Source organism: Sulfuricella denitrificans skB26 (genome assembly GCF_000297055.2).
GTDB classification, from domain to species: Bacteria; Pseudomonadota; Gammaproteobacteria; order Burkholderiales; family Sulfuricellaceae; genus Sulfuricella; species Sulfuricella denitrificans.
Genome location: NC_022357.1, coordinates 689,935 through 747,605, shown reverse-complemented (window position 1 = coordinate 747,605; position 57,671 = coordinate 689,935). Strand labels below are relative to the sequence as shown.

The window sequence follows — 57,671 nt, the reverse complement described above, 5'->3', positions numbered from 1 at the left end:
ATGCAATAATATTTTTGTACAAAACCATTATTGCAAATCATCATGTAAACAGTACCACTGAATAATTCAATCCTGTTTATTAGGAGGCATATGAAACGGCAAGCCGTTATGAGCACCTGTATGTTTAGCATCTTGCTACCGATTTCACCATCAACATTCGCTGACGAGCAATCACGCAACCTGGCCAATACCCTGACGAAACTTGGCAACCGCGCACTTTCAGCGCAATACCGGCCAATTTGGTTAAAGCACACCACCATAAAATTTGGCATGGCTAACAATCAGCCGACATTGATGATAAAAACCCTGCGCCCTATCCGGCAAACCCATAATGAAACCGTATTCTTGCAAGGCAAACTGCGACAGGAAGACGGTGGCGTAACAACGAACATAGGCAGCGGTTACCGCTGGCTAACTGCTGACAACACGTGGGCGCTAGGTTTAAACGGATTTTACGATCAGGATACTGAGTCGAACGCAGAACACATCAGCATCGGGGGCGAAGCATTCAGTGAAAACGCCGTCGTGCGTGCGAATCTGTATAACGCCATCGGCAGCCAGCCACTTGCCCTTGATGGTTTCGATCTCAAAGTTGAAGTGCCCACCCCGTTCCCGAACCATGCACGCTTAAGTCTTAAAGCCTACCAATGGAACGCTTCGACAACGATCAAACCGGTACAGGGATGGAGAACGGCGTTGAAGGCGAACCCGAACAAAAAATTAAGCGTGGAACTTGGTGCAAGCCACAACACTTGGGATGAGGCAAAGCTTTTCCTGAACCTGACTTATTATTTTGGACATTACAGCAAACACAAACCGACAGTATTTGACCGCCTGGCTCCACGGCACACCCATATCGTACGTGAGTTCACGATGTAAGCAGGAACAGCTGATAACAAAGAGACTATTCCAGCTAATCGATTTCAAATAGCAAGCCATTCCCAAACACCAACACCGCCCTCACCCTCTTGGGCGCAAACACCCCCTCCATAGCAATCCGATATTCCCTCATCACCCCCAGATAAGGCGCGGCGCAAACCGCCAGATTACCTTCCTCCACCTTCTCGGCGGCCTTGAAATCCAGTATCCAGACACTGTCCTCGAATTCAACCAACCGGTCGAGCCGACGGCTCTCCCCTGACGCGGTGCGATAGGGCACTTCCTTCCAGGCGTTCACATAGCATGCGGGGTCGAAGAAGCGCTGCAAATGGGGGGCTTGGGTAAGATGCAGGGCCTCCTGCCAGAGCGAATCGAACTCCGCATCGTCCACTTCCAGCCGGTCTTTCAGCCACGCCCGGTCGAGCACCGGCGCGGGCGGCGCGATCCTTTCCAGCAGCGCGTGCAACCGGATGCCGTGGCGCTGCGCTTCAGTCTGGCGCTGGCTGATGCGCTTGCCGGTGGGGATGATTGCGCGGGGCAAGGCATCGACCGCCTTCTCCCCCTCTCCCCTGCCCCTCTCCCGCGAGGGGAGAGGGGTGCCATTGGCGAGCGATTGTCCAATGATGAAAAGCCCCTCCCCCCCAGTGGGGGAGGGGTTGGGGAGAGGGGGCGTTGCCTGAACCGTGCGCAGCAACTTGCCATACCAGCTTTCCTCGGACTTGCGTGTGCTTTCGCTGCCGCTGACGATCAACGCCTGACGGGCACGGGTCATCGCGACATACAGCAGGTTCAGGTCTTCGCGCCGCTCCAACTGGGTTTCCGCATCGAACACGGGCTGCCACTGTGCGGCGCGCTCGCGTTTGCCAGCGTAGAGGAAGAAATACTGCGGGCGGGGGTTTTCCGGCGGCCAGTCGATCACTGCCCGGTAGCCACGCTCATTGCGGGGCGAAGCATGGGCGTCGAGCAGCCAGACGATGGGGGATTCCAGCCCTTTGGAACCGTGGATGGTGAGAATGCGCACGGCGTTGCCGGCATCGCCGACGATGCCTTCGTCCGGGGCCTCTTGCGCCGCCGCACGGCGCAGCTGCTGCAGTTCGTTGATGAATTTGGGCAGGCTGGGATAGCGGCCGCTGTCCACGGTCAGCGCCAGTTCCATGAAGGCGTGCAGGTTGGCCTGTACCGCGCCGCGCATCGCTTCCGGCACGGCGGCGTAGCGCGGCAGCAAGTCGCCCTCGAAATAGATGCGGTCGAGCAGGTCGTGTACCGGCAGGGTATCGGTGAGTGCGAGCCAGCTCTGCAGCAGGTCCGCTGCCCGCTGTAGGGTCGGGCCTGCCTCACCGCGCACGGCCAATGCCTGCAGGCGCGCCCACCAGGAACCGTCAGGCAATTTTGCCAATCGCATCAGGTCGTCGTCACTACAGCCAAACAGGGGCGAGCGCAGCGCCTGAGCGAGGCACAGGTCGGCAAAGGGCGTAATGAGAAAAGTCAGCAAGGCCGTCAGATCACTGCATTCCAGCGTTTCGAGCAAACCGCCCTGACGCGAGCTGACGTAAGGGATACCCGCCGTGCGCAGGGCGCGCTCGTAAATTTCCAGCCGGGTGCGGCTGCGTTTCAGCAACAGGATGTCGCGGAACTCCGCCGTTCTGCCTTCGCCATTTTCTGTAACGATCTGCCATGACCCGACCATGCTGCCGATTTTTTCCGCAAGTTGTTGGGCCTCCCGCTCGACGCGCTGGTCTTCCTCTTCTTCCAGCGCTTCGATCAGGGGGTCGCGCAAGGTCAGGACTGACGGTTGGGCTTCGGCGTGTTCTACTTGATCGCCTTGGGCCAGGGGCAGCACTTCCACCCGACCCGGGATTTCAGTGTGATGCGCTTCATGCAGTTCGAACCCACTGAATTCAGCCTCCTGCCCGAACAATCGGTTCACCGCCTCCAACACCGGCGGCGCGCTGCGACGGGAGACGTTCTGCTGCAGTCGCGCCGCGCCGTAGCCTTGTTCCAGAAAATCGGCGGCGATGCCGAACAACCGCGCATCGGCGCGACGAAAACGGTAGATTGCCTGCTTCGGGTCGCCCACCAGAAACACTGTCGGCGCGCTGCCCGCCCCCGTCGATGCATCGAGCCAGGAACGCATGATTTGCCATTGCAGCGGGTTGGTGTCCTGGAATTCATCGAGCAGGATATGGCGGTAGCGGCAGTCGAGCTTGTACTGCATGTATTCGGCATGATCGGAACGGTTGAGCAGTTCATGGACACGCCATTCCACGTCGGTAAAATCCACCGCCCGCCGTTCCTCCTTGAGGCGTTGGTAGGCGGCGAGCAGCCCAGCGCCGCAGCGCAAGGCAGCGCGGTTGAAGCGGTAAGCGGCTTGCGCGGCGAGTTGGTCTTTCGCTCCCAGCAAGCGCGCAGAAATCGTCCGGTGCAGATCCAGGAAGCGCGCTGCACCAGCCTCGCCCAGCCGCCCTGCCAGAGCCTTGGTGTATTCCCGTTTTCGGGGCTCGCCTTCGCCAGTAAGGAACACCAAACAGAATGACTCGAAATCACCTCCCGCCAAAGCAACGCGCAGCTTTGTGACATTTTTGAGATCGGTGGCAGTGCCGCGCTCCAGCATGCCGGCGAACTCCTCGGCATCGGCAGCCAAACGGCTATCGGCAAACAACTCGGCCAGCACATCACGGTCCGGTTCCACCTCCAGATCATGGCGCAATGCTTCAGCCGCAAAGACCGCGCCATCTTCCTCTCCCTGGGTATAAGCCCACCACTCGGCGCGTTTGGCGACAAAGTCGAGGAGCAGGCTGCGGGTGTTATGCAGGCCATGCTCGGTGAACAGAAAATCCAGCGCCTGGGCAGCTTCAGAATCAGGTTCGGATTGCAGTTCCTCGGCGAACAACTGCCAGGCTTCTTCCAGCAGCGTAGAAGTCTGGTCTAACAGCCCCCAGTCGCCGCCCGCGCCGCTGTTGAGCGGTGCGCGCTGAAGCAGTTGCAGAAACCAGCCATGAAAAGTGTTAATGGTGATACCCGGTTGGGCAGTGAGGAAGATTTCAAACAAATTACGGGCGCGGGGCAGCAGGGACTCGATTTCATGTTCCGGCACAGCGCGCTCGAGCAGGAAAGCTCGCACTTCCTCGTCCGGTGCCAGCGCCAGCAGGCGCAGCCAGTCGCGCAGGCGCGCCGCCATTTCCTGCGCTGCCTTGCGGGTGAAGGTTATCGCCAGAATTTCGGACGGCGCTGCCCCGGCCAACAGCAGGCGCACGATGCGCGACACCAGCAGCCAGGTCTTGCCGCTGCCGGCGCAGGCTTCAACCACTGCTGAACCAGCAGGATTCAGCGCAGCATGGTTGATCTCATTGCCCGTCATGATAATCCTTGCGGCACAGGCCGCTCATTTCGCAGTAAGCACACGCCTGTTCGCTACCTTGGGCGGGCAGCGACGCACCTTGATACAGAGCATTAAACAGCTCGCTCAAGCGCTGCCCGGTGGCTTTGCTCAACGCATAAATATCTTCCTGCTCCACTGTTTTAACACCCTCATCGTCCACCGGCACGAATGCCGCTTCGACCACCGACTCTTCCAGGAGCAGCGCATACACCGGGAGCTGCACGTCCTCACCCGGCGTTTCCAGTTTCTTTTGCAGGCCGGGGCGGCTCTGAGTCTTGTAATCCAGCACGGCGTAGGCGGCTTCACCATCGTCAGTCCGGGTATCGACGCGGTCGATCCGGCCCTTCAGGGTCAGGCTGCGCCCCCCTTCCAGTTCCAGTTCTCGCGTGCGCCACAGCTCACCGTCGTGCCAGCGCCAGCCTTCCTGCTCGCGCCCTGCCTGCCATTCGAGATAGGCAGGAATGCGCATATCCCAGCGCAACGCCCAGGCGCGGGCGAGGTAGTCCGACTCCAGCGCCTGGCGGAATTCTTCCCGACTGATGTCACGCAGGGCCAGTTCCATCTCGGCCCGGTCGCAGCCGCTGATGGCGGGATAGTGCTGGTGGAAATGGTGCAGGATGGCGTGGACGTGCTCGCCGTAATCCTTCTTTTCCAGCGCCTGCTGCACTTCGTCCAGTTCGTTCAGGTGCAGGGCGTGGCGGGCATAAAACTGGTAGGGGCAGGCCATCAGGCTGTTGTAACCGCTGGCCGAGAGGGCAACAGGAACCAGCTCGGGCGGCAATGTCGGGCGGGCCGTGGCGGGCAACGGAGGAAGAATATCAGCGGCCTCCCCAAGAATCTCAGCCGCCCTGCGCGGCAGATCCTCTCCATAGGCCAGTTGGTGGAAGACCTCCAGCCGATCTACCCACGGGCTTGCCAGATTGGGCTCGGCGTTCTTCCGCCCCTGCCAGGTAATGAGCAGGGTGCCGCAGTCCGCCAGCAGCGAGGTGAAGTCCTGCTCCATCTGGCGCAGATCCTGTTCGAAAGTCGGCAGCCCGAGTTGCGCCCGCACCGATTGGTTGAAGAAGGCACTTTCCTTGCCTCTTCCCGGAAAATGGGCGGCATCGCCGCCGGCCACGATCACGCCGTCGAAGCGGCGCAGGCGCGCGGCGCCAAGGTGGGTGAACACCACCGGGCTGGTGATGCCGGTATCGCGGAAGGTGGCGGCTTCGAGCTGGCTGTCGAGCCAGCGCCGCCATTCGCTCAGTGTAAATAGCCCCTGGTCCTGGCCCAATTCTTTTTGCAGACGCTCGAGCAGGCGCAGCAACTGCTCACCTGCCAAGTCCTGCGCCAGACCCTGGCGCAAACCCAGCACCTCCAGGCTTTCCAGCAGGCTGGCCAGCCATGCCGCCAGCCCGCGCTTGCGCGCGCCGAAACGGGCCTGTGCCTGGTCCAGCCGGGCCAGCAGTGTGAGCACGTCTTCCGCGCCTTCACGCTGAGCCAGGCCGCGATAATGGTGCAAGCCGGAAATCACGCTATGGCGCCGCACCAGTTGTTCCAGTCCGTAGACCGCATGCTTGCGCGCCCCGCCCTCCCAGTCGGCGAAAATCAGCGGGGATTTGAGCAAGTCGAGCAAATCGAGATGGTGGAAGCGGCTGGCCATGGCGTCGAGCCAGCGCATCACCACGGCGCTGGCGGCCACGGTGGAAAGCGTCCAGCCGGTTTCGTCCGCGACCAGGATCTGGCCGCGCTCCAGCAGGGCGCGAGCTCGACGTGCCACCAGCCGGTCCTGGGCGATCACCGCGATGGCGCTTTTGCCTGCCAGGAGCCACTCACGAATCTGGCTATCCACTGCCTGCGCTTCCTGCTCAAGACTATGAGCCTCGAGCAATTCAAGGCGACCGGACAGCGGGCTTGCCGGGCAACGCTGGCGGAATTCGGTGGCGCGCTCGCGCAAGTCGTAACAAGCGCCCTTCGCGTTTGCCCCCTCTTCCCTTGCGGGGGAGGGAGCATTGGACTTGTTCAGCACCTCCATAGGAGCAAGGGCGGCTTGCACCAACTGGCTCAAATCATCGGCTGGATCTTCTCCGCCGCAACCGTACAGGTGTACCCGCTGCCTTTCCCCATAACGGCGGAAAAAGTCCTGCTCCATCGGAGTCAGGCCGGACAAGCCGACGGCATACAAGGGTGAGGAAGCATTATCAGCCAAGCCGGCCAGTCGCAGATGGTAGGCGGTGACGCTATCGACACGGCCATCGCCGCTGAGGTTCATGGCATACCACAGCTCGTGCACCAGACGCGCCTCGAACTGCAGCGGTTCGCCGGCGCGGGTGCGGTAGGCCTGCTCCAGCAACGCGACGAATTCGGGATAGGAGGCCGGCAGGCCGGTTCCCTGCCGGGCCATATCGTCGAACAGGCTGAGCAGTTCCCGGCTGACATGCCACAAGTCGGCGTCAGCAAACCACTTCCTCTCGCGCAGGGCTTGGTAAAGCAGGGCAGCACGGCAGCTGTCGGGGAGAATTTCACGTCCGAGCACCGCGCCCTCCGCCCATTCGGTCAGGGTGATCATGCGCGGCAGAAGCAGGGAAGACGCTCCCGCCGACTCGCACAGCGCCTCGCCCATCAAATCGACAGCATGAAAATTCGGCAGCAAAATCACCAGGCCGGTCAGCCTGGGCAGTTGCTCCTGTTCCAGCGCGACGATATCCCGTGCAGCGATGCGCACCAGATTCAGGGCAGAAACAGTGTCAGCCGGAAATTTCCGCATATAATGAGTTGATAGTGTCCGGGAATACCGGGAACAGTGGGGAACAACCTGATTTTATCCCGAAACCGGGTGGCATAATCAACGCATTCGCCCAACAATTCCCCTTGCCGGATTTTTTTGGTTAGGATAAAGTTCAAAAAACCATTTCATACCCAGCCCATAAACCGGCAACACGTCTGTCACAATACAAAAGCAAACACCATCGTCTAACTGTCAGCGTTTTCACCATCTTTTCCGTTGATTCTCTATTTGAATTGGAGCCAGCACCTCATGAGCGAACATATCCATTACGTCACCGACGACACCTTCGAACCAGAAGTTCTGCAATCCCCGTTACCTGTACTGGTTGATTACTGGGCAGACTGGTGCGGCCCGTGCAAGATGATCGCTCCGATTCTTGACGAGATCGCACAGGAATACGCCGGACGCATCAAAGTCGCCAAACTCAATATCGACGAAAACCAGGCTACGCCACCAAAATTCGGTATTCGCGGCATTCCTACCCTGATGATTTTCAAGAATGGCAACATCGAAGCCACCAAAGTCGGCGCCCTGTCCAAGTCTCAACTGACCGCATTCATTGACAGCAATATTTAAAGCCGTTAACCTAGCGCCTGACTGCCCGTTCCTCGGGCTCAGGCGCAAGCTTCTTCCCGCCGCACCCTAAGAAATTCCAGATCCACCTTGCTCTACCTTTGATCCACCTTTTCTACAGATTCATCCTACCCTACCGCCATGCGCTTATCTGATTTAAAACACCTCCCCGTCACCGAACTGGTGGAAATGGCCATCACCAACGAAATCGAGGGTGCAAGCCGCCTGCGCAAGCAGGATTTGATTTTTGCCTTATTGAAGAATCAGGCCAAGAAAGGCGAAAGCATTTACGGCGAAGGCACGCTGGAAGTCCTGCCGGACGGTTTCGGCTTTCTCCGTTCTCCTGACACTTCCTATCTGGCCGGGCCGGACGACATTTATGTCAGCCCCTCGCAGATTCGCCGCTTCAACCTGCACACCGGCGATTCGATAGAGGGCGAGATCCGCACCCCTAAAGAGGGCGAGCGCTATTTCGCACTGGTCAAGGTGGATCAGGTCAACGGCGAACCGCCCGAGAACTCCAAGCACAAGATCCTGTTCGAGAACCTGACACCGCTGTTCCCGAATCAGCCAATGATTCTGGAACGCGATATCAAGGCGGAAGAGAATATTACCGGTCGAGTCATCGACATGGTCGCACCAATCGGCAAGGGCCAGCGCGGCCTGCTGGTGGCCTCACCTAAATCAGGCAAGACCGTGATGCTGCAACATATCGCCCACTCCATCGCGGCCAACCACCCGGAATGCTATCTGATCGTACTGCTGATCGATGAGCGCCCGGAAGAAGTGACGGAAATGCAACGCTCGGTGCGCGGCGAAGTGGTTTCCTCCACCTTCGACGAACCCGCTACACGCCATGTTCAGGTCGCCGAAATGGTGATGGAAAAAGCCAAGCGCCTGGTGGAACACAAAAAGGACGTAGTCATTCTGCTCGACTCGATCACTCGTTTGGCGCGTGCCTACAACACCGTGGTGCCGTCTTCCGGCAAGGTGCTTACCGGCGGCGTGGATGCCAATGCACTGCAGCGCCCCAAGCGTTTCTTCGGCGCGGCGCGCAACATCGAAGAAGGCGGCTCGCTGACCATCATCGCCACGGCGCTGGTGGATACCGGTTCGCGCATGGACGACGTGATCTACGAGGAATTCAAGGGTACCGGCAACATGGAGATCCACATGGATCGCAAGATGGCGGAAAAACGCCTGTATCCAGCGATCAACGTCAACCGCTCCGGCACGCGTAAGGAAGAGTTGCTGATCAAACCCGACATCCTGCAAAAAATCTGGGTGCTGCGTAAACTGCTCTACCCGATGGATGATCTGGAGGCAACGGAATTTCTGATCGACAAGATCAAGGCAACCAAGAACAACGCGGACTTTTTCGATTCGATGCGCCGGTAATAGCCGGACTTGATAAAGCCCATTTTTTAGAGGATAATCCCTCTTTTTCAAGAATTCGGCCCTAAAAAAAGCCGCCAGATTCCAAGGATTTAAGCCATGAAACCGGAAATTCACCCAGAATATAAAGAACTTGAAGTGACTTGCAGCTGCGGCGAGAAGTTCAAGACCCGCTCCACCATGAGCAAGCCGCTGGGCATTGAAGTCTGCTCGATGTGCCACCCGTTCTACACCGGCAAGCAGAAGACCATCGATACCGCCGGCCGCGTCGAGAAATTCCGCCAGAAATACGGCATGAAGTAAGCTTCGACGCTACGCAGCAACATAAAGGCAGCTTGAGGCTGCCTTTTTTGTTTTACCCTGCATGGTCTAATATAACGCCATGATACTTCCACGCGCTTTCAGATTAGTCACCGGTCTGCTCTGCCTGGGACTGCTCGCCAACTGTGCCGTCAATCCGGTTACAGGACGGCAGAATTTCGTCATGATGTCCGAAAGCGAGGAAGTCCGCACCGGCCAGAAGGGCGACGAGGAAGTCCGCAAGGAATATGGCGTTTACGACAACCCCACCCTGCAGCGCTACGTCAACGATGTCGGCCAGCGCCTCGCGCAGAAAAGCCACCGCGGCAACCTGGAGTACCACTTCACCGTGGTCGACAGCCCGGAAATCAATGCCTTCGCCCTGCCCGGCGGCTATATCTACATTACCCGCGGCATCATGGCCTATCTCAACTCCGAAGCCGAGCTCGCCGCCGTGCTGGGGCATGAAATCGGCCACGTTACCGCGCGCCACAGCGTGCAACAGTACAGCGCCTCGATGGCTGCCAGCATCGGCGTGGCGCTGGGCTCCATCCTGGTGCCGGAATTGCGTGGCGGCGCTCAGGACCTGTTCAGCCTGCTCGGCAACGCATTGCTTTCAGGTTACGGGCGCGATCACGAACTGGAAGCGGACCGCCTCGGCGCTGAATACCTGGCGCTCACCGGTTACGATCCACAGGCGATGGTAAAGGTAGTCGGCATCCTGAAAGACCAGGAACTGTTCGATGCCGAAATCGCCCGCGGAGAAGGCCGCGAACCAAGGCGCTATCACGGCCTGTTCGCCACCCATCCCGACAACGATACCCGGCTCAAGGAAGTGGTCGGCGAAGCAGATCGCCTGGCCCAGCCCAAAGCAGACAGCCGCCAGGCCATCTATCTGACCCAGATCAACGGACTGGTTTTCGGCGACAGCCCCAGCCAGGGCATCGTCCGCGACAACCGGTTCCTGCATGACGGCCTGGGATTCGGGCTGAATTTTCCGCCTGACTGGAAAGTTAAAAACAGCCTCGACAGGGTCGTCGCCCTCAGCCCGGAAAACGACGGGCAGATTGAATTGCTTCTGGCCGGCCCCGCACGCGGCACACCGGCAGATTTCTTGCGCCGCAATATCCGGCTGGATACCGGCAACGAACTGGATACCGCCCTGATCAACGGTCTGCCCGCCGCCACCATGAGTGGAGTTCGTCAGAACAAGCCGGTCAAGATCGGGGTGATTTTTTTCCGGGATCAGACCTTTATCCTATTCGCCACTGCAAAAACTCCGGCTGCCTATAATCAACATCGAACAGCCATATCGTCCGCGATCGGCAGTTTCCACGCCCTGCAGGATTCCGAACGTAAACTGGCGAAACCCAACCTCATCCATACCCGCACGGCAAAAAGAGGGGAAACCTTCGCCAGCCTGGCGCGCCAGTCCCCCCTCGGCAAGAATGCCGAAGGCTACCTGCGCCTGATGAATCACGCCTACCCCAGCGGTGAACCGCAGGCAGGGCAGCACCTTAAAACGGTTGAATAGCCGCCGACACTATCCGACATTCCATGAGCCAACCCACAAACCTGACCAACTCCAGCAGCCGTTCAACCTTCTTCCTGCTTGCCGCCCTCTGTCTTGCCTGGATACTGCCCGGCCTGATCGGCCATCAGCCCTGGAAACCGGATGAAGCCTACAGCTTCGGGCTGATTTACCATATTCTCCAAAGCGGCGACTGGATCGTACCGACCCTGGGTGGCGAGCCCTTCATGGAAAAACCGCCACTGTATTACATCACTGCGGCGCTATTCGGAAAAATATTCTCCTTCGCACTCCCCCTGCACGACGCAACGCGCCTGACCACCGGCTTTTTCATGGCGCTCGCGCTGCTGTTCACCGGGCTGGCTGGCAGAGAACTGTGGGGCAAGAGCCATGGCCGCCTCACCGTGCTCATCCTGATCGGCTGCCTGGGACTGCTGATCCGTGGCCATGAAATGATCACCGACACCGCCTTGCTGGCCGGTTTTGCCATGGCCATTTACGGCCTGGCGCTGAGTCGCAGGAGATTCGCACTGGCAGGTATCTGGCTCGGTACGGGAACCGGTATCGGCTTCATGTCCAAGGGCCTGATCGCTCCCGGAATCATTGGGTTGACGGCCTTGCTGTTGCCGCTCGTATTTCGCCACTGGCGCAATCGGGATTACATGCGCTACCTTGCAATAGCCTTTCTCGCCTCTCTGCCATGGCTGACCATTTGGCCGATCCTGCTGTATCTGCGCTCACCCGAACTGTTCAGGGAATGGTTCTGGATCAACAATCTGGGGCGATTCCTGGGATTTGCCAAACTCGGACCCAGCAGCGATCACATGCATTATTTCAAAATCCTGCCCTGGTTCGCCTGGCCCGCCCTGCCGATTGCGCTATGGACGTTGTGGCAGGGACGTCGCACCATCTTCAGGCAACCCGAGGCTCAGCTTACACTCACCACCTTCCTGGTGATGATGGGGGTGTTCAGCATGGCTTCCGACGCGCGCGAACTCTATGCCCTGCCGATGCTGCTGCCACTCTCGCTGCTCGCCGCACCCGGCGTCAACACCCTGCGCCGCGGTGCGGCCAGTGCGCTGAACTGGTTCAGTATCATGACCTTCGGCTTTATCGCCGGCGTGTTCTGGTTCTACTGGTTCGCCATGATCTCCGGACATCCTGCCAACCAGGCAGAGCGCTTACTAAGATTGCAGCCGGGTTACATCCCGACGATCGAACCGCTGCATTTTGCCATTGCGCTCATGGCCACCCTTGCCTGGCTGTTCATCGCTTTCTGGGCAAGATCCCTGCCCCGCAATCCGCGCGCGGTGCTCAACTCGGCGACCGGCATCACGCTGGTATGGGTAATCATGATGACGCTGGCACTGCCCTGGCTGGATGCCGGCAAAAGCTACCGTTCCATGATCACCTCCATGCAACAGGCGCTGCCCGCTCGCCACGCCTGCATTTCCAGCAGCAAGTTGGGCGAGCCGCAGCGCGCCATGCTGGAATACTACGCCGGCATCCTTACCAAACGTACGGAAACTCACCAAGGAATAAGGTGTGACCTACTGCTGGTGCAGGGCAGCGCCAACAACCCGGATGCGCCGCCCGGCCCGGAATGGACTGAAATCTGGGAAGGCAACCGACCCGGAGACAGGTCTGAGCGCTATTGGCTGTTCCAGCGCCATCCATCCTGAAACTCAGCGCCTACTTGCGCATCTTCTTTCTGATCTGATCCAGGGTATTTTTGGCAGCGTCCTGCTCCGGACCGCCCAGGAGGACGGCCTGATTTGCCAAAGCCAGCGCTTCGGGATAACGCTTTTGCTCGGCTAGCGTTTGGGCAAGGTTATTGTAGGCAATGGCGGACTTCGGATGATCCAGCGTTGCCTGCAGGTAGGCTTTTTCGGCGCGTTTCCAGTTGCCTTGGGCGTAGGCCGCATTGCCCAGGCCGATGCGGGCGGAAAGATTGCGCGGCCAGCGTTTGAGGGCGGCGTCATAGGCGGCTTCAGCGCTTTTCGGCGGGATGAATTTTTCCGCAGCCACTGCCGCAGAAACGTAAGCAGCTTCACTCGCGGTGCGCGGCATCCTGCCCGGCGGTAGCGCAAGCATGGCCCAGTAGCCGGCGCGTTCCCAGGTATGTTCGAATGTTGTAAAAGGCAGCACCTGCCGCCGCTCCAGGCCGGAGCGCAGAATGATTTCCTCGCGCTTGAGGTCGTACCCCACCACCACCGCGTAATGCCACACCGGATACCAGCTCAGCGCAACATTCTGCAACACGAGCACCGGCGAACCGGCCGCCACTTCCGTCAGCAAATCGTCCAGCTTAGGCGCAAGCTCATAGGCCAAAAAACCGTTGCGCCGCGTGGCAGCCAGCATTTCCACTTGCAGGCTGCCCGCGAGTCCCGGCAGATACACTTGCGGGGTCAGGTCCTGTGGGGTCATTTTTGCGCCACCGGCGTTAAGCGTCATGGCGAGTGACGCCGGACCGCACTGGTGGGTCTCCTGGGGATAGAAAGGCACCTTGCTGAGCTCCACCTGCTGCGGTAGTTGCCTGGAGTACGTCTTAAGCAAGGACTGCGTCTGCGGCGTAGCGCAGCCACCCAGCCAGATCAAAAAGAAAACGCCCGCAATCAGGCGGGCGCAGACTCGAAACAACATGGCTCGAATTTACTTGATCGAGCGCGTAAACGAAAACACTTTGGTATAGCCCAGAATGTCCGTCACCAGCAGGATCACGAAAATAGTGAACAATATCCCGATAATATCGCCACCGGCGGGCATCTGGTCCAGCTTGCCCGCAACCTTCTGCACCTCTGCGTCGGTCAGTGCATCCACACGCGCTTTAGCGGTGTTGACATCAACTCCCTGAGTCTGCAATTCCTTACGCACATCGTCACGATCAAGGAAGGAATGAATACGCTCGCGCTCGGATTGTGACTGGGCGGACACGGCCACCTTGTCCGTTCCCACCAGCCCGGCGTGGGACGATTGAAGCGGCAAGCCAAGACCCAAAACGCTGGCGATCAGCAAGCGGCTGGTTACGCGCTTGAAACGTGAATTCATAATTTTTTCTCCAGTTAAATTTTGGGTGAAACTAACCAGCATATGTTACACAAAACCATTTTTCCCTATGGTTACCCTTTGTTAATCTTCAGCAAAGTCCATATATTTAACATTTTCATGGCCATTTCTTTAAGTGGTTGGCGACAAATCAATCTCAGTTGGTCGACTTTATAAAAGGTGTAGTCCTCTACTGCGGCTCAAGGCGCTCATCCCATCCGGTGAGCACCGAACATCGCTGGGGCACCGCGATGATGATTGAAAAGCCTGCCATACTAGCGCTTCCCTGATGCCTCTTGGGAACGCGCCGCCAAACCTCTTCCGGCAGACAAAATAACTCACCCACACAACGACAAGCATCACCAAGCAACGGAAAAGAATCTGCTCGATAAGTGCGCTAGCGTACAGAGTAATTTTTCAAATCAGGAGATCATTGTTAAACAATCTATGACGCTCGTAGATACAAAGACAATATCTGCCCGTCTTACTGAGGAGTAACGAAAATGCTCGGAACTATTGCGTTTATCCTGATCATCCTGTGGCTGCTGGGTTTGGTCTCCTCCTACACCATGGGCGGATTCATACACATTCTCCTGGTCATCGCGATCGTGGTGATATTGCTGCGTGTAATTCAAGGTCGACGCCTGTGACGACCCTGTAAATTTTCCATGCAGCGAGGGGCCGGATAAAGCGATCCGGTTATTCACAGTTTCTGTTTTACCCGGCCTCCCCGCCGCCCATACAAATGTATCTCTTCAGGAGCAAATCAAGATGGACTCAATCAAGATGTTGGCAATCGTGCTGCTCGTAGCCGGCGGATTAGCGTTAGCTTATGGTGGCTTCACTTATACCAAGGAAACGCATCAGGCCAAGTTGGGTCCGATAGAGCTGTCTGTCAAGGACACGGAGACAGTAAACATCCCAATCTGGGCTGGCGTGGGAGCGATGGTTGCAGGGGTGTTCCTGCTCATTACTGCGCGCAAGTAGAATCAGCGCCCCCTGAGTGGCGAGATGGTTTTTTCCTCAGGAATTCAAGAATAATTCACCAACTTCAGGAAGCCGCAGAACTGATTTATACATTTAGCGGTTAATCCATAATTTAAAACGATAGGAGTCTATTATGAAAACGATAAAACCAGCCCCTGGGGACAGCATGGAAAAATTATCTAATGATGTCATCGCCGATTTAAAGGTGGTGGTGACAGATACGGAAGCCCTGCTGAAAGCGACAGCCAACCAAGGTGGTGAAAAGCTGGCCGAAGTGCGCGCCAAGGCGGAAGAATCCCTCGGGGTTGTGAAAGCCAGGATGGCGGAGGCGCATACGGCTTTGGTCATCAAAACCAAAGAGGCCGCCAAGGCCACCGACGTTTATGTTCACGAAAATCCATGGCAAGCCGCTGGCATCGCCGCCGGCGTCGGCTTGGTAATCGGCTTGCTCATCGGCCGCCGCTAGTCGCTTCATCATGGCCGAAAAAACACCCGGCGAAAGCAAGGGTCTGCTCGAGTCGCTTGCGACTCTTGCTGCTCCACCGAATGGTGTCGATTGCAGACTGCGATCTGGGATATATGGGTAATTAATGCCTGGGTGTAACGCAGCAACAAATGTTGCAAAGCGCAGGAACGGCGCCCCCCGCCACGATTGAAGCCTCCTACAGCAATTGAGATCTTAGCCGACAGGATAGCCCGCGCACCGCACCATGGCCAGATTGAGCATGGTTTCACCGCCCGTGCTGAGGGCGACACCGATCACGCCCTCGTTGCCGACCCCGGCGAATTCGGCTGATGCGCCATCCTCCATAATGACGACGATTTGGGACTGGTTGCCAAAATACAGCATGGGACATACTCTGAATTATGTGCGCTACCGCACGGAAGGTATTTTATTTTAAGACTAACCTGCCATCATCAATCCAGGAGGTCTTATTATGAAAACGCCCAAAATAGTTATCGCAACTTTTCTCACTGTAGCGGCCCTGATGAGCGGTTGCGCGAGTACCGATACTCGTCCCATGTCTTCTTCGTCATCCTCGTCATCCTATTCCCGCGCTTCTTATGGCGTGATTGACGCGATTGAAATCACTCGCGAGAGCGACGGCGGAATAGGCGGTAGCGGGATAGGTGCTGGCGCTGTCATTGGCGGCGTCGTAGGCGGCGTACTCGGACATCAAGTCGGTGGCGGCACAGGCAAGGACCTCGCGACCGTGGCCGGTGTGGTGGGTGGGGCCATGGCAGGCCACCAGATCGAAAAGAGTAATAAACCGCAAGATGCCTACCTTATACGGGTACGGCTTGACAACGGTGGGGTTCAAACCGTGGCACAGCCAAGCATTAGCGACTTGCGTGTTGGGGATCGTGTCCGTATCGAGAACGACCACGTATCTCGTTACTGATTTATTAATGGCATTGCCGGCGGCCTGCTGTGCGCCGGATTTATAGCTGCAAACTACTCATAATTAATAAAAGGGAAAACATGAAAACTTCACGACTCGTACTAAATCTGCTTGTATTGGCTTCTTTAACCTCAGTGGGCATCGCTTCAGCACACGAAGTCGCCAAGGAAGGTTATCTGCTCGATACCCGCGGCAATGTGGTCAAGAACAACTACAACGAATGCTGGAGAACCGGCTACTGGACACCGGCCATGGCGATTGAGGAATGCGATCCGGACCTGGTGAAGAAGGCTAAGCCAAAAATGGCAGAAGCCAAGGCACCCGCTGCCGTTCCTGTCGCCGGCCCGGAAAAAGCGGCTTTCACCCCCATCACCCTGCAAGCAGAAACGCTGTTTGACTTTGATAAATCAGTTATTCACGCTAGTGGCAAGAAACAGCTGGATGATCAAGTTGTCAGCAAGATGAAGGAATATCCGCAAGTGGAAGTGATACTGGTGACTGGCCACACTGACCGGATCGGCACCGATGCCTACAATCAGAAACTATCCCAACGGCGTGCAGATGCTGTGAAGGCTTACCTGGTTGCCCAAGGCGTTGAAGCCAATCGCATTGAAACCGCTGCCAAAGGCGAATCCGAGCCGGTTGTTTCCTGCGATGACGTGAAAGGCAAAGTCAGCGGCAAGAACAAGAAGTTGGTTGAATGCCTGCAGCCCAATCGCCGTGTGATGGTAGAAGTAACGGTTCAGAAGCCGACTCAAAAGTAAGCATCGGTTTCCCAACCTGTTCACCCACAAATAAGGGCCAACCATTAATCTTTGGTTGGCCTTTTGTTTTAAGGAAGCTCTGGTTAAGCCAATAAGCGCAGAAAACCTACTTGGAGACTGCCTGACTTATGTGCGACACCGCACAGACGGCTCCCGGCTTCAGGAGCATCATTAAACTGCTTGAATGAGATTGATAGGCCCACAGGCAGCTGCAGATAGCCCTTCGATCACAAGTAACTTTTGAGTTTTATTTTCGTATTTTTTTGGGAGAATTTAATCATGAAACAACTTAGCAAATTTCTTTCCGCATTTTTCCTGGCCATTGCGTTGGTGTCCGTCGTGGGTTGCGCATCCACATCGCAGAAGGAAGGGACTGGCGAGTACATCGACGACAGCGTCATCACCACCAAGGTGAAGGCTGCCATATTCAATGAGCCATCTTTGAAATCCGCTGAAATCAATGTTGAGACTTTCAAAGGCGTGGTTCAATTGAGCGGCTTCGTGAGTTCGCAGACCGCAGCGAGCAAGGCAGTCGAGGTGGCACGCAGCATCAAGGGCGTAACGTCGGTCAAAAACGACATGCGGGTCAAGTAAGTAAAGACTTCCCACGGGCCACTCCGGGCCTCACATCCGGGAGTAGCACGCGGGGACTTGTTTTCCCATTTCTTCAGTAATCCCCTTGTAGATACGGATTCAGCCGTACATGTCAGGCTAAAGCCTGAACAACTACGAATGCACATTCCTTCAATTCAAACTAATTGGCATATATGGACGCATCGGAAGATCTGGCAGGCAATCAAGAGCCCGCAGCGCAGGTCTCTGTGACTGCCCATCCCTTAACCGTTTACGTTCCTGTGGATGCGCGCGGTGTGGCGCTGGGCATACTGGCGACAGTCGCGCTGGTGTTCGCGCTGGACTGGATGCAGAAGTTTTTTGTTTCCCTGTTGCTCGGAATTTTCCTGGCTTATACCCTGAATCCCCTCGTTGTATGGTTGGAACGGATCAAGATCCAGCGCGTTCTGGGTACAACCATGGTGATGGTAGCCGTTGTGTGCGCGCTCGTGCTTGGCACCTACTCGTTGCGTGGGCAGATGCAGTCGATAGTCGCACAACTGCCCGAAGCCGCTAGCAAGCTGTCTGCAGGGTTCACCAGCATGCGGGACGACCCGAGCGGGAACATGAAAAAAATGCAAACCGCCGTGGGCGCAGTGGAAAAGGCGACCAGCCAGATTGCCGGCATTCCTCCAGGCCCCAAGCAGCGTACGACTCACGTCGTCATCGAAACACCCGGATTCAAGCTTGGCAATTTCATGTGGGCTGGCTCCATGGGTGCCCTGGGTTTCATTGCCCAGGCGATCATGGTGATCTTTTTGGCCTTCTTTCTCCTGGCGGGCGGCGACACCTTCAAGCGCAAGCTGGTACGACTCGCGGGGCCGACGTTATCGAGGAAGAAAATCACGATTAACATCCTTAACGACATCAACGATTCCATCCAGAAATATCTGTTCATGCTGCTGATGACTAATCTGCTTTTAGGATTGCTAACCTGGATCGCGTTCCGCTGGATCGGCCTGGAAAACGCGGGGGCGTGGGCCGTCGCTGCGGGCTTGCTGCATGTCATCCCTTATGTCGGTCCGATATTCACTGCAGCCGCTACCGGGATGGCCGCTTTCATGCAGTTTGACTCGCTTTCGATGGCGCTGTTGGTCTCGGGGGCATCATTAGCGATTGCCACGATCATCGGCACCTTGGTTACCACCTGGATGACCGGGAAAATCGCCAAAATGAATGCAGCGGCTGTATTTATCTCGCTGCTGTTCTGGGCATGGCTGTGGGGGGTGTGGGGCATGCTGCTCGGCATTCCAATCATTGTCATCCTGAAAGTGGTGTCCCAGCATGTGGAACAATTGCAGCCTGTGGCAGAGTTGCTGGGAGAATAGCAACTGTATGAAAAGTTTACGCAGAAATAGAAGTTGAGAATAATGGCACTACCCTCAAGCAAGGAGATAAACATGAACATGACTTTAAACCTCGCCCCACTGGTTTCGCTGATTGCCGGCGTACTCATTCTGATGGCGCCGCGTCTGCTGAACTACATCGTCGCAATCTATCTGATTATTATCGGATTGATCGGGCTGTTTGGCGGGAGCGGTTTTCATATCCGGTGAGTGGGCGCCGATCCTGGGCACGGGAGAATCCTTTGGTTATGCACCATGAGCGGTAATCCGCCGAAGGTGCAAAGCGTGTATGCTGTTCGCGTGTTGCTCATGCCGATTGGGCGATTACTCGGAAACCGCGTATGGAAACCTCGCAGAACCCCAATCTAAATCATCTTCTCGCCGCCTTGCCCACGGCTGAATTCGAGCACATCGCTCCCCAGCTGGAACTGGTCGCGATGCCACTGGGCGATGTTCTTTGTGAATCCGGCGGCCAGTTGCAGCACGTCTATTTCCCGACGACCGCAATCGTGTCCCTGCACTACGTCATGGAAAACGGCGCATCGTCCGAAATCGCGGGGGTGGGCAATGAGGGCGTCCTCGGAATTTCACTCTTCATGGGTGGCAATACCACGCCCAGCCGGGCCATCGTTCAGACCGGTGGTTATGGCTACCGTCTCAAGGCGCGCGTGCTGATGGAGGAATTCAATCGCGCTGGGCCGATGATGCATCTGATGCTGCGTTACACCCAGGCATTGATTACCCAGATATCCCAGACTGCGGTCTGCAATCGGCATCATTCGGTGGAGCAGCAACTGTGTCGCTGGCTGCTGCTGACCCTTGATCGATTGCCCTCGAACGAATTGACCATGACGCAGGAACTGATTGCCAGCATGCTCGGCGTGCGCCGCGAAGGCATCACGGAAACCGCCGGGAATTTGCAGCGCACGGGTTTGATTAGTTACCGCCGGGGTCACATCACCGTGCTTGATCGGTCGGGGCTGGAGTCCCACACTTGTGAATGCTACAACGTAGTCAAGAAAGAATTCCATCGCCTGCTGTGCGATGGTCGTAATCGCCAAGATCCCTCAGCTAGTCACGATTAATCCTCAGGTCCTGCTGCAAGCTTTGCTTTAAATCTTCGTGTTATGTGTGCTAACGCACGGAGACCAACTGGATTAATCGTTATGCTGGAATGAAGCTGCTAAAAGTCCATTTCAGGGACCCATGGCCACAGGCAAAAACAGATTATTTTTTAGCGGTATTGTGGATATAAGCAGATGAGGCGCTGATCGCAGCTTCAACCGCACGAGCCAGTAGTTTATTTTGCGATTTAATAAAGGTCATTCATGTTCAAAAAAATCCGCGATCTTGCCATTTTCAGTCTGCCTGCAGAGGCGGAGAAGGGCATCACCGAGGTTCGACGCCAGGAGGCCTTGCTTAAAACTGGGGCCTTGCAGAACGCGATTCTCAACAGCGCCAACTTCTCGAGTATCGCCACCGACGAGAAAGGCGTGATCCAGATCTTCAATGTCGGCGCCGAGCGCATGCTGGGCTATACGGCCGCTGACGTGATGAACAAAATCACCCCGGCCGACATTTCCGATCCGCAGGAAGTGATCGCGCGCGCCAAGGCGTTGAGCGCCGAACTTGAAACTCCGATTGAGCCAGGCTTTGAGGCTTTGGTGTTCAAGGCCTCGCGCGGCATCGAAGACATCTATGAGCTGACCTACATCCGCAAGGACGGCAGCCGCTTCCCGGCGGTGGTGTCGGTGACGGCACTGCGCGACGCTCAAGGCACCATCATCGGCTACCTGCTGATCGGCACTGACAACACCGCACGCAAGCGGGCGGAAGAAGCGTTGCTCAAGGCAGGAGCCTTGCAGAGAGCGATTTTCAACAGCGCCAACTTTTCGAGCATCGCCACCGATGCCAAGGGCGTGATTCAGATCTTCAACGTCGGGGCCGAGCGCATGCTGGGCTACACGGCAGCCGACGTGATGAACAAGATCACCCCGGCCGATATTTCCGATCCGCAGGAAGTGATCGCGCGCGCCAAGGAGTTGAGCGCCGAACTTGAAACCCAGATCGAACCGGGCTTTGAGGCCCTGGTGTTCAAGGCCTCGCGCGGCATCGAGGACATCTACGAGCTGACCTATATCCGCAAGGACGGCAGCCGCTTTCCGGCAGTGGTGTCGGTCACGGCCCTGCGCGATGCGCAGGACGCCATCATCGGCTACCTGTTGATCGGCACCGACAACACCGCGCGCAAGCAGATCGAAGTTGAGCAGAAGCTGCTCGATCAGCGCCTGCGCGATCAGCAGTTCTACACGCGCTCGCTGATCGAATCCAACATCGATGCGATCATGACCACCGATCCGTCCGGCATTATCACCGACGTCAACAAGCAAACGGAGTCGCTCACCGGTTGCACGCGCGACGAGCTGATAGGCGCGCCGTTCAAGAATTACTTTACCGATCCGGAGCGGGCCGAAGCGGGCATCAAGCGGGTGCTGAGCGAGAAGAAAGTCTCCGACTACGAGCTCACCGTACGAGACCGGGACGGGAAAGAAACGGTGGTGTCCTACAATGCGACCACTTTCTACGATCGGGACAGGAAGCTGCAGGGCGTGTTCGCTGCTGCGCGCGACGTCACCGAACGTAAACGCCTGGATCAGGTGCTCCAGGAAAATAACATCGAATTGGAGAGCGCCAAATTCGTGGCGGAAAAAGCCAACCTCGCCAAATCAGCTTTCCTTTCCAGCATGAGCCATGAACTGCGCACCCCACTCAATGCCATCCTCGGCTTCGCCCAGTTGCTGGAGGTCGGTTCACCGCCACCAACGGCCGCCCAGATTGTACGACTAAACCAGATTATCAAGGCAGGATGGTATCTGCTTGAACTGATTAACCAAATCCTTGACCTCGCAGTGATCGAGTCTGGCAACCTGTCGTTGTCGCGAGAGCCGGTGTCGCTGATCGAGGTGATGCGCGAATGCCAGGCCTTGATTGAACCGCAGGCGCAGCAACGCGGCATCCAGTTAAATTTTCTCCCCTTCGACCACACCTGGTTTGCCCATGCCGACCGAACCCGAGTCAAGCAGGCTCTGATCAATCTGCTTTCGAATGCGATCAAATACAACCGCGAGCAGGGGACGATAACGGTGGAGTTCACGGCAAGCACCCCGGAACGCATCCGCATCAGCATCAAAGACAGCGGAGAGGGATTGCCTCCGCAAAAGCTGATGCAGCTATTCCAGCCGTTCAATCGTCTCGGGCAAGAGAACGGCGCCGAGGAAGGAACAGGCATCGGACTGGTGGTCACCAAGCAACTGGTCGAGTTGATGGGCGGCACTATCGGCGTGGAAAGCACCGTCGGTGTAGGCAGCAAATTCTGGATCGAACTGATCCGGGACGTGATGCCACAACTTCCTACCGGAGATCCCTTGTCCTCAGAACTTACGCAACCCGCTCGGCCCAACGCGGCGCCTCGCACCCTGCTCTATGTGGAAGACAATCCGGCCAATCTGATGCTGGTCGAGCAAATCATCCAGGAGCACCCCCATATACGCATGCTGAGCGCTCACGATGGCAATCTCGGCATCGCGGTTGCGCGTACCCATCTCCCGGACGTAATCCTGTTGGACATCAATCTGCCTGGTATAAGCGGTTTTCAAGTGCTGAAAATCCTGCGTGAAGATCCGCTAACGGCGCATATACCGGTACTTGCCATCAGTGCCAATGCCATGCCACGCGATGTCGAAACAGGCCTGGAGGCAGGATTCTTCCGCTATCTCACCAAGCCGATCAAAGTGCATGAGTTCATTGAGGCACTGAACATGGCCCTGGAACTTGCGGAAACGGGGCTGAACGGTAGCATTCGCCCGAGTGGGCAATAATCCTAGGAACCTAAGTTGACCGCTTAACTGGATATTTAATATTATGATTTCAATAAATATTTTCACTGTTTACCGTTTCACCCGGCGGGTGAATGCGCTACGGGGTAGATTGCACGGTTATGTCGGCGCATGGCGGCAGCCCTCTCTCCAACTCTCCCCCAGAGGGGGAGAGGGCGATCGTCCCCTCTCCCTCTGGGAGAGGGTTAGGGTGAGGGTTGGCAACGCCTTGGAATGGAACGACCATTCCGCGTTGTTGTGCCTTGCCCTGCACCCCCATAACCGCACACTCAACCCCGTCCAACTAAGGTTTCTAGGATAATGGTCAATCCCGCCGATTTTCTGAATGCCAGCATTCTGATCGTAGACGATCAGGAAGCCAACGTGCTTCTTCTTGAGGAAATACTGCGTGATGCCGGCTATGCTTGCATTACGTCGACAACGGATCCCTATGCAGCCTGCGAGCTGCATCGCAAAAACCTTTATGACCTGATCCTGCTTGATCTGCAGATGCCCGGCATGGATGGGTTTCAGGTAATGGAAGGCCTGAAGGAGATCGAAACCGATGGCTATCTTCCGGTACTCGTAATCACCGCTCAACCCGATCACAAGTTGCGTGCGCTCGCCACTGGCGCGAAAGATTTCATCGGAAAACCATTTGATCTGATCGAAGTGCAGACGCGTATCCGTAACATGCTGGAAGTCAGGCTGTTGTACAAAAAACTAGAGAATTCCAACAAAGTTCTGGAACAGACGGTACTGGAACGGACCGCCAAGCTACGTGAAAGTGAAGCGCGTTTTCGCCGTCTGACCGAGCTATCGTCCGACTGGTATTGGGAGCAGGACGTAAACGGGCATTTCACCAAGATTTTCGGCCCGGTGTTTGAAATGCTCGGAATCAGGGTCGACGACGAGTTGGGCCGGATACAGGATGACCAGGGAGCGCGCTGGGATGAGATCGAACGAAAGGAACTTGAGGCGAACCTGGCCGCCCGACGGCCGTTCCTGGATTTCGTCTACAGCCGGACCAATCCCAATGGTTCTCGGCAATATTTAATGGTCAGCGGGGAACCGATGTTTGACACCTCTGGCCGTTATACCGGCTATCGCGGGATTGGCAAGGACGTGACTGAAACGATGAGTCCTGGCGATGAATTGGCTCTGCATCACTAGCAGCCAGCAGAAACTTCCAAAGTTCTTGGTAGCATCACGCACCACACGGTGGCTAGCCGACATATAAACACAACCTGCCAACGGAGTAGATGGATAGGCGTAGCGGGGATGCTGTCGACTAAAGCCGTTGGTTTTTACCAAAGAGATTGAAATAGATGACCAACCCACAATGGTTCATGCTCGTAGGCGGCCTGTTGCTTGTCATGGGCCTTACCCCCTCCCTCCTCAAGCGCCTGCCTGCAACATCAGCCATTATCTATCTGGCGGTTGGACTGCTGGTAGGGCCGACGGTCCTCAATTGGTTTCATTTCAATCCGCTCAAGGAATCAGCGCTGCTGGAAGTATTGACCGAAGTGGCTGTACTGATTTCGTTGTTTTCGGCTGGCATCAAAATGCCTGTGCCGTTCAGTTTTGCACGTTGGCGCACGCCAGTTTTGCTGGCAACGGTATCGATGACTGTTACTGTCGGGATGGTCGCGGCTTTCGCCTACTATGTACTTGGCCTGCCGCTGGGTGCGGGAGTGTTATTGGGCGCCATCGTTGCCCCGACCGATCCTGTGCTGGCAACTGACGTCCAGATCCGCCATCCCGGTGACCGCGACCATCTGCGCTTCACATTAACCTGCGAAGCGGGCATGAATGACGGTACTGCCTTTCCATTTGTGATGCTGGGAATGGGCTTGCTGGGACTGCATGAGATCGGTGATTCTGGCCTGCAATGGGTCGTGGTCGACGTACTGTGGGCCACGCTGGGCGGAATTGCCATCGGCGTGGTTGCCGGGGTCACGCTGGCACATTTGGGATGGAAGCTGCGTGGCGAGCTACACAAGCACGAACTGATGGATGATTTTCTCGGGCTTGGCTTGATAGGCGTGGTGTACGGTTTATGTGTGCTGCTTAATGCGTGGGGATTTCTGGCCGTATTTTTCGCCGCTGTCGCACTGCGTCAGACTGAGCTGAAGCTCGCCAACAACCCCAAAGATTACCCTGACTCGCGGTCTCTCCGAGAAATCAGGATGGCAGATTCGACAAGCCCTGATCCCGAAGTAACGCCAACCATCAGCCAAGGGTCTCTGATGTTCAAGGAGCATCTGGAGCGACTGTCGGAGCTAATACTGATCCTGCTGCTAGGCGGGACACTGTTTCTCGACTCGTGGAGCTGGCAGGCGGTAGGGTTGGCGCTATTTCTGTTCATGGTCGCGCGCCCGTTCAGTGTCCTCATCGCCCTGCTGGGCTCCAGCACATCGTGGAAAATGCGCGGCCTGACAGGCTGGTTCGGGGTGCGCGGCATCGGCTCGCTTTACTATCTTATGTTCGCCATACAACACGGACTGCCTGAACCGTTGGCGCTGGAGTTTATTCAACTGACGCTGATCGTGGTTGCGATGTCGATACTCATGCATGGCATCAGTGTCAAACCGCTGATGAGTCATTTCTGGCGGCGCAACAAATAAGCCTTGGCATACAAGAAGTTTTCAAAAGATTCTGCAGGGCGGCAGGATTACAGTGATGATCCTGGCCCGCCGTCGTTTTGCATCACTCCAAAACGACTCAATGCCTGTCCCGGTATGAAAAATCAGATTCAACGGAGCCCTGAGCTTGCTGCAAATACAATTGCTCTACCTTTTTGCGGGCCCACGGTGTTCTCCGTAAAAATTTCAAGCTGGATTTGATGCTGGGATCGTGAGTAAAGCAACGCACAGGCACAACGGCAGCCATCGCCTCCCAGCCCATGCTCTCGGATAGCCGTGTGACGATGACTTCGAGGGTAATGCCTTCCAGACTGGGAAGGCTTGCTGTTTTTTTGATGTCGCCCATGCCCACATTTTACAGACGATTGCCCTGCTTGCGTATTGATAATGGGGTCCTTTGTTTTCAGGAAATGCTGGCCCTGAGACGGATTCAGATCGGATGCATATCGACAGCCGAATTGCAGCCAGGGCAATTTAATTGCCCTGGCTGCCTTGCCCGCAAACCGACCTTCAGGATGTAAGCCGATATTGGCTTACGCCTTGTCTCACAGACGTGGACAGCGGTATGTGCGACAGCGCACAGACCCGCCTTTCAAATAGGGCTATCTTGTCTCCTTAAGATGCACAATAAATGCAGGCAAGGCAGAGGTCGTAATCGTCGCCATCCCTGAACAACGAAGCAAAGAAGCACTACGGCGAATAAGCCGCCAGGCAAGAATTAACCTGGTCCTGGATTTTCAAAATGGAGGTATTCAAAATGAGCACGATACAAAAATCAGCTGTTAATGCAGTAGCAGCAATCTTGGTTTTCGGTCTGGCGGGTTGTGCCGGAATGTCGCAACAAGATAAAAATACCGCAATCGGCGCTGGTGTCGGCGCTATTGGCGGCTCGGTCCTGACCGGCGGCAGCACTGTCGGCACGGTGGGCGGCGCGGCGGTCGGCGGTATCATTGGCCACGAGATCAACAAATAACATCACAGTCATTTACGCACAGCCGTGCCAGCACCCATTGGAGCTGGCACGGCTGTATGCGTCCCTTGGAAATATAGGGTAACGCTGAACAAGTCCAACGCCCCCTCCCCCTTGACGGGGGAGGGCTGGGGAGAGGGTGATAAATCAATGCATTACCCCTCTCCCCAGCCCTCTCCCGCAGGGGGAGAGGGGGTTAATCAGCGCTTCCATAACTTTCCGAAAGCCTAACAAGACTATCTGATCGCCTTATGTGCGATACCGCACGGAAGTATCTGGATAAACAAAGGTAGTATGTAAAAGCTTAGAGCTGGTGTCGTATTCCGTTGGCAACCATGACACCGATTTTGCTTATCGAACAGGAGGTCACAACATGCTGAAAATTCGCCACGTATTTATTGTGCTGGGACTGCTGTTGTCCTCAGCGGCTTCTGCTGAGGTTCAGGTGAGCATCGGTATCGGGTTCCCCAACGCAAGTATCGGGATCAACCTGCCGGCATACCCGCAACTAGTCCGCGTGCCAGGTTACCCTGTTTACTACGCGCCACGACTGAATGCGAACTTCTTCTTTTACGACAGTCTTTACTGGGTTTACCAGGATGATAACTGGTACGCCAGCTCCTGGTACAACGGTCCCTGGGGGCTGGTGGGTCCAGAAGCAGTGCCGGTATACGTCCTGCGTATCCCGGTGCGCTACTACCGCCAGCCACCCCCGTACTTCCGTGGGTGGCGACCAGATGCGCCGCCACGCTGGGGTAATCACTGGGGTCATGATTGGGAACAGCGTAGAAGCGGTTGGGACAAATGGAACCGTCGCGCTGCCCCGGCGCCAGCCCCGCTGCCTGTCTACCAGAAGCAGTATTCAGGGGATCGCTATCCCCATCAAGTGGAGCGGCAGCGGGAGCTTCAACAGCAGCGCTACCGTTATCAGCCGCGTGATCCCATAGTGCGGCAACACTATCAGGAACGGGCAGAGCAACGAGTACCTGTTCAGCAGGAAAGACAGAGAGGACCTGAGGATAGAGGTGGCTCCAGGCAGCAGGATGTCCAGCGTTCTATGCCACACCAGCAGGATGATCGAGCCACCCCGCGTTCGCAGTCGCCGCAAAGAGGAGGTGAAGACGTTCAGAGATCAGCCCCTGCCTCTCCACGACAGGGCCGTCAGGAAGTTCAAGACCGCAGGCAGTCATCACAGCCAGGCGCAGATCAGCGCGAGCAGCAGATGCCAAGATCACAGGGCCGGGAAGAAAGGCAGCAAGGCAAGGACGCCACGCGCGAGCCCAAACGGGGACAAGGACAGGAGCGTGAGAGGGGCCGGGATCGCAACGAGTAATACCAGCTGAGCCGATGTCTTTGAACTTGCATAGCGTGACAATTAGAAAAGTCATCGGCTTATGCCTTCCTGAATTAATCAAAAACCACTAACAACAGGTGATCCAACATGAAACTTTTTTTGATCGCAGCGGCAGTAGCCGTTGCCACCCTCACCACCCCGGCACTCGCTGCCGATGTTGGCGTCTCGGTCAGCATCGGCCAACCCGGCTTCTATGGCCGACTCGACATCGGCGACTATCCGCAGCCACAAGTCATCTATCGTCAGCCGATGGTCATCGAACGGGTACCGATGGACCGCCCGCCGATCTACCTGCGCGTACCTCCGGGCCACGCCAAACACTGGAGCAAGAACTGCCACAAATATAATGCCTGCGGCGAGCGGGTCTACTTTGTGAAAGATGGCTGGTACAACCGCGAGTATGTTCCGCGTTATCAGGAACAACATCGTGATCGCAGGGATGACCGCCGCGACGAGCGCGGGGATGATCATCGTGGAAAGCAAAAGAACGACCACCAAGGCAACGGCAAAGGTCGTGATCGCTAGTCGGCAGTCAACTTGGAGAATGGATATCAACCTTCTCCATTCCGGCGTGCGCTGGAATGGCTGGATTATCCGCCTGTTTCAACACAACCCACTACCAGGTGACAGATGAGAGGCTTGCTAACATCCGTTCACTTCGGTTGATGAATTGAATACACAGTAACCCTGTCAGAGTCAGGTCCCGATGCCATTACCTTGGCACCATCATTCTTGAAGGCCGCGCTCAGTTGGTCGACTTTAATACCAACCGTATTTACGTCAGCTGCCGCACCCGCCAAGACTTCGGCCCTATCGCTATTCGGCAGCGCTGTTCCAAATCAGCAGGCGTAAATATTAATAACGGTCTATAAATTAAAGGCAGCGTCCACTTTCGACGCTAACGATTCGGGATTTACTGGCAAAAAACAGCTTGGCCGGTATAAAAACAAGAAAGGGGGACACTGAGATGGGCAATAACCATAGCCGCCCGATGCCAGCCGATGCGCTGGTGATTTTCGGCGTAACCGGCGACCTCGCCTACAAGATGATCTTTCCGGCGCTCTATGCGATGGCTAGGCGCGGTGCTCTCAACGTGCCGGTGATTGGCGTCGCAGCCTCGCAGTGGAGCCTGGCGCAACTGCGCAAACAGGCGACGGACAGCATCAGGCAAGCGGGCAGGGTCGCTGACCGGAGCGCCCTCGACCACCTTCTTTCCCTGCTCCAGTATGTAGGCGGAGATTATAACGACCCGGGCACGTTCAAAGCACTCAAACTGGCGCTGGGCGATGGCCGGCGCCCGGCGCACTACCTTGCCATTCCTCCCGCGTTGTTCGCGACGGTTATCAAAGGGCTCAATGCTGCGGGCTTGGCCGATCGGGCGCGCGTCATCGTCGAAAAACCGTTCGGCCGCGACCTGGCTTCGGCGCGAGAACTCAACCGCATCGCGCTGTCGGTGTTTCCGGATGATTCGATCTTCCGCATCGACCACTATCTCGGGAAGGAGGCGATCATGAATATCCTCTATTTCCGTTTTGCCAATTCGTTCCTTGAACCGATCTGGAACCGCAACAGCGTGGCCAGTGTGCAGATCACGCTGGCCGAGGATTTCGGCGTGAAGGGTCGCGGCGCATTTTACGAAAGCGCGGGTTGCCTGCGCGACGTCATCCAGAACCATTTATTCCAGATTGTCGCGCTGCTAGCCATGGAACCCCCTGCTTATCAGGACTATGCCGCTGTCCACTGCGAGAAAGCCAAAGTGTTCCAGGCCATGCGCCCGCTAAAGCCGGACGACGTGGTGCGCGGCCAGTACACCGGCTACCGGAAAGAGCCGGGTGTGGCGAAAGACTCGGACGTCGAGACGTTCTGTGCCCTGCGGCTGTTTATCGACTCTTGGCGCTGGGAAGGCGTGCCGTGGTATCTACGTTCCGGGAAATGTCTGGCAACCACAGCGGCCGAAGTTCTGGTGGAGTTAAAACCACCGCCGCAAAGACTGTTCGACGATTCGGCACCGACGGACGGGCGGGCCAATTATCTGCGCTTCCGGCTCTCCCCCAACTCCGCCGTCGCCCTGGCTGCGCGCGTCAAGCGCGCCGGCAAGGAGTTCGTCGGCGAACAGCACGAGCTCTACCTGCTGAATGAACATATGGGCAAAGAAACACCTTACGAAAGACTGCTGGGTGACGCCATGGCCGGTAACGGCGCACTTTTCACCCGCGAGGACGCGATTGAGGCTGCCTGGGCGGTGGTTGATCCAGTTCTTGTCACGCACCCGCGGGCTTACCCCTACAAGCCCGGCAGTTGGGGACCAAAACAAGCTGACGCGCTGATTGCAGCAGATGGAAGCTGGCACAACCCAACACTAGTAAAGGAGAAAAAATGAAATCGACACAACAACTGCACGATCTCGGTCAGAGCCTGTGGCTCGACAATATCACGCGCGGACTGCTGACGAGCGGCACACTTGAGCGCTATATCAGAGACCTTTCCATAACCGGGCTGACATCGAATCCCACGATCTTCGATCAGGCCATCAGGAATACCGACTTCTACGACGCAGCCATCCGCCAAAAAGCGCTGGCCGGCAAGTCAGGCGAAGCACTCTTTTTTGAACTGGCGCTGGAGGACCTGACCCAGGCTGCCGATCTATTTCGCCCCGTCCACAATGCGACCGGCGGCGTGGACGGCTGGGTATCGCTGGAGGTGTCGCCCTTGCTGGCGGACGACACGGAAGGCACCATTCAGGCGGCAGTACAACTTCATGCGCAGGCGCAACGACCGAATCTTTTCATCAAGATACCCGGCACCGATGCAGGCATTGCTGCAATCGAGGAAACCATTTTCGCAGGCGTGCCGGTGAATGTGACTTTGCTGTTCTCCCGCGAACACTACATCGCCGCTGCCGAGGCGTATATGCGCGGCATCGAACGGCGCATCGCTGCCGGCCTCGATGCCGAGGTTGCTTCAGTGGCATCGGTTTTCGTCAGCCGCTGGGACGTCGCCATCAAGGACAAGGTTCCAGACGCACTGCGCAACCGCCTCGGCATTGCTATCGGCATGCGCACCTACAAAGCCTATCGCGATCTTCTGGCCGCACCGCGCTGGCAAAAATTGGCCGGCGCAGGCGCCCTGCCGCAACGCCTGCTGTGGGCCAGCACCGGCAGCAAGGATCCGGCTGCCCCGGACACGCTTTATCTTGGGGCACTCGCAGCGCCGGATACCATCAACACCATCCCCGAGAAGACGCTGCTCGCCTTTGTCGAGCACGGTGAAGTAAAGGGCGCCTTGCCGCCAGATGGCGGCGATGCCGAAGCACTGCTCGCCGAGTTTGCACGGGCAGGCGTGGACAATGCGGCGCTCGCAGCCATACTCCAGCGCGAAGGCGCGCAATCTTTCGCAAAATCCTGGAATGATCTGATGGACTGTATTACGTCAAAAAGCGCCGCACTTGCGCAAGCCCGCCCGGGTGGAGGCAAGCCATGACAGTCGCATCGAAGGTGATTGAAAGCCTGTGAGCGTTTGTTTATGGGCTGTGCGCAGTGGCCCAAGTAGATACTGAATCATTTATTCGAGGAGAACTAAATGTTAGTGACATTTACGACCGATGCCCATGCCGACATCACCCTGTTTGGTGATATCGCACTTGCCATGCTGAAAATGATGGGGCACAGCGCCACCGTGCCAGGCGCGATTCTGGCGGCAGATGTTCCTGCGGCCTTGAGCCAGTTGACAGCCGCTATCGATGCAGAAAAAGCCTCGCCGCCAGTTGAGGACAAGGACGACGATGAGCCCGTGGTGAGTATGAGAAATCGAGCGCTGCCTCTCATTGATCTTCTTGCTGCCGCAGCCAAGGAAGAATCTAACGTCATGTGGAAATAAATTGGCGCGCGGAGTTGCCTCAAGCTGAAGCCAGGCAGGCTGTTCCGATGAGTTTAATGAAGGATCCCGCACCATGAAACAAGCGAAACATCTCTCGATGATCCGCAGCTTCCATCTCGCGGACTGGTTTACGTTAGGGAATGCAGCCTGTGGCGTCGGTGCGCTGTTCGCCATAATGAGCTATTTACAGAGCCAGGGCGTGATGCACCTGTTTTTTGCCTGTGCCCTGATTCCGCTGGCGTTGATGTTCGATGTTTTCGATGGCCGCATTGCGCGTTGGCGTCAGCAAAGCTCGTTGCTGGGGCGAGAGTTGGATTCCCTGGCCGATGTGATCTCCTTCGGCGTTGCGCCGGCGGCCATCGCCTATGGAGTCGGCATGGATGGCCTCTGGGATCGGGTGATTCTGATCTACTTCGTTGCGTGCGGCGTGAGCCGCCTTGCCCGTTACAACGTCACCGCCGAAACCCTGGCGCAAGGCAGCGACAAGGTAAAGTATTTCGAGGGTACGCCGATCCCCAGCTCACTGTTGCTCGTCATCGTCATCGCCATCGCTGCCGGGTACGGTGCGATTGGCAACCAGCTCTGGTTCGGGATGATACACATTGGTCCATGGCAGCTCCACCCTCTCGTGCTGATGTTCGCGGTTTCCGGCTCGTTGATGATCAGCCGGACACTGCACATTCCTAAATTCTGAAAAGCCGTCTCGATTCATCCCACGACAACAGCCTGGCCATGACTCGACGAAACGGGATGCACCCAAATAACTATGCGGGCTACCGCACAGACCGCGTCGGATTTTATGCTTATTCTTAAACCTGTCTGGCTGCCGATTTTAATCCTGATGAAAGTAGATCATGAAAAACATATTGCTGATCTTAAGTTTGATGGTGACTGGTTTGAGTGGCTGCTATGTTGCTCCTTACGGACCCCAAGAGGATGGCTATCGTAGAGACCGAGATTCTCGTGAACATGGTGATTACAGAAAAGATCACGATGACCATGAACGTGATCGCGGTGGAGAACGTGGCGACCGTGATGGCTACCATTGAGTAGCTCCAGAAAAGCGGGTGCGTGGGTTTCTTGATTAACTATAGCGGTTCCCTAAAAAACACTATGCATAGCGCTAGTTGGTACTCACAGTTCGCGAAGAGGACAGCACACTTCTGCGGTCGTCCCAGAGTATTCACATTGGCGGTCGGGGTCATCGTCGCCTGGATCGTCACAGGGCCTCTGTTTCACTTCAGCGACACGTGGCAGTTGGTCATAAACACTGGCACTACGATCATCACCTTCTTGATGGTGTTTCTGATTCAGAACACCCAGAACCGAGACACCGAAGCAATCCAGGTGAAGCTCGATGAACTCATACGAGCAACGAAAGGCGCTCATAACGCGCTTCTCGATCTAGAAGAACTGGAGGAGGAGAGCCTCGATGCCTTCCGAACCAAATATGAGACCCTGGCAGCAGAAGCAAGAGCCGAGTTGAGCCGTGGAACTATAGACACCGGAACGCCAGAACCTTGATTTATAATCGGTTCTATTTTTTCGCATCGACCGTTGCCACGGCCCATACTGAAAATTGTGCGAACTGCTTTTGTCCGACGCCCATCGCGCCTTTTTCCAGGTACAGAGCCCAAGCCCAATCGGGCTCGAACAGGCTGGTGGTAGACGACCAGTAGATGTCCTGTATGTCAAAGAAAGGATGCCCTGACGGCAAAGCCGGACTGTGGGCGGCGCAATCCACCAGCGCTTCCAGTTCGTTGATCGTGGGCAGCCGCCAGGTACTTCCAGCGTCTTTCTGATTAAGTTCGACCACCGCTGCCAATGCCTCGCGCCAGACCACCGGTTGCGGCGTGAGGTTCGCGCTGCGGCGCCAGAGCAGGCGGGTGAGACGGTCCAGTACGCCGGCGTGAAGAATTTCGAAGCGTGGTTCAGGCCAAGGGGCGCCGTAACGAAATTCACCGTCCTGACCGGAGCCGGTGCACGCAATAATTTTGCCGGCGGTGTCGTAGCACAGACATTGGCCCGTGCGCGGGACAACGCCCAGACCTTCGCCGCGCACCGGCCAGAGCATGAAGGATTGATCTTTGCCGCCGTAAAACATGCGCGCGCCATTGAGCGCCACGTACCAGGCGTGCGCCGGACTGATGGCCGCCGTCGTCGCGGTCCAGTACCAACCGTTGAACACATTAACGAACGGGTGATGCTCAGGCAGGGCAGGTAACTTGGTTTGCAGACTGAGCAAACTGCGCAATTCGCGGCGATTTGGCATGCGCCAATCATGCTGGCCGAAACGCCCTTCACGGTTCATGATCGCGACGAAATCCAGTGCTTCCTGCCAGGCAAGTGGAAATTCCGCGAGATTGGCATTACGACACCAGATCAGGCCGGTCAGACTATCCATGACCTCGTCCTCGCGCAGGTCAAATCGCGGTTCCGGCCAAAGCGTGCCGACTGCAAACGACGCATCCTGGCCGGAACCTTTGCACGGAATCTCGTGTCCATCGTCGGCATGGCAAGTGCGTTGGCCGGTATTCAGGTAGTGGAGTGAGGTCATGGTTACTCAATGTGATCAACTGCCATTTTCAGGATGAATATTCGAATTGACCCGACTAATAAGGGTATCCGGATTGTGCGCCCCGCTTCGAAGAAGTGCTACCAGCACTGCGAAGATGTGGACACAATGCATCCAACCACCAGGCGGTTGCTTTGGTTTGTTGGTCTATAGTTAGCTAGCAATGCCCATATTTTCGCTGTATGTACGCTAGCGTACATACAACATCCTGTGCGCAATGGACAATTTTCTCAGCGATCGAAAGCGCTGGACAACGACCAACCCATCGGCGGTTTGAAGGTTACCGGGAGAGGATTATTTGCGCCACCTCCTGGAGGAAGCGCAGACCAGCGGCGGTTCTGCGCTGACAGCACCCATACCGAAGCCAGGGATTGCGTCCGTAACGAATACAAAGGAGTCGACATGAGCGAACAAACACGGGGCAGTCACCCGATAGACGGCCTTCTCCCTGCGGACGTCGAGGGATTCGATTCCCTGGTCGAACTGGCCCTGGATATGCGCTGGTCGTGGAGCCATGTCACCGACGAGGTGTGGCGGCAGCTGGACCCGGTGCTGTGGGAGCTGACGCATCACCCGTGCGATGTCCTGCAGACGGTCTCACGGGAGAAGATCCAGAACGTACTCGCCGATCCGGCCTTCCGCAACAAGATCGATGCCATGGTGCAGTCCAAGAAGCAGGCGGCGGAGGCACAAGCGTGGTTTCAGCAACATTATCCCGATGCGCCCCTGACCTGCGTAGCCTATTTCAGCATGGAATTCATGTTGAGCGAAGCCCTCCCGATCTATTCGGGAGGGCTGGGCAATGTGGCCGGCGACCAGCTCAAGGCCGCCAGCGATCTGGGCATTCCGGTGGTCGGCGTGGGGCTGCTCTACCAGCAGGGCTATTTCCGCCAGGTCATCGATCAGGACGGTGCGCAACAGGCCCTTTATCCGTACAACGATCCAGGGCAATTGCCGATCACCCCACTGCGCAAGCCGGATGGAGAGTGGTTGCGTTTAGAGGTTGCGTTACCCGGTTACTCGGTATGGCTGCGCGCCTGGCAGGTGCAGGTCGGTCGCGTCAAGCTGTACCTGCTGGACAGCAATGACGCCGCAAATTACCCGGCACATCGCGGGATCACCAGCGAGTTGTACGGGGGCGGACCGGAGCTGCGGCTGCAACAAGAGATGGTACTCGGCATCGGCGGATGGCGATTGCTCCGTGCGCTCGATCTTGATCCGGAAGTCTGTCACCTCAACGAAGGTCATGCGGCCTTTGCCGTACTGGAACGCGCCCGGAATTTCATGGAGGAAACCGGTCAGTCTTTTGAGGTTGCGCTGGCCGTAACCAGAGCGGGCAACCTGTTCACCACGCACACGGCAGTAGACGCCGGATTTGATCGTTTTGCCCCGGCCCTGATCGAACAATACCTCAGTGGTTATGCCAGAAAATTGGGTATCACGCTCCACGACCTGATGGCACTTGGCCGACAGAACCCGGATGACCCGTCGGAGAGCTTCAACATGGCCTATCTGGCAATCCGCGGGAGTGGCGCGGTGAATGGCGTAAGCCGCTTACATGGGCAGGTGAGCCGCCACCTGTTCGCCCCTCTTTTTCCGCACTGGCCGGCGGAGGAGGTGCCCATCGGCCACGTCACCAACGGCGTCCATATGCCGACCTGGGATTCGGAAGAAGCAGATAATCTTTGGACGGAGGCCTGTGGCAAGGACCGCTGGCTGGGGACGTTGGAAACCCTGGAGCAGGACATGCGCCGCGTTTCCGACACCCGACTCTGGCAATTTCGCATCGCCGCCAGCCAGTCTTTTGTGACCTACGTGCGCGAGCGCTTGTCCAGACAGTTGGCCTCCTCCGGCGCGTCGGCCGAAGCAGTGGCGGAGGCGGGCCATCTTTTCGATCCCAATGTGTTGACCCTGGGCTTTGCGCGGCGCTTCGCCGCCTACAAACGCCCTAATCTGCTGCTGCACGATCCGGAGCGGTTGCTGCGCCTGCTGGCTAATCCGCAACGCCCGGTACAGCTCATCATGGCGGGCAAGGCTCATCCCTCCGACTTGGCCGGGCAGGCTTTGATTCGGCAGTGGACACAATTTATCCGGCGGCCCGAGGTTCGCCGCCATGTAATCTTCCTCAGCGACTACAACATGCTCTTGAGCGAGTCCCTTGTGCAGGGGGTCGATGTCTGGATCAACACGCCCCGGCGGCCTTGGGAGGCGTGTGGTACCAGCGGCATGAAGGTACTGGTCAATGGCGGCCTCAATCTTTCGGAACTGGACGGCTGGTGGGCCGAGGCCTACTCACCGGAGGTGGGATGGGCGCTGGGGGATGGTCAGGAACATGATCATGATCCCGCCTGGGACGCTATTGAAGCCGAAGCCCTCTATGACCTGCTCGAGAACGAGGTGATCCCTGAATTCTATGCTCGTGACGAACAAGGCATTCCCAGCGCCTGGGTGAACCGGATGCGAGAAAGCATGGCGCGATTGACGCCGCGTTTCTGTGCCAACCACTCGGTGTGCGAATACACCGATCAGCATTATATTCCTGCGGCCTCAGCCTACCTTGCACGGGCTGCCGATAAGGGCGCCATTGGCGTGGATATGGTCAATTGGCAGCACGCGCTGGACCAAAAATGGACCGCACTGCGCTTCGGTGAAGTGAAGCTTGAAACCGATGGCGAGCAGCATGTATTCGAGATTCAAATGTATCTCGATGACCTGGACCCGGATGCTGTTCGGGTCGAGCTTTATGCCAATGGCGCTAATGGTGCTGCGCCGGAGCGAGTGGAGATGAAGCGCGTGCGGCAACTGGTGGGCGCAATAAACGGCTACGCCTATCGCGCAGGGGTTTCTGCCTCCCGGCCGGCTTCGGACTATACGGCGCGACTCATCCCGTACCGCGATGATGTGGCGGTTCCCCTGGAAGATGCGCATATCCTGTGGCAGCGGTGATTTCATCACACGTATAGCGCATTGCGCTACGAATAACTGGCTGCGGACGAATTGAAACATGCAAAATAACAAAGGGATAGAGCGTGAGGCTGGCTAAGGAAAACGTGCTAACGATCAACGGCGGTTCGTCTAGCATCAAGTTCGCGCTATATCAGACCAGCGAGCCGCTACCACGAGGGTTGACAGGAAAAATCGACCGCATCGGTTTACCCGGGACGAATCTGACTTTCAGCGATACGTCCCGAGGACAGCAAGGCAATCTGGCCATAGAAGTTGCCGATCATGGTTCGGCGGCGAACTTTTTAATCGACTGGCTCGAACAGCAGGTTGGTTTTACGCACGTCATGGCAGTTGGGCACCGCGTGGTCCATGGCATGAAACACATCCAGCCCGAGCGTGTTTCTCAGGCATTGCTGGATGAATTGCACCGGATCAGTCCGTATGACCCGGAGCATCTTCCGCGCGAGATCGAACTGATCGAGGCATTTCGCCGGCGTTACCCACAGCTGCCTCAGGTTGCCTGCTTTGATACGGCGTTTCACCACACCTTGCCGCGCGTGGCCCGGCTTTTGCCTATCCCGCGTCGTTTCGATGCAATGGGGATCCAGCGCTACGGATTCCATGGATTGTCCTATGCTTATCTTATGCAACAGCTCGCGCATGTTGCCGGCACGCAAGCAGCCCAAGGCCGTGTGATCCTGGCGCACCTGGGTAACGGGGCGAGCCTGGCGGCCGTTCGCGACGGTCAGAGCATCGATACCAGCATGGGGTTTACTCCGACTGGCGGTTTGATTATGGGTACCCGGACAGGCGACCTGGATCCCGGCGTGGCATGGTACTTGATGCAGAGCGAGAACCTGACCCCCCAGCAGTTCAAAAGGCTCATCAATCATGAATCCGGACTGCTCGGCATCTCCGAGACCAGTTCCGACATGCGCGATCTGATTGCATTAGAGGCAACCGACGAGCGCGCTACAGAGGCGGTAGCCCTGTTTTGTTACCAGGTAAAAAAGTGGATCGGTTCATACGCTGCGGCGCTGAGCGGGCTGGATACGCTGGTGTTCGCAGGCGGCATCGGGGAAAGCGCGTCCATTGTACGCACCCGGATCTGCGCCGGGCTGAAATTTCTGGGTGTCGAAATCGATGAAGAGCTCAACGTGGCGAATGCGGCCGTGATCTCCTCTGAAACCAGCAGGGTTACGGTTCGAGTCATGCACACGGATGAGGAAGTGATGATCGCGAAATCGGTCTGCCACGTTTTGGGTCTGCCGATTAAAAAGGAAGGAACATGGCCATAAAGATGAAAAAAACCAAGCTCAAGAGCAATCCTTTGCCACCTGATCTTCTGCGCAAGATGAATGCCTACTGGCGGGCCGCCAACTATCTGTCGGTTGGCCAGATCTATCTGTACGACAATCCGCTGCTCAAAAAGCCGTTGGCCCTGGAACATGTAAAGCCGAGGCTGCTGGGACACTGGGGCACCACGCCGGGCCTGAATTTTGTTTATGTCCACCTCAACCGGATCATCAAGCAATACGACCTGAGCGTGATCGATGTCACCGGCCCCGGACACGGCGGGCCGGGCCTGGTGGCCAACACTTATCTGGAGGGGACTTACAGCGAGGTGTATCCGAACATTTCCCAGGACGAACAGGGCATGAAGAAGCTGTTCACCCAGTTTTCTTTTCCTGGCGGCATCCCCAGTCACGTCGCGCCGGAAACTCCGGGCTCGATTAACGAAGGCGGCGAACTCGGCTATGCCCTGTCACACGCCTATGGCGCCGCGTTCGACAATCCCGACTTGATGGTGGCCTGCGTGGTGGGCGATGGCGAGGCGGAAACCGGCCCGATGGCCACCAGTTGGCACTCGAACAAATTCCTCAACCCGGTTCACGACGGTGCCGTGCTGCCGATTCTGCATTTGAATGGCTACAAGATCGCCGGCCCCACCGTGCTGGCGCGTATTTCTCACGACGAACTGGAAGCGCTTTTTCGCGGCTACGGTTACACGCCGTATTTCGTCGAGGGCGACGACCCCGATGAGATGCACCAGCTGATGGCCGCCACTCTGGATGCGGTGGTCACCGAGATCAAGCGCATCCAGCGCGACGCGCGCGCCAAAGGGTTCAGCGAGCGCCCGCGCTGGCCGATGATCATCCTGCGCTCGCCGAAGGGCTGGACAGGGCCTGAGACAGTCGACGGCAAACCGGTCGAAGGGACCTTTCGCGCACACCAGGTGCCGGTTACAGATTTTGCCACCGAGCCGAAACACCTGAAGATACTCGAACAGTGGATGAAGAGTTACCGGCCCGAAGAGTTATTCGACGACAACGGCAGGCTGAAATCGGAACTGGCCGAGCTGGCGCCGAAAGGCGAGCGGCGCATGGGGGCGAACCCGCATGCCAATGGTGGAATGCTGCTGCGCGAATTGCGCATGCCGGACTTCCGCGACTATGCGGTCGAGGTGCCTGAGCCCGGCGGCGTAAAGGCCGAGGCAACGCGCATCCAGGGTCAGTTCATTCGCGACGTGCTCAAACTCAACGCCGATGCACGCAACTTCCGCATTTTCAGCCCGGACGAAACCGCGTCGAACCGCTGGGGGGCCGTGTTCGAAGTGACGAACCGCTGCTCGACGGCGGATATCCTTCCTGGCGACGAACACGTCGCACCGGATGGCCGGGTGATGGAGATGTTGAGCGAGCACCAGTGCGAGGGTTGGCTGGAAGGCTACCTGCTGACTGGCCGGCACGGTTTTTTCTCCTGCTACGAGGCGTTTATTCACATCGTGGATTCGATGTTCAATCAGCACGCCAAGTGGCTCAAGGTGTCGAGAAAAATTCCATGGCGGCGCCCTATTGCCTCGTTGAACTACCTGCTTTCATCGCACGTCTGGCGGCAGGACCACAACGGACTCAGTCATCAGGATCCCGGTTTCATCGACCACGTGGTGAACAAGAAGGCGGACATCATCCGCGTCTATCTGCCGCCCGATGCCAACACCCTGCTGTCGGTGACAGACCATTGCTTGCGCAGCCGCAATTACGTCAATGTGATTGTTGCTGGCAAACAGCCGGAAGCGCAATGGCTGGACATGGCAGCGGCCATCAAGCACTGTACGGCCGGGATCGGCATCTGGGAATGGGCCAGCAATGACAAGGGCGGCGATCCCGACGTAGTGATGGCCTGCTGCGGGGAAGTGCCGACGCTGGAGACGCTGGCTGCGGTCAAGATTTTACGGCAGCACTTTCCGGAACTGAAGATCCGTGTCATTAACGTGGTGGACCTGATGACGCTGCAGCCGCGAAGCGAGCACCCTCATGGTCTGACAGACAAGGATTTCGACATCCTGTTCACCAAGGACAAGCCCATCATATTTGCCTTCCACGGCTACCCCTGGCTGATACACCGACTGGCCTACCGCCGCACCAACCACCCGCAATTGCACGTGCGCGGGTACAAGGAAAACGGCACGACCACCACCCCCTTTGATATGGTCGTATTGAACGATCTCGACCGCTTCCACCTGGTCGGCGACGTCATAGACCGTGTGGCTAGCCTGGGTTCACGCGCCGCCTACGCCAAACAGTTCCTGCGTGACAAGCTGCTCGATCACAAGGCCTACATCGAAAAACACGGGGAAGACATGCCGGAGATCCGCGATTGGAAATGGGAAGGGTGAGACGCTCATGACGTTGCGCTTGATCGAGATGGAGTTGCTACCGAGGCGCGGAAGTGGTTGGAAGAGGCGTAGCGGACTCGGTCGCGAACGACATGGCTTATTTATTTACATGAGCATGACTGTAGTGCAGAACAAATAGATAAACCGGAGGGAAAAATCATCCATGTTCGACGTCGCCGTTTCATGCCTTGTATTGACCGCACTGCTGTCCTATCTGAACCACCGGTTTATCGGCCTGCCAACCACGATCGGCGTCATGGGTATTGCCTTGCTGCTTTCGTTTGCGCTGTTCGGGTTGGACAAGCTCGGCTTTGGTGCCTTACGCGAATATGAAGTGTCGTTGCTTTCATCGGTCGATTTTTCGGAATTGCTGATGCAGGGGATGCTGTCGCTCCTGCTGTTTGCCGGCGCGCTGCATGTCGATTTAAGCGAGTTGAAGTCGTACAGATGGCAGGTCGGCATACTGGCGATTTTCGGCACACTGACTTCGACGCTGCTGGTCGGGTTCGGTCTGTGGGTGATCCTGCCGTACACCGGTATCGCACTGCCGCTAACGTACTGCCTGATTTTTGGTGCATTGATTTCGCCCACCGATCCGATTGCTGTCATGGGCATACTGAAATCGGTCGGCGCGCCCAAGAGCCTGGAAATCGTCATCTCTGGCGAGTCGCTGTTTAATGACGGAGTCGGTGTGGTGCTGTTTTCGCTACTGCTGGCGATGCTGGCCAGCGGCGAAGCCCCGACTGCGGCGCATGGCGCCATGCTGCTGCTGGAAGAAGGCGGCGGCGGCATCGCGTTCGGCTTGGTACTCGGATATGTGACCTACCGCATGCTGAAGAGCATCGACAGCTACCAGGAAGAGGTATTGATCACGCTGGCCGCCGTGCTTGGCGGATATGCTCTGGCGGATCGACTGCATGTATCTGGCCCGCTGGCGATGGTGGTGGCCGGTCTGATCATCGGCAATCACGGTCGTGCGCAGGCGATGTCGCATAAGACACGCGAGCATCTGGACATGTTCTGGGAACTGCTGGATTCGATACTCAACGCGGTGTTGTTCGTGCTGATCGGCCTCGAAGTAATCCTGATCGAATTCTCGACAAGCCTGGCGCTGGCGGCGCTGGCCGTTATTGCCATCACCCTGACGGCGCGGTTGTTGTCGGTCGGCACGCCCATCATTCTGTTGGGCCGGGTGTTCAGGTTGCCGCGGGGCGCGTTGCAAGTACTCACCTGGGGCGGATTGCGCGGCGGCATTTCGGTCGCACTGGCGCTTTCCTTGCCCAGTGGGCCGCAGCGCGATGTGGTGCTGGCACTGACATACGCGGTCGTAGTGTTCTCGATCCTGGTCCAGGGTCTCAGCATCGGCAAGGTGGTTCGCAGCGTAGGGGATACCGACTGAAGAGCGATTCCAGACAACAGACGAAAGGATGATGATGGAAATAAAGTCCAAGGACTTCCGGGTGAAGGAAGGCAAAAAAGTCAGCCTCAAGAAGTGGCCGACGCTGGTGAAACCTGCTTACAAATCGAAGAAGAAATACAAAAAACTACTCAAAAAACAGGTGGCGGAGCTAAGTGAGCTGCAACAATTGCACTATGCATCCAACCGCTATGCAGTGCTGCTGATTTTTCAGGCCATGGACGCGGCTGGGAAGGATGGCGCCATCAAGCACGTGATGTCCGGCATCAATCCCCAGGGTTGCCAGGTGTTCAGTTTCAAACATCCGAGTGCGACTGAACTGGAACACGATTTTCTTTGGCGCACCACGCAGTCCCTGCCGGAACGCGGCCGGATCGGAATTTTCAACCGATCCTATTACGAGGAGGTGTTGATCGTTCGTGTGCATCCGGAGATTCTCCGCGGTCAGGGGCTTCCGGATGGGCTGCTCGACGAGAAAACCATCTGGCGGGAGCGATATCGTTCCATCGTGGACCAGGAGAAGCATCTTTGTCGTAACGGCACACGGATCATCAAGTTCTTCCTTCACCTTTCGGAGGAAGAACAACGCAAACGTTTTCTCGATCGTATCGACGAGCCCGAAAAAAACTGGAAATTCTGTCTTGCCGACATTGAGGAGCGGAAATTCTGGAAACAGTACATGCAGGCCTATGAGGCGTGCCTGAGCGCAACGAGTACCAAAAATGCACCCTGGTATATAGTGCCCGCCGACGACAAGGAGAACGCCCGGCTGATTGTTTCCAGAATCATTCTGGATACATTCAAGGCGCTCAAAATGAGCTATCCCGAAACCGATGCAAAGCGCCAACAGGAATTGCTATCGATTCGTCACCAGCTGATGAAGGAAGCTTCGAGTGACAACTGAACTCGATAAATCGGCATATGCTGGCAACAGCCTGTCAGGCTTAGTGGGCGTCAGTATCTCCAGGCCGGGCCGCAAGAAAGTCACAGGCGCGCCACGAGCATAACAACGCCTAAATGCTTTTGCTTAATTTCGCGCTTGTTGGTGCGATACCGAACAGAAGTAGCACGCAATGACGCATATTCTCGAAAGCTGCAAAGCGTCAACACGCGTTGAAGGTGTGCTTAAGAACGCGAGCACAAGCAGATACTAAATTATTCATTCGAAGAGAGTTGTATGCTAGTGACCTTTACAACCGATGCCTATACCGACATCACCCTATTTGGGGATATCGCGCTGACTATGCTGAAAATGATGGGGCACAGCGCAACCGTTTATTGTTCAAAGAGGAAACACCCATGAGCAAAATGGAACAACTGGAACTGAATGCGCACCGCAGTAAAATCGTTGCGGATATGCGCAGCCTGGTTGAAAAATATCGCACGATATTCGATTGGGATATTCCGGAGATTGACCAGCGTGCCGCAGATGCGCTTATTTTGGCGGCGATGCACACAGCCTTGGACGATATTGCAGCGCAATTGGCAGGTTAAAGCCGGAGAGTGGATATAGATAAAGGGGTGGATATTGAATAGCAAATCCAGTTCTCCAAACTTCGGCACGGTTGTCTCGGTCCGCGGCAGTGTCGTGGACATCAGGTTTGAGAAGCGGTTGCCGTCCATCTACTCCTTATTGCACGCGATGGAGGGGACAATTGCCATCGAGGTTCTAGCGCAGCTCGACGCACATCGCGTACGCGGGATTGCGCTGACCCCCACCCAGGGACTCGCCCGCGGCATGGCAGTGGAGGACACGGGCGGACCGTTGAAGGCGCCGGTCGGCAAGGAAATTCTCTCACGCATGTTCGACGTTTTCGGCAACGCCATCGACCGCCAGCCGGCTCCGTCGGATGTCCAGTGGCGCTCGGTCCATCGTGCGCCACCGTCCCTGGCGCGGCGTTCCACAAAATCCGAGCTGTTCGAGACGGGGATCAAGGTCATCGATGTGCTGATGCCGCTGGAACGCGGCGGCAAAGCGGGCTTGTTTGGCGGTGCGGGCGTGGGCAAGACGGTGTTGCTCACCGAGATGATCCACAACATGGTCGGGCAACAGGAAGGCGTGAGTATTTTTTGCGGCATCGGCGAACGCTGCCGTGAAGGGGAGGAACTCTATCGCGATATGCAAGCGGCAGGTGTGCTGCCGAACATGGTGATGGTGTTCGGGCAGATGAACGAACCCCCTGGCGCCCGTTTCCGCGTCGGCCATGCTGCGCTGACGATGGCCGAGTATTTCCGCGACGACGAGCATCGCGACGTGCTGCTGCTGATCGATAATATTTTTCGCTTTATCCAGGCTGGCATGGAGGTGTCCGGCTTGATGGGGCAGATGCCGGCACGTCTGGGTTATCAGCCGACCATGGGCACCGAGCTGGCGCAACTGGAAGAGCGCATCGCCAATACCGATACCGGTGCGATTACCTCGATTCAGGCGGTATATGTACCGGCGGACGATTTTACCGATCCGGCGGCAGTGCACACCTTCTCGCACCTTTCCGCATCCATCGTGCTGTCGCGCAAGCGGGCGAGCGAGGGGCTTTACCCGGCCATCGACCCGTTGCAGTCCAGTTCCAAAATGGCCACGCCCGGCATTATCGGCGAACGGCATTATGCCCTCGCCCAGGAAATCCGGCGCACCCTGGCGCAATACGCGGATCTGAAAGACATCATCGCGATGCTGGGCATGGAACAACTGTCGCCGGAGGATCACAACGTGGTTTCTCGCGCGAGGCGGCTGGAGCGTTTCCTAACCCAGCCTTTTTTTACCACCGAGCAGTTTACTGGCCTTAATGGCAAGCTCGTCAGCCTCAAGGATGCGCTGGATGGTTGCGAGCGCATCTTGCGCGACGAGTTCAAGGACGTTCCCGAAAGTGCGCTGTACATGATCGGCACCATTGACGAAGCGAAGGCAAAAATCAAATCCGAACCTGAACCCGAGCAGGAACCTAAAGCGGAGAGGGAACATGCAACCAGCGCGCATGAATCTTAAGATACTCCTGCCCTTTAAAATCTTCGCCGAGAAAACCGGCGTGTCGCGCATCGTCGCGGAGTCACGTGATGGTTCGTTCGGACTCCTGCCCCGCCGGCTTGATTGCGTGGCTGCGCTAGCGCCGGGAATACTGGTTTTCGAGACAGAATCTGAAGGAGAGGTTTGCATTGCCGTCGATGAAGGCGTCCTGGTAAAAACCGGCGCCGACGTGCTGGTTTCAGTGCGCAATGCGATCGGCGGAACCGATCTCGGCAAGCTGCGCGCGGCTGTCGAGCAAGAGTTTCTGAATCTGGACGAGCAGGAGAAAAGCGTGCGCTCGGTGCTGGCAAAACTGGAGAGCGGATTTGTTCGCCGCTTTGCGGCGTTCCATCATGACTGAAAATCCGAAAAATAAATCCGCTTCTGGCGAAACGGAATTCAGCCTTCAAGTGGGCGAAAAGGCGGCGCGCAAGATTGAGGCGCAACGCCATGTCACGCAGACCGTCTGGTCAGGCCTGGGCATGATGGGTCTGGTGGGCTGGTCGGTGGCATTGCCCACACTGCTCGGCGCAGCACTTGGCATCTGGCTGGACCAGCACTATCCCGGGGGACGCTCCTGGACACTGATGCTGCTGGCCCTCGGCTTGGGGTTGGGCTGCTTCAACGCATGGCATTGGGTGGCCAAGGAAGACAGGGAAATTCACGAGCCAGAGGAGAAAGATAATGAATGAGCCATTGAATCTGATGTTCGCATTGGGGGCGGGGATTTTTCTCGGAGCGTTTTTTTTCGGCGGCCTGTGGTGGACAGTTCAACATGGCGTTTCATCCAGACGGCCAGCGCTTTGGTTCATCGGCAGCATGCTGTTGCGGACGTTTGTGGTTCTATTGGGATTCTATTTTATCTCGGGGGAAAATTGGCAGCGCTTGCTGGCAGCCCTGCTCGGATTTGTCATCGCGCGCCTGATCGTGACTCGGCTCACCCGGGTAGCGACGCAGAGCTGCCAATTGGCACAGGAGGCCAGTCATGCACCTTAGTCCCGACGACATCATCTTTTGGCAACAGGGGGTTTTCAAGCTCAATGCCACCATCGCTTTCACGTGGGGGCTGATGTTGGTGCTGTCGGTGGGCTCAAAACTCGTTACCAGCAGACTGTCCACGGGCCTGCAACGTTCCCGCTGGCAGAATCTGCTTGAAATTGTCGTCACCGGGATAACGAAACAAATTGCAGAAGTTGGCCTGAGCCAACCGCAGAAATATATTGGATTTCTAGGTACCTTGTTCCTGTTTGTGGCGATGGCGAGTCTCTTTACCATCGTTCCCGGCTATGAGCCGCCGACCGGTTCGCTCTCAACCACTACGGCACTGGCGATCTGTGTGTTTGTAGCTGTGCCATTATTCGGCATCGAGAAGAGCGGGTTGGGTGAATACCTCAGAGCCTATCTAAAACCGACGTTCATCATGTTGCCGTTCAACATCATCAGTGAGCTCTCGCGCACTCTGGCCCTGGCCGCTCGTCTGTTTGGCAACATGATGAGCGGGACGATGATACTGGCCATTTTGCTAACCATCACGCCTTTCGTTTTTCCGATTGCGATGAGTGTGCTCGGACTGCTGACCGGCATGGTACAGGCCTACATCTTCAGCATCCTGGCCGCGGTTTACATCGCGGCGGCGACGCGCTCCCGCAATACCAGGCCTGAACCCAATGAAAAATGAACTTCGACAAAGAAAGGAAAGACCATGGATAGCATGACGATTATCGCGGTTGCATCGATTATTACCGCCGGACTGACAATCGCAGTAGGGAGTATTGGTCCGGCACTCGGTGAAGGTCGTGCGGTCGCCACGGCATTGACTTCTCTGGCGCAACAGCCCGATGCAGCGGCAACGATTACACGCACCTTGTTTGTGGGCCTGGCAATGGTCGAGTCCGTTGCCATCTACTGCTTCGTGGTCTCGATGATACTCATCTTCGCCAATCCGTTCTGGAATCACGTCATCGCCCAAGCCGCCGGGAAGTAAGCCATGCTGATCGACTGGTTTACTGTGATTGCGCAAGTCGTCAACTTCCTGATTCTGGTGTGGTTGATGAAGCGCTTTCTTTACCAGCCTATCCTCAACGCCATCGACGCGCGGGAGAAGCGAATCGCCAAGGAACTGGCTGACGCCGACGCGAAAAAAGCTGAAGCCAAGAAGGAGCGCGACGAGTTCCAGCACAAGAATGACGCGTTCGACCAGCAGCGCGCGGCACTTTTGAGTCAGGCGACGGACGAGGCGAAAGCCGAGCGTCAGCGGATTCTTGACGAAGCGCGGCAGGCGGCCGACGTTTTGAGCGCCAAGCGACAGGAGGCGCTGATAAGCGAACAGCAGCATTTGAGCGAAGCACTTACCCGTCGTGCACGGGAGGAGGTATTTGCCATTGCTCGCAAGGCGCTGGCAGATCTGGCCGGGGCAAGCCTGGAAGAACGCATGGCCGACGTATTCATGCGCCGTTTGCGGGAAATGGACAGCCAGGCTAAGGAAGACTTCGCCGCAGCCCTCGGGGCAGCGTCTAGCCCCGCGCTGGTACGTAGCGCGTTTGACCTGCCCGAAGAGCAACGCGCGGCAATTCGGAATGCGCTCAACGAAACCTTCTCGGCTGACATCGACGTCCGTTTCGAGGCCGCGGTGGATCTGGTCAGCGGCATCGAGATCAGCACGGATGGGCAAAAAATAGCGTGGAGCATCGCGGATTATCTCGCGTCGCTGGGCAAGGCTGCCGACTCACTGCTAAAAACACAACCCAGATCCGAAACCAGGACCGAGCAAAAAACCAATGAACACGGAACCTGAGAGCCTCCAGAACGTTTTCGACAGCGCGTTTTCGGGAATGAGCCAAGCGCGGGAAGCCTACACGCCGCAACTGACGCTACGTGAAGTGGGTACGATCACCAGCATTGCCACCGGCATCGCAAAAGTTTCCGGCCTCCCCTGCGTGGGTTTCGAGGAGGTGCTGAAGTTTCCCGGCGAAGTGTATGGCATTGCTTTCAACGTCGATGAAGATGAAATCGGCGTCGTTCTGTTGGGCGACTACTGGCAGTTACATGCGGGCGATGAAGTCGAACGCAGGGGGCACGTGATGGACGTGCCGGTGGGAGACGGATTGATCGGACGCATTATCAATCCACTGGGCCGGCCTCTGGACGGCAAGGGTCCGCTGGCTTCCAGCCTGCGCCGGCCCGTCGAACGCCCTGCTGCGCACATCATGGATCGAGCTCCCGTCACCGTGCCCTTGCAAACCGGCATCAAGGTTATCGATGCGCTCATCCCCATCGGGCGCGGCCAGCGCGAACTGATACTCGGCGACCGGCAGACCGGCAAGACCGCAATCGCGCTCGATGCGATACTCAATCAACGCGATCAGAATGTGCTGTGCGTTTATTGCGCTATCGGCCAGCGCGCATCCGGCGTGGCTAAAGTCATCGCCTCTCTGCGCGAAAAAGGCGCGATGGATTACACCATCGTGGTCGTTACCGAAGGCAACGATCCACCCGGCCTCGCCTACGTTGCACCCTATGCCGCAACCAGCATCGCGGAGCATTTCATGGAACAAGGCCGTGACGTGCTGGTTGTTTACGATGACCTCACGCACCATGCGCGCGCCTATCGCGAGTTGTCTCTGCTGCTGCGTCGCCCTCCCGGCCGGGAGGCTTTTCCCGGCGACATCTTCTACATCCACTCGCGGCTGCTGGAGCGCGCAACGCACTTGCGCCCGGAACTCGGCGGCGGATCGCTGACGGCGCTGCCCATCATCGAAACTGAAGCGCAGGATATTTCCGCCTACATTCCGACCAACCTGATTTCCATTACGGATGGGCAGATTTACCTCTCACCATCGTTATTCGAATTGGGTGTGCTGCCCGCAGTCGATGTCGGCAAATCCGTCTCACGCGTCGGCGGCAAGGCGCAACGCGCAGCCTACCGCGCCGTGGCGGGCGATCTCAAGCTGGCCTACGCCCAGTTCGAGGAATTGGAAACCTTTTCCCGCTTCGGCGCCCGGCTGGATGAAGATACCCGCAAGATCATCGAGCATGGACGACGGATCCGTGCCTGCCTCAAGCAGCCCGAATTCGCTCCGGTTTCCGTGCCCGCGCAAATTGCCGTGCTGCTGGCGTTGACTGCAGGACTCTTCGATGATGTGCCGCTAGCCCAGATGACCGACGCCGAGAATGCCGTGCGCGAGGCCGCGGTGGATATTCCAGCCGAGGTGTGCACGAGATTTGACAGTGCCGAAAAGTTGAGCAACGAAGATCGCAAAACAATCATAGCAATCGCTCGCCAAGCGCTCGAAGAGTTCACGCCCAGACCGGAATCCAAGCCTGATTTGGATCATGGGACCGAAGAAGATACACAACCTGTGCCCCAGGCTGAGCCGAAGTTGAAGGCTGGAGCAAAACCGGATGATACCAAGTCTGAGCCCAAGGCAGCACTCCGGGAGAAGTCATGAGCGACACCGCGGCCAGCCTGCGTCACAAGATCGCCAGTGCCGGAGAGCTCGAATCCGTGGTGCGCACGATGAAGGCCATGGCCGCGTCGAGTATCGGGCAATACGAGAATGCGGTGCGCTCCCTGGATGATTATTATCGGACCGTGCAACTGGGCTTGGTCGCGTGTTTCCGGCAGGGTGATTCCGCTGGTGCAACGAAGCGACCGGAGCAGAAGGAAGCAGGAACGATAGGCGCAGTCGTGTTCGGTTCCGACCAGGGACTGGTAGGTCAATTCAATGATGTGATGGTGGAATTTGTCGTGCAGACGCTGGGAAGCTTGCCTGGCAAAAAGATGGTCTGGGCGGTCGGCGAGCGCATTCAGTCTCGCCTCGCGGATACCGACCTGATGCCGGGGAAAAGCTTCACTCTGCCGAATTCCATTAACGCGATTACACCGCTCATAGGACAAATACTGATAGAAATGGAAGCCCAGCGCGACAATGGCGAAATCGCGCAGGTTTACCTTTTTCATCAGCGTCCCAGGTCTGGGGCGATTTACACCCCGGTGAGTCAACGTCTGCTTCCCCTGGACAGCGTGTGGCGGAATGATTTGACGGCAATCCACTGGCCGACCAAAAGTTTGCCCGAGGTCATGAATAACCGAGAACAGACGCTTCTGGCGTTGGTCCGAGAATATCTATTCGTCTCGCTTTTCAGGGCATGCGCCGAATCCCTGGCAAGCGAAAACGCCAGCCGTCTGGCTGCGATGCAACGCGCTGAAAAAAATATCGACGAACTGCTGGAGGACCTGAACCGAACGTTTCACCGCCTTCGTCAGAGCGGAATAGACGAGGAGTTATTCGACGTTGTCTCCGGCTTCGAGGCGCTGGCAACGTCTTAGCAACGACCGAAAGGATAGGGATGCTGACTTGCTCCCCGTCAACTAGGCGGCAAACGAAAGACTTGCTAACATCTGCTCATTCCGGTTAACCATTTGATAAACAGTTCCGCAATGACTAAAGAACAATCAAAGATTACCGCCGTCATTCTGGCCGGAGGCCAAGCCAAGCGTATGGGTGGCGTCGACAAAGGGTTGGCTCTCATGAACGGTCGCCCCCTGGCTACCTGGGTACTGGAACGCATAGCGCCACAGGTCGATGAACTGTTGATCAGTGCCAACCGCAACCTTGACCAATACCGCCTCTTCGGTCACCCGGTGCTGCCTGACCCATCCCCAGACTTTCAGGGTCCGCTTGCCGGGCTGCTCCGCGCCATGACCGAAGCCGCTCACCCGCTGATTCTAAGCGTACCATGCGACACCCCTTTTCTGCCTGACGATCTGGTTGGGCGACTGACTGTCGCGCTCGAAGAAAGCGGCGCAGACATTGCCATCCCGGTTTGCGGTGGGCAGGTTCACCGGGCAGTTTGCCTGTGCCGGCACAACCTTTTACCCGGCCTGGAAAATTTCCTCGCACGGGGTGGTCGGCGGGTCGGGGAATGGCAATCCATGCTTAGGCGCGTCGAAGTGCCATTCGACGACGAACAGGCTTTTCTCAACCTCAACACCGCGGATGAACTAACCCGACTCGGCACCCGATAAGGTAGCCCGCCCTCAACAAGCATAGATTCGCCATCGCACTCAGCAAGCAGATTTCACCCCGCTGAAAACAAAAAGGCCCGGCAGAATCTGCCGGGCCTTTTAATATTTTAAATAATTCAACTAGCCGAAGCGGTGCCTGGCACCCTTGCTTCTTTTATCCATTTCTTGATGCGCTGAGCATCGCCGACACGCGACAACTTGCCCCAGGAATCGAGCAGCACAATCACCATCGGCCGATTCGCGATATTCGCCTGCATCACCAGGCAATGGCCGGCCTCGTTAATAAAGCCGGTTTTGGAAAGACCTATCTCCCAGGTCTTGTTTCGCACCAGCATGTTGGTGTTCTTGAACTGAACCCGGCGCGGCCCACCGCGCATCTCCACATCATAGAAGCCCGTGGTGGTCATTTCACTAATCAATGGGTAAGCGTAAGCAGCGTTGACCATCTTGACCAGATCCAGCGCGGTCGAAACATTATTGCTGTTGAGGCCGGTAGAATCGACAAACTGGGTGTGCGACATGCCAAGACTCGCGGCCTTGCGGTTCATCGCAACGACAAAAGCCGGTAAACCGCCGGGATAATCACGACCTAAAGCCGCCGCTGCACGATTCTCTGAGGACATCAGCGCCAGTTGCAGGGCAAGCTGACGGCTCATCTTCGTACCGACCTTGATCCGGGAGTGCGTCCCTTTCAACGAGTCCCTGTCTTCATTGCTGATGACGATTTTCTCATCGAGGGGCAGTTGCGCGTCCAGCACCACCATCGCTGTCATCAACTTGGTGATGGAGGCAATCGGCATGCGCGCATCGGTATTTTTTCCGAACAGCGTACGACCGGTCTTCTGATCCACAACTATCGCTGAGGACGAAAGCAGGTTAAGCCCGGAATGGCGGTAGGCGGCCCGCGTATCTTCGTTCGTTAGGCTAGCCTCGGCCTGAAGCGCAATGCCTCCAGCCTGGTCCGTCTGGCTCTGAGCCTGACCGATCTCGCCAGCTATTGTTGCGGATGCAATGAAGCACGCGCATCCCACCACCCAGTTTAACCGCATACAACCTCCTTGAAACCAGGACTTAAGAACTTACAATTAAAGTGTAAACCAATTCAGAAAAAAATGTAAACCCAATTTCTACAAAAATTAGCCCATCCCCATAATTTATCTGGAGAAACAATAATTCAGAGTGCAGCCCGCTTTCCGTTTATCCAATTATATTTTCTGGTATTTTCAAAACAACGTGCTAATAATTAAATCTGAGAGTTTATCCATCACCCAAGAGGAGGAAATATTAATGGGACCCGGCAACCATGGGGTTCACATCGACCTGGAATCCAGTCAAGCGACTTTACTGCTCGAACGACTGGAAGCATTGCGTGGTGAATTGGGTATGGTGGCCGAAGATCTAATCAGCTTACTGCGAGGAGCAGGCGTTGCCCCGTTTGCTGAACCCGACACATCCTCCGACACCGATCCGGAAACAGCAAAAGACCCTATAGCAGCAGGCTAAAGATCTACATCCGCTCTATCATCGCCTGACCGAAAGCCGAACAGGACACCTGGGTCGCACCGGGCATCAACCGCGCAAAATCGTAGGTTACCGTTTTGGCGTTGATTGCCTGCTCCATCGACTTGACGATTAAATCAGCCGCCTCGATCCATCCCATATGGCGCAGCATCATCTCGGCAGACAGGATGATAGAACCGGGATTGACATAATCTTTGCCGGCATACTTTGGCGCCGTACCGTGAGTTGCTTCGAACATCGCCACGCTATCGGAAAGATTTGCGCCCGGTGCAATGCCGATGCCACCTACCTGAGCTGCCAGTGCGTCGGAAATGTAATCCCCGTTCAGGTTCAGGGTAGCAACCACGTCGTATTCGTCCGGCCGCAACAGAATCTGCTGCAGGAAAGCATCGGCAATCACGTCCTTGATCACGATGCCATTGGGCAATTTCATCCATGGCCCGCCGTCCAGTAGTTCGGCGCCGAACTCGCGCTGGGCCAGCTCATAGCCCCACTTCTTGAAGCCGCCCTCGGTGAACTTCATGATGTTGCCCTTGTGCACCAGGGTCACCGAGCTGCGCTTATTATCGATGGCGTACTGGATCGCCCTGCGCACTAGCCTCTCGCTACCCTCGATCGACACCGGCTTGACGCCGATCGCCGAGGATTCCGGAAAGCGGATTTTGCTCACACCCATTTCCTTCTGCAGAAACTCGATGACTTTTTTTACTTCCGGTGAACCGGCTTCCCATTCAACACCTGCGTAGATATCCTCGGTATTCTCACGGAAAATCACCATGTCGGTCTTTTCCGGCTCCTTGACCGGGCTCGGCACGCCCTTGAAATAGCGCACTGGCCGCAGGCAGACATAGAGATCGAGCATCTGGCGCAGCGCTACGTTGAGCGAGCGGATACCGCCCGACACCGGCGTGGTCAAGGGTCCCTTGATCGACACCACATATTCCCTGATCGCCTGCACGGTTTCATCGGGCAACCAGGTATCGGGATCATAAACCTTGGTGGCTTTCTCGCCGGCATAGATTTCCATCCAGGCGATCTTGCGCTTGCCACCATAGGACTTATCTACCGCCGCATCCACCACCTTGCGCATCACCGGCGTAATGTCCACGCCGGTGCCGTCGCCCTCAACGAAGGGAATAATCGGATTGTCCGGCACATTCAGGGAAAAATCGGCATTCACCGTAATTTTGCTGCCCTGCTGCGGCACTTGAAATTTTTGCGTCATGATTGCGTCCTATATAATGTTGTCCATGAGCCGACTTATCCTGTTCAACAAGCCCTACGGCGTCATCACCCAATTCAGCAGCGACGGCAAACATGCCACGCTGAAAGAATTCATTCCCCTTCCCGGTGTTTATCCGGCGGGACGCCTGGACACCGATAGCGAAGGACTGCTCATTTTAACCGATGACGGGCCTTTGCAACACCGCATCAGCGACCCTCGCCATAAATTACCTAAAACCTATTGGGCTCAGGTAGAAGGCATTCCTGACGAAGCCGCGCTGGAAGGCCTGCGCCGTGGGGTTGATCTGGGCGACTTCATCACCCGCCCTGCCGAGGCCCGCCTCATTGATGAACCCTCGGACTTATGGCCACGCACGCCACCGGTTCGCTTCCGCAAACAGATTCCCACCAGCTGGATCGAACTCGTCATCCGGGAAGGCAAAAACCGGCAGGTACGGCGCATGACTGCAAAGGTCGGATTTCCCACGTTGCGCCTGATACGGCACCAGATCGGCGACTGGACCCTCGCCGGCCTGGCTCTGGGCGAATGGCGTGAAATAACGCTTTAACCTCGTAATACTCGAAATAATTTATCTATGGCTGTCAACCACGCCACAAACCGGTCGTTATTGGATAGGACGCGCCATCGTGTCACTTGAATTCAAAACTTAACTAGTTAAATCAAAGGAACCAAAAATGAGCAAAATTCTGTCCGCACTGATCGCTGCTGCTTTCGCCGCTGTTACCTTCTCCGCTGTTGCTGCTGATGCTGCTGCTCCTGCTGCCGCTGCTGCCGAAGCTCCTGCTGCTGAAATGGCCAAGCCTGCCAAAAAAGTTAAAAAAGCCCACAAAAAAGCCAAGAAAGCTAAAGCTGCTAAAGCTGGCGCTGCTATGGAAGCCGCACCTGCTGCCAACTAATACCGGCGCAAGAAACGAAAAAGGCGGGGATTTCCCCGCCTTTTTTTTTGGCGCCACGCTTCACCCATGACTAATATTTACACAAATACAATCAGTTTGTTGCAAACAATATCCAGCCGCCCGGTGGGCATAAACGATCGCTCACGCCTTTGCGATTAATGAAGTCGGGCATTCAGGTTCATGAACTGCTCGAAATCGGCCAGCGGCAGCGGTCGACTGAACAGGAAACCCTGGAAGGCATGACAGCCATTACGGTCAAGAAAATCCCGCTGCGCCACGGTTTCCACTCCTTCGGCAATCACGTTCAGCCCCAGCGTTTTACCCATGATAATGATGGTCTGCACTATCGCTGCACCATTGGCGTCGGAGCCGAAGTCGCGGATGAACGACCGGTCGATCTTGAGCTGGTCGAGCGGCAACCGCGTCAGGTAGGACAAGGACGAATAACCGGTGCCGAAATCATCCATCGAAAAACCGACGCCAATGGCCTTGAGTGCCTGCATTTTGATGATAGTGTCGCTCACATTATCGAGCACCAGGCTCTCGGTCAATTCGATCTTGAGGCGCGTCGGGTCGGCACCGGATTGCGCTAGTACCTGCTGTACCTGCACGGCAAAATCCGGCTGGCGGAACTGGCGTGCGCTGACATTGACAGCAAGCTGCAGTTCATGTGTACGAGGGTTGCCCTCCCAAGCCTTGAGCTGGGCGCAAGCCGTTTCCAGCACCCAGTAGCCGATGGGCAGGATGAACCCGGTTTCTTCAGCGATCGAAATGAAGTCGCCCGGCTCAACCAGCCCGCGCTCCGGGTGCACCCAGCGCAACAACGCCTCGGCGCCGACGAGGCCACGCGTGCTCTCCATCTGCGGCTGGTAGTAGAGCCGCAACTGCTGGCGCTTCAGGGCTAGTCGCAGATCAGTCTCCAGCGCGCTGTGTTCGTCCAGCGCAGCCTGCATGGCGGGGTCGAAGAAACGCTGGGTATTGCGCCCGGCGTTCTTGGACTGGTACATGGCAAGATCGGCATGCTTGAGCAGCTCATCGACGGTCACATTGTTATCGCGGAACAGGCTGATCCCTATGCTGGTGGTGCAATAGTACTCGCAGCCCTTAAGATGGTAGGATCGGGCGATAACCTCTTGCACCTTGTCGCCCACCAGCTTGGCCTGTGCGGCCGCCTCTTCGAATTCTCCGCTCAGGTCTTCCAACAACACCACGAACTCGTCGCCACCCAGGCGCGCCACCGTATCGACCCCGCGCACGCAGGTTTTCAGACGCTGCGCCACCTCAACCAGCAGCAAGTCACCAATATCGTGGCCGCGCGTATCGTTAAGCGTTTTGAAATTATCCATATCCAGAAACAGGATCGCGCCGCAATGGCCGTTGCGGACCGTGGCCGCCAGCACTTGGCCCAGCCGGTCCTGAAGCAGGCGGCGGTTGGGCAACAGCGTAAGCGGGTCATAATAGGCCAGGCGGTGGATCTCGGCCTCCGCCTCACGGTTCTGCGTGATATCGGAAAAGGTGCCGACGTAATGGGTAATGCGCCCATCGGGCGCGGTGACGGCGGTGATAGTCAGCCACTCGGCATAGATCTTACCGTTCTTGCGCCGATTCCACATTTGGCCCTGCCAGTATCCCTTCTGCTTCAGGGTTTCCCACATGCCCTGGTAGAACGCCTGATCGTGGCGCCCTGACTTGAGCAGCGCCGACGTTTGCCCCACCGCTTCTTCTGCGCTGTAACCGGTAAGGTGGGTGAAGGCCTGATTGACCCGTACGATGATACCGTTGGCATCGGTCACCATCACCCCCGCCTGCGACTCGAAGGCGATGGCGGCGATGCGCAGATCTTCTTCGACCTGCTTGCTCTTGGTGATGTCGCGCAAAAATGCGCAGAAATACCCGCCGTCCTCGCCCGGCTGGTGGACGGTGCTGATCTCGATCTCCAGCACTTGTCCATCCTTGCGCCGATGGCGTGTTTCGAAGCGGTCATGGCCTTTTGTCAGAACCTCCTGAATATGACGTGCCGTCTCCTCCGGGCTTTCCATTGCTTCCAGATCCGGGATGCGCATGTTCAGAAGTTCTTCGCGCTCATAGCTGATCATCTGGCAATAAGCGTCATTCACATCCAGAATACGTCCATCGCTACTAGCGATCCAGAAGCCGTCTATCGAAGTTTGGAGGGTCTGGCGATAACGCTCCTCACTTTCCCGCAACTTGATTTCCGCCTGCTTGCGCTCGGTAATGTCATTAACAATGCCGATGAAACCAGCAATGCGCCCCTGCGCGTCCAATTCCGTTGCAGCCTCACCAAAGGCCCAGCGCACAGTGCCATCATGCCGCTGCATCCGCCACTCCATCGGCTTTGGCTGCATGGTGGACATAGCCTCTCGCCACAGGGCCAATGTACGCTCGCGATCCTCCTTATGCAGGGCGAGCATCCAGCCGTCGCCCAGCGATTCCTCGATGGAAAGTCCGGTAATCTCACTCCAGCGTTCATTGACATAGTCGCATGCTCCTTGGGTGTCGGCGTGAAATATACCCGCAGGCGATATCTGCGCCAGGCGCCGGAACATCTCCTCGCTGCGGTGTAGCGCCATCGCAGCGCTCCTGCTTTCGGTAGTGTCAACGAGGGTAATGAACACCAGCGGGGCATCGCCCTTTATA

55 protein-coding genes and 1 pseudogene (1 of these 56 running past the window's edge) are annotated in these 57,671 nt (G+C 56.8%); 46 read left to right on the top strand and 10 right to left on the bottom strand.

Going from position 1 to position 57,671, the window contains the following annotated elements; all coding sequences use genetic code 11:
• Positions 1–120 precede the first annotated feature (120 nt).
• Positions 121–879 carry an inverse autotransporter beta domain-containing protein gene (locus SCD_RS03670; protein WP_009206473.1) on the top strand — a complete coding sequence of 253 codons (759 nt, stop codon included), beginning with the start codon at positions 121–123 and terminating at the stop codon, positions 877–879.
• Positions 880–913: 34 nt separating this feature from the next.
• On the opposite strand, the gene SCD_RS03665 is transcribed toward SCD_RS03670, so the two are convergent.
• Entirely contained in the window at positions 914–4,237 is a 3,324-nt protein-coding gene (locus SCD_RS03665) for a UvrD-helicase domain-containing protein (RefSeq protein WP_009206474.1), read from the bottom strand.
• Positions 4,224–7,004: a PD-(D/E)XK nuclease family protein gene (locus SCD_RS03660; RefSeq protein ID WP_009206475.1), complete on the bottom strand. Its 2,781-nt coding sequence runs from the start codon at positions 7,002–7,004 to the stop codon at positions 4,224–4,226. The genes SCD_RS03665 and SCD_RS03660 overlap by 14 nt, the downstream gene beginning before the upstream one ends.
• Before the next feature lie 270 nt (positions 7,005–7,274).
• Here SCD_RS03660 and trxA point away from each other — a divergent pair, with 270 nt between their 5' ends.
• The 5 genes from trxA (at position 7,275) to SCD_RS03635 (ending at position 12,506) form a co-directional block, all read left to right on the top strand.
• Positions 7,275–7,601, top strand: coding sequence for a thioredoxin TrxA (gene trxA, locus SCD_RS03655; RefSeq protein WP_009206476.1), 327 nt, complete (start codon positions 7,275–7,277; stop codon positions 7,599–7,601).
• Between the two features lie 138 nt (positions 7,602–7,739).
• Positions 7,740–8,996 (top strand): transcription termination factor Rho, encoded by a 1,257-nt coding sequence (rho, locus tag SCD_RS03650; RefSeq protein WP_009206477.1) that lies wholly within the window; start codon positions 7,740–7,742, stop codon positions 8,994–8,996.
• Positions 8,997–9,092: 96 nt separating this feature from the next.
• On the top strand, positions 9,093–9,296 hold the full coding sequence (gene rpmE, locus SCD_RS03645) for a 50S ribosomal protein L31 (protein WP_009206478.1): 204 nt from the start codon (positions 9,093–9,095) through the stop codon (positions 9,294–9,296).
• Between the two features lie 79 nt (positions 9,297–9,375).
• Positions 9,376–10,827, top strand: a complete 1,452-nt coding sequence (locus SCD_RS03640; RefSeq protein ID WP_009206479.1) for a M48 family metalloprotease — start codon at positions 9,376–9,378, stop codon at positions 10,825–10,827.
• Between the two features lie 23 nt (positions 10,828–10,850).
• Positions 10,851–12,506: an ArnT family glycosyltransferase gene (locus SCD_RS03635; RefSeq protein WP_009206480.1), complete on the top strand. Its 1,656-nt coding sequence runs from the start codon at positions 10,851–10,853 to the stop codon at positions 12,504–12,506.
• A gap of 10 nt (positions 12,507–12,516) precedes the next feature.
• Here SCD_RS03635 and SCD_RS03630 read toward each other — a convergent pair whose 3' ends face one another.
• Complete coding sequence (locus SCD_RS03630; RefSeq protein ID WP_009206481.1) at positions 12,517–13,467, bottom strand: PA2778 family cysteine peptidase; 951 nt, start codon at positions 13,465–13,467, stop codon at positions 12,517–12,519.
• Between the two features lie 9 nt (positions 13,468–13,476).
• The gene (locus SCD_RS03625) at positions 13,477–13,872 is read right to left on the bottom strand and encodes a PA2779 family protein (RefSeq protein WP_009206482.1); all 396 of its coding nucleotides are present in this window, start codon (positions 13,870–13,872) and stop codon (positions 13,477–13,479) included.
• Positions 13,873–14,372: 500 nt separating this feature from the next.
• Here SCD_RS03625 and SCD_RS16345 point away from each other — a divergent pair, with 500 nt between their 5' ends.
• The 3 genes from SCD_RS16345 (at position 14,373) to SCD_RS03615 (ending at position 15,322) form a co-directional block, all read left to right on the top strand.
• The gene (locus tag SCD_RS16345) at positions 14,373–14,519 is read left to right on the top strand and encodes a lmo0937 family membrane protein (RefSeq protein WP_009206483.1); all 147 of its coding nucleotides are present in this window, start codon (positions 14,373–14,375) and stop codon (positions 14,517–14,519) included.
• A gap of 121 nt (positions 14,520–14,640) precedes the next feature.
• Positions 14,641–14,856 (top strand): hypothetical protein, encoded by a 216-nt coding sequence (locus SCD_RS03620; protein WP_009206484.1) that lies wholly within the window; start codon positions 14,641–14,643, stop codon positions 14,854–14,856.
• A 166-nt stretch (positions 14,857–15,022) separates the two neighbouring features.
• Positions 15,023–15,322, top strand: coding sequence for a DUF883 family protein (locus SCD_RS03615; protein WP_148290734.1), 300 nt, complete (start codon positions 15,023–15,025; stop codon positions 15,320–15,322).
• Positions 15,323–15,535: 213 nt separating this feature from the next.
• On the opposite strand, the gene SCD_RS16520 is transcribed toward SCD_RS03615, so the two are convergent.
• On the bottom strand, positions 15,536–15,706 hold the full coding sequence (locus SCD_RS16520; protein ID WP_009206486.1) for a hypothetical protein: 171 nt from the start codon (positions 15,704–15,706) through the stop codon (positions 15,536–15,538).
• Between the two features lie 88 nt (positions 15,707–15,794).
• Here SCD_RS16520 and SCD_RS03605 point away from each other — a divergent pair, with 88 nt between their 5' ends.
• The 9 genes from SCD_RS03605 to SCD_RS03570 all read left to right on the top strand — a co-directional run bounded on the left by SCD_RS03605 (position 15,795) and on the right by SCD_RS03570 (position 25,483).
• Positions 15,795–16,259 carry a glycine zipper 2TM domain-containing protein gene (locus SCD_RS03605; RefSeq protein ID WP_021035769.1) on the top strand — a complete coding sequence of 155 codons (465 nt, stop codon included), beginning with the start codon at positions 15,795–15,797 and terminating at the stop codon, positions 16,257–16,259.
• 80 nt (positions 16,260–16,339) lie between these two features.
• Positions 16,340–17,023, top strand: a complete 684-nt coding sequence (locus SCD_RS03600) for an OmpA family protein (protein ID WP_041673308.1) — start codon at positions 16,340–16,342, stop codon at positions 17,021–17,023.
• Positions 17,024–17,302: 279 nt separating this feature from the next.
• Positions 17,303–17,617 carry a BON domain-containing protein gene (locus tag SCD_RS03595; RefSeq protein WP_009206489.1) on the top strand — a complete coding sequence of 105 codons (315 nt, stop codon included), beginning with the start codon at positions 17,303–17,305 and terminating at the stop codon, positions 17,615–17,617.
• A gap of 173 nt (positions 17,618–17,790) precedes the next feature.
• Positions 17,791–18,963 carry an AI-2E family transporter gene (locus tag SCD_RS03590; protein ID WP_009206490.1) on the top strand — a complete coding sequence of 391 codons (1,173 nt, stop codon included), beginning with the start codon at positions 17,791–17,793 and terminating at the stop codon, positions 18,961–18,963.
• A gap of 72 nt (positions 18,964–19,035) precedes the next feature.
• On the top strand, positions 19,036–19,191 hold the full coding sequence (locus SCD_RS16045) for a DUF3096 domain-containing protein (protein WP_009206491.1): 156 nt from the start codon (positions 19,036–19,038) through the stop codon (positions 19,189–19,191).
• Positions 19,192–19,322: 131 nt separating this feature from the next.
• Entirely contained in the window at positions 19,323–20,066 is a 744-nt protein-coding gene (locus tag SCD_RS03585; RefSeq protein WP_009206492.1) for a Crp/Fnr family transcriptional regulator, read from the top strand.
• A 243-nt stretch (positions 20,067–20,309) separates the two neighbouring features.
• Positions 20,310–22,859: a PAS domain S-box protein gene (locus SCD_RS03580; protein WP_009206493.1), complete on the top strand. Its 2,550-nt coding sequence runs from the start codon at positions 20,310–20,312 to the stop codon at positions 22,857–22,859.
• A gap of 318 nt (positions 22,860–23,177) precedes the next feature.
• Entirely contained in the window at positions 23,178–24,029 is an 852-nt protein-coding gene (locus SCD_RS03575; RefSeq protein ID WP_009207847.1) for a response regulator, read from the top strand.
• 155 nt (positions 24,030–24,184) lie between these two features.
• A complete protein-coding gene (locus tag SCD_RS03570; RefSeq protein ID WP_009207846.1) occupies positions 24,185–25,483 on the top strand; it encodes a cation:proton antiporter in 1,299 nt (432 codons plus the stop codon).
• 97 nt (positions 25,484–25,580) lie between these two features.
• Here SCD_RS03570 and SCD_RS03565 read toward each other — a convergent pair whose 3' ends face one another.
• Positions 25,581–25,847: a VF530 family protein gene (locus SCD_RS03565; RefSeq protein WP_021035768.1), complete on the bottom strand. Its 267-nt coding sequence runs from the start codon at positions 25,845–25,847 to the stop codon at positions 25,581–25,583.
• 411 nt (positions 25,848–26,258) lie between these two features.
• Here SCD_RS03565 and SCD_RS03560 point away from each other — a divergent pair, with 411 nt between their 5' ends.
• From SCD_RS03560 to SCD_RS03525, 8 genes are all read left to right on the top strand, one after another.
• Entirely contained in the window at positions 26,259–26,474 is a 216-nt protein-coding gene (locus SCD_RS03560) for a glycine zipper 2TM domain-containing protein (RefSeq protein WP_009207844.1), read from the top strand.
• A 370-nt stretch (positions 26,475–26,844) separates the two neighbouring features.
• Entirely contained in the window at positions 26,845–27,804 is a 960-nt protein-coding gene (locus SCD_RS03555; RefSeq protein WP_009206494.1) for a hypothetical protein, read from the top strand.
• Between the two features lie 108 nt (positions 27,805–27,912).
• Entirely contained in the window at positions 27,913–28,350 is a 438-nt protein-coding gene (locus SCD_RS03550) for a hypothetical protein (protein ID WP_009206495.1), read from the top strand.
• A 442-nt stretch (positions 28,351–28,792) separates the two neighbouring features.
• Positions 28,793–30,205: a glucose-6-phosphate dehydrogenase gene (gene zwf / locus SCD_RS03545; protein WP_009206496.1), complete on the top strand. Its 1,413-nt coding sequence runs from the start codon at positions 28,793–28,795 to the stop codon at positions 30,203–30,205.
• Positions 30,202–31,305 (top strand): transaldolase, encoded by a 1,104-nt coding sequence (gene tal, locus SCD_RS03540; RefSeq protein ID WP_009206497.1) that lies wholly within the window; start codon positions 30,202–30,204, stop codon positions 31,303–31,305. Before zwf ends, tal begins: the two co-directional genes overlap by 4 nt.
• A 99-nt stretch (positions 31,306–31,404) precedes the next feature.
• Entirely contained in the window at positions 31,405–31,701 is a 297-nt protein-coding gene (locus SCD_RS03535; protein ID WP_009206498.1) for a DUF1840 domain-containing protein, read from the top strand.
• Positions 31,702–31,774: 73 nt separating this feature from the next.
• Complete coding sequence (pssA, locus tag SCD_RS03530; RefSeq protein ID WP_009206499.1) at positions 31,775–32,395, top strand: CDP-diacylglycerol--serine O-phosphatidyltransferase; 621 nt, start codon at positions 31,775–31,777, stop codon at positions 32,393–32,395.
• A gap of 419 nt (positions 32,396–32,814) precedes the next feature.
• The gene (locus tag SCD_RS03525; RefSeq protein WP_041673307.1) at positions 32,815–33,225 is read left to right on the top strand and encodes a low affinity iron permease family protein; all 411 of its coding nucleotides are present in this window, start codon (positions 32,815–32,817) and stop codon (positions 33,223–33,225) included.
• Positions 33,226–33,238: 13 nt separating this feature from the next.
• Here the strand turns inward: SCD_RS03525 and SCD_RS03520 are convergent, their stop codons facing one another.
• Positions 33,239–34,258: an Lcl C-terminal domain-containing protein gene (locus SCD_RS03520; RefSeq protein WP_009206502.1), complete on the bottom strand. Its 1,020-nt coding sequence runs from the start codon at positions 34,256–34,258 to the stop codon at positions 33,239–33,241.
• Positions 34,259–34,678: 420 nt separating this feature from the next.
• On the opposite strand from SCD_RS03520, the gene glgP reads away from it, so the two are divergent.
• The 17 genes and pseudogenes from glgP (at position 34,679) to mobA (ending at position 51,350) form a co-directional block, all read left to right on the top strand.
• Positions 34,679–37,222: an alpha-glucan family phosphorylase gene (glgP, locus tag SCD_RS03515; RefSeq protein WP_009206503.1), complete on the top strand. Its 2,544-nt coding sequence runs from the start codon at positions 34,679–34,681 to the stop codon at positions 37,220–37,222.
• A gap of 83 nt (positions 37,223–37,305) precedes the next feature.
• Entirely contained in the window at positions 37,306–38,520 is a 1,215-nt protein-coding gene (locus SCD_RS03510) for an acetate/propionate family kinase (protein ID WP_009206504.1), read from the top strand.
• Entirely contained in the window at positions 38,511–40,901 is a 2,391-nt protein-coding gene (locus tag SCD_RS03505; protein ID WP_009206505.1) for a phosphoketolase family protein, read from the top strand. Before SCD_RS03510 ends, SCD_RS03505 begins: the two co-directional genes overlap by 10 nt.
• A gap of 163 nt (positions 40,902–41,064) precedes the next feature.
• Positions 41,065–42,300, top strand: coding sequence for a cation:proton antiporter (locus SCD_RS03500; protein WP_009206506.1), 1,236 nt, complete (start codon positions 41,065–41,067; stop codon positions 42,298–42,300).
• A gap of 28 nt (positions 42,301–42,328) precedes the next feature.
• Positions 42,329–43,222 carry an ADP-polyphosphate phosphotransferase gene (locus SCD_RS03495; protein ID WP_232504429.1) on the top strand — a complete coding sequence of 298 codons (894 nt, stop codon included), beginning with the start codon at positions 42,329–42,331 and terminating at the stop codon, positions 43,220–43,222.
• A 273-nt stretch (positions 43,223–43,495) separates the two neighbouring features.
• Positions 43,496–43,594: pseudogene (locus SCD_RS16335) on the top strand (DUF1840 family protein); the annotation flags it as partial.
• A 23-nt stretch (positions 43,595–43,617) separates the two neighbouring features.
• On the top strand, positions 43,618–43,812 hold the full coding sequence (locus SCD_RS03490; RefSeq protein WP_009206508.1) for a hypothetical protein: 195 nt from the start codon (positions 43,618–43,620) through the stop codon (positions 43,810–43,812).
• Between the two features lie 34 nt (positions 43,813–43,846).
• The gene (gene atpD / locus SCD_RS03485; protein WP_009206509.1) at positions 43,847–45,304 is read left to right on the top strand and encodes a F0F1 ATP synthase subunit beta; all 1,458 of its coding nucleotides are present in this window, start codon (positions 43,847–43,849) and stop codon (positions 45,302–45,304) included.
• Positions 45,279–45,683: a F0F1 ATP synthase subunit epsilon gene (locus SCD_RS03480; RefSeq protein WP_009206510.1), complete on the top strand. Its 405-nt coding sequence runs from the start codon at positions 45,279–45,281 to the stop codon at positions 45,681–45,683. Before atpD ends, SCD_RS03480 begins: the two co-directional genes overlap by 26 nt.
• Positions 45,676–46,014, top strand: a complete 339-nt coding sequence (locus SCD_RS03475; protein ID WP_009206511.1) for an AtpZ/AtpI family protein — start codon at positions 45,676–45,678, stop codon at positions 46,012–46,014. The genes SCD_RS03480 and SCD_RS03475 overlap by 8 nt, the downstream gene beginning before the upstream one ends.
• Positions 46,007–46,318: an ATP synthase subunit I gene (locus tag SCD_RS03470; protein ID WP_009206512.1), complete on the top strand. Its 312-nt coding sequence runs from the start codon at positions 46,007–46,009 to the stop codon at positions 46,316–46,318. The genes SCD_RS03475 and SCD_RS03470 overlap by 8 nt, the downstream gene beginning before the upstream one ends.
• Complete coding sequence (locus SCD_RS03465) at positions 46,308–47,000, top strand: F0F1 ATP synthase subunit A (protein ID WP_009206513.1); 693 nt, start codon at positions 46,308–46,310, stop codon at positions 46,998–47,000. The genes SCD_RS03470 and SCD_RS03465 overlap by 11 nt, the downstream gene beginning before the upstream one ends.
• A 24-nt stretch (positions 47,001–47,024) precedes the next feature.
• A complete protein-coding gene (locus SCD_RS03460) occupies positions 47,025–47,306 on the top strand; it encodes a F0F1 ATP synthase subunit C (protein ID WP_009206514.1) in 282 nt (93 codons plus the stop codon).
• Between the two features lie 3 nt (positions 47,307–47,309).
• Positions 47,310–48,116: a F0F1 ATP synthase subunit delta gene (locus SCD_RS03455; protein WP_009206515.1), complete on the top strand. Its 807-nt coding sequence runs from the start codon at positions 47,310–47,312 to the stop codon at positions 48,114–48,116.
• Complete coding sequence (locus tag SCD_RS03450; RefSeq protein WP_009206516.1) at positions 48,100–49,770, top strand: alternate F1F0 ATPase, F1 subunit alpha; 1,671 nt, start codon at positions 48,100–48,102, stop codon at positions 49,768–49,770. The genes SCD_RS03455 and SCD_RS03450 overlap by 17 nt, the downstream gene beginning before the upstream one ends.
• Positions 49,767–50,651: a F0F1 ATP synthase subunit gamma gene (locus tag SCD_RS03445; protein WP_009206517.1), complete on the top strand. Its 885-nt coding sequence runs from the start codon at positions 49,767–49,769 to the stop codon at positions 50,649–50,651. Before SCD_RS03450 ends, SCD_RS03445 begins: the two co-directional genes overlap by 4 nt.
• A 111-nt stretch (positions 50,652–50,762) precedes the next feature.
• The gene (mobA, locus tag SCD_RS03440; RefSeq protein ID WP_021035766.1) at positions 50,763–51,350 is read left to right on the top strand and encodes a molybdenum cofactor guanylyltransferase MobA; all 588 of its coding nucleotides are present in this window, start codon (positions 50,763–50,765) and stop codon (positions 51,348–51,350) included.
• A 116-nt stretch (positions 51,351–51,466) separates the two neighbouring features.
• Here mobA and pbpG read toward each other — a convergent pair whose 3' ends face one another.
• Complete coding sequence (gene pbpG, locus SCD_RS03435) at positions 51,467–52,399, bottom strand: D-alanyl-D-alanine endopeptidase (protein ID WP_009206520.1); 933 nt, start codon at positions 52,397–52,399, stop codon at positions 51,467–51,469.
• A 130-nt stretch (positions 52,400–52,529) separates the two neighbouring features.
• Between pbpG and SCD_RS03430 the strand changes: the two genes are divergently transcribed.
• Complete coding sequence (locus SCD_RS03430) at positions 52,530–52,853, top strand: hypothetical protein (RefSeq protein WP_148290733.1); 324 nt, start codon at positions 52,530–52,532, stop codon at positions 52,851–52,853.
• A 4-nt stretch (positions 52,854–52,857) separates the two neighbouring features.
• Here SCD_RS03430 and icd read toward each other — a convergent pair whose 3' ends face one another.
• Entirely contained in the window at positions 52,858–54,096 is a 1,239-nt protein-coding gene (gene icd, locus SCD_RS03425) for an NADP-dependent isocitrate dehydrogenase (RefSeq protein WP_009206522.1), read from the bottom strand.
• A gap of 25 nt (positions 54,097–54,121) precedes the next feature.
• On the opposite strand from icd, the gene SCD_RS03420 reads away from it, so the two are divergent.
• Together SCD_RS03420 and SCD_RS03415 are read left to right on the top strand one after the other, a co-directional pair.
• Positions 54,122–54,664: an rRNA large subunit pseudouridine synthase E gene (locus SCD_RS03420; RefSeq protein ID WP_009206523.1), complete on the top strand. Its 543-nt coding sequence runs from the start codon at positions 54,122–54,124 to the stop codon at positions 54,662–54,664.
• A gap of 127 nt (positions 54,665–54,791) precedes the next feature.
• Positions 54,792–55,013 (top strand): hypothetical protein, encoded by a 222-nt coding sequence (locus SCD_RS03415; protein WP_009206524.1) that lies wholly within the window; start codon positions 54,792–54,794, stop codon positions 55,011–55,013.
• Between the two features lie 155 nt (positions 55,014–55,168).
• Here the strand turns inward: SCD_RS03415 and SCD_RS03410 are convergent, their stop codons facing one another.
• Positions 55,169–57,671, bottom strand: the 3' portion of a protein-coding gene (locus tag SCD_RS03410) for a PAS domain S-box protein (protein ID WP_009206525.1). It continues 491 nt past the right edge of the window; 2,503 of the gene's 2,994 nt are visible here — the last part of the coding sequence; its start codon lies beyond the right edge, outside the window; its stop codon occupies positions 55,169–55,171.

Coding starts and splice junctions, on each gene's coding strand:
- SCD_RS03620 (WP_009206484.1), top strand. CDS start 14,641: ATGGACTCAATCAAGATGTTGGCAATCGTGCTGCTCGTAGCCGGCGGA.
- SCD_RS03595 (WP_009206489.1), top strand. CDS start 17,303: ATGAAACAACTTAGCAAATTTCTTTCCGCATTTTTCCTGGCCATTGCG.
- SCD_RS03570 (WP_009207846.1), top strand. CDS start 24,185: ATGACCAACCCACAATGGTTCATGCTCGTAGGCGGCCTGTTGCTTGTC.
- SCD_RS03560 (WP_009207844.1), top strand. CDS start 26,259: ATGAGCACGATACAAAAATCAGCTGTTAATGCAGTAGCAGCAATCTTG.
- SCD_RS03550 (WP_009206495.1), top strand. CDS start 27,913: ATGAAACTTTTTTTGATCGCAGCGGCAGTAGCCGTTGCCACCCTCACC.
- icd (WP_009206522.1), bottom strand. CDS start 54,096: ATGACGCAAAAATTTCAAGTGCCGCAGCAGGGCAGCAAAATTACGGTG.
- SCD_RS03670 (WP_009206473.1), top strand. CDS start 121: ATGTTTAGCATCTTGCTACCGATTTCACCATCAACATTCGCTGACGAG.
- SCD_RS03640 (WP_009206479.1), top strand. CDS start 9,376: ATGATACTTCCACGCGCTTTCAGATTAGTCACCGGTCTGCTCTGCCTG.
- SCD_RS03660 (WP_009206475.1), bottom strand. CDS start 7,004: ATGCGGAAATTTCCGGCTGACACTGTTTCTGCCCTGAATCTGGTGCGC.
- SCD_RS03585 (WP_009206492.1), top strand. CDS start 19,323: ATGGAAACCTCGCAGAACCCCAATCTAAATCATCTTCTCGCCGCCTTG.
- SCD_RS03500 (WP_009206506.1), top strand. CDS start 41,065: ATGTTCGACGTCGCCGTTTCATGCCTTGTATTGACCGCACTGCTGTCC.
- SCD_RS03630 (WP_009206481.1), bottom strand. CDS start 13,467: ATGTTGTTTCGAGTCTGCGCCCGCCTGATTGCGGGCGTTTTCTTTTTG.
- SCD_RS03420 (WP_009206523.1), top strand. CDS start 54,122: ATGAGCCGACTTATCCTGTTCAACAAGCCCTACGGCGTCATCACCCAA.
- SCD_RS03455 (WP_009206515.1), top strand. CDS start 47,310: ATGCTGATCGACTGGTTTACTGTGATTGCGCAAGTCGTCAACTTCCTG.
- SCD_RS03565 (WP_021035768.1), bottom strand. CDS start 25,847: ATGGGCGACATCAAAAAAACAGCAAGCCTTCCCAGTCTGGAAGGCATT.
- SCD_RS03520 (WP_009206502.1), bottom strand. CDS start 34,258: ATGACCTCACTCCACTACCTGAATACCGGCCAACGCACTTGCCATGCC.
- trxA (WP_009206476.1), top strand. CDS start 7,275: ATGAGCGAACATATCCATTACGTCACCGACGACACCTTCGAACCAGAA.
- SCD_RS03580 (WP_009206493.1), top strand. CDS start 20,310: ATGTTCAAAAAAATCCGCGATCTTGCCATTTTCAGTCTGCCTGCAGAG.
- rho (WP_009206477.1), top strand. CDS start 7,740: ATGCGCTTATCTGATTTAAAACACCTCCCCGTCACCGAACTGGTGGAA.
- pbpG (WP_009206520.1), bottom strand. CDS start 52,399: ATGCGGTTAAACTGGGTGGTGGGATGCGCGTGCTTCATTGCATCCGCA.
- SCD_RS03475 (WP_009206511.1), top strand. CDS start 45,676: ATGACTGAAAATCCGAAAAATAAATCCGCTTCTGGCGAAACGGAATTC.
- zwf (WP_009206496.1), top strand. CDS start 28,793: ATGGGCAATAACCATAGCCGCCCGATGCCAGCCGATGCGCTGGTGATT.
- glgP (WP_009206503.1), top strand. CDS start 34,679: ATGAGCGAACAAACACGGGGCAGTCACCCGATAGACGGCCTTCTCCCT.
- SCD_RS03495 (WP_232504429.1), top strand. CDS start 42,329: ATGATGATGGAAATAAAGTCCAAGGACTTCCGGGTGAAGGAAGGCAAA.
- SCD_RS03505 (WP_009206505.1), top strand. CDS start 38,511: ATGGCCATAAAGATGAAAAAAACCAAGCTCAAGAGCAATCCTTTGCCA.
- SCD_RS03460 (WP_009206514.1), top strand. CDS start 47,025: ATGGATAGCATGACGATTATCGCGGTTGCATCGATTATTACCGCCGGA.
- pssA (WP_009206499.1), top strand. CDS start 31,775: ATGAAACAAGCGAAACATCTCTCGATGATCCGCAGCTTCCATCTCGCG.
- SCD_RS03535 (WP_009206498.1), top strand. CDS start 31,405: ATGTTAGTGACATTTACGACCGATGCCCATGCCGACATCACCCTGTTT.
- rpmE (WP_009206478.1), top strand. CDS start 9,093: ATGAAACCGGAAATTCACCCAGAATATAAAGAACTTGAAGTGACTTGC.
- SCD_RS03445 (WP_009206517.1), top strand. CDS start 49,767: ATGAGCGACACCGCGGCCAGCCTGCGTCACAAGATCGCCAGTGCCGGA.
- SCD_RS03525 (WP_041673307.1), top strand. CDS start 32,815: ATGCATAGCGCTAGTTGGTACTCACAGTTCGCGAAGAGGACAGCACAC.
- SCD_RS16345 (WP_009206483.1), top strand. CDS start 14,373: ATGCTCGGAACTATTGCGTTTATCCTGATCATCCTGTGGCTGCTGGGT.
- SCD_RS03605 (WP_021035769.1), top strand. CDS start 15,795: ATGAAAACGCCCAAAATAGTTATCGCAACTTTTCTCACTGTAGCGGCC.
- SCD_RS03490 (WP_009206508.1), top strand. CDS start 43,618: ATGAGCAAAATGGAACAACTGGAACTGAATGCGCACCGCAGTAAAATC.
- SCD_RS03415 (WP_009206524.1), top strand. CDS start 54,792: ATGAGCAAAATTCTGTCCGCACTGATCGCTGCTGCTTTCGCCGCTGTT.
- SCD_RS03665 (WP_009206474.1), bottom strand. CDS start 4,237: ATGACGGGCAATGAGATCAACCATGCTGCGCTGAATCCTGCTGGTTCA.
- SCD_RS03625 (WP_009206482.1), bottom strand. CDS start 13,872: ATGAATTCACGTTTCAAGCGCGTAACCAGCCGCTTGCTGATCGCCAGC.
- SCD_RS03615 (WP_148290734.1), top strand. CDS start 15,023: ATGGAAAAATTATCTAATGATGTCATCGCCGATTTAAAGGTGGTGGTG.
- SCD_RS03590 (WP_009206490.1), top strand. CDS start 17,791: ATGGACGCATCGGAAGATCTGGCAGGCAATCAAGAGCCCGCAGCGCAG.
- SCD_RS03555 (WP_009206494.1), top strand. CDS start 26,845: ATGCTGAAAATTCGCCACGTATTTATTGTGCTGGGACTGCTGTTGTCC.
- SCD_RS16520 (WP_009206486.1), bottom strand. CDS start 15,706: ATGCTGTATTTTGGCAACCAGTCCCAAATCGTCGTCATTATGGAGGAT.
- SCD_RS03465 (WP_009206513.1), top strand. CDS start 46,308: ATGCACCTTAGTCCCGACGACATCATCTTTTGGCAACAGGGGGTTTTC.
- SCD_RS03600 (WP_041673308.1), top strand. CDS start 16,340: ATGAAAACTTCACGACTCGTACTAAATCTGCTTGTATTGGCTTCTTTA.
- SCD_RS03635 (WP_009206480.1), top strand. CDS start 10,851: ATGAGCCAACCCACAAACCTGACCAACTCCAGCAGCCGTTCAACCTTC.
- SCD_RS03450 (WP_009206516.1), top strand. CDS start 48,100: ATGAACACGGAACCTGAGAGCCTCCAGAACGTTTTCGACAGCGCGTTT.
- SCD_RS03470 (WP_009206512.1), top strand. CDS start 46,007: ATGAATGAGCCATTGAATCTGATGTTCGCATTGGGGGCGGGGATTTTT.
- mobA (WP_021035766.1), top strand. CDS start 50,763: ATGACTAAAGAACAATCAAAGATTACCGCCGTCATTCTGGCCGGAGGC.
- SCD_RS16045 (WP_009206491.1), top strand. CDS start 19,036: ATGAACATGACTTTAAACCTCGCCCCACTGGTTTCGCTGATTGCCGGC.
- tal (WP_009206497.1), top strand. CDS start 30,202: ATGAAATCGACACAACAACTGCACGATCTCGGTCAGAGCCTGTGGCTC.
- SCD_RS03480 (WP_009206510.1), top strand. CDS start 45,279: ATGCAACCAGCGCGCATGAATCTTAAGATACTCCTGCCCTTTAAAATC.
- SCD_RS03575 (WP_009207847.1), top strand. CDS start 23,178: ATGGTCAATCCCGCCGATTTTCTGAATGCCAGCATTCTGATCGTAGAC.